This is a genomic window from Amycolatopsis sp. NPDC114503 (genome assembly GCF_055633655.1).
In genome coordinates, this window is sequence record NZ_JBVKDT010000001.1 from 1,005,452 (window position 1) to 1,061,180 (window position 55,729).

52 protein-coding genes, 1 tRNA gene, 1 other RNA gene and 1 riboswitch (2 of these 55 cut by a window edge) are annotated in these 55,729 nt (G+C 68.7%); of the genes, 33 read left to right on the plus strand and 21 right to left on the minus strand.

Annotated features, from left to right (window positions below):
- The 6 genes from ACZ7OI_RS04925 to ACZ7OI_RS04950 form a co-directional block, all read right to left on the minus strand.
- Positions 1–62: the beginning of a hypothetical protein gene (locus tag ACZ7OI_RS04925; protein ID WP_470262858.1), read on the minus strand. 310 nt of this gene lie to the left of the window's left edge; the window shows 62 of its 372 coding nt (coding positions 1–62); it begins with the start codon at positions 60–62; the stop codon falls past the left edge of the window.
- Positions 59–2,809 carry an FtsK/SpoIIIE domain-containing protein gene (locus ACZ7OI_RS04930; RefSeq protein ID WP_470262859.1) on the minus strand — a complete coding sequence of 917 codons (2,751 nt, stop codon included), beginning with the start codon at positions 2,807–2,809 and terminating at the stop codon, positions 59–61. The genes ACZ7OI_RS04925 and ACZ7OI_RS04930 overlap by 4 nt, the downstream gene beginning before the upstream one ends.
- A gap of 7 nt (positions 2,810–2,816) precedes the next feature.
- Positions 2,817–3,065, minus strand: a complete 249-nt coding sequence (locus ACZ7OI_RS04935) for a hypothetical protein (RefSeq protein ID WP_009084637.1) — start codon at positions 3,063–3,065, stop codon at positions 2,817–2,819.
- Between the two features lie 5 nt (positions 3,066–3,070).
- A complete protein-coding gene (locus tag ACZ7OI_RS04940) occupies positions 3,071–3,331 on the minus strand; it encodes a hypothetical protein (RefSeq protein ID WP_009084635.1) in 261 nt (86 codons plus the stop codon).
- A gap of 371 nt (positions 3,332–3,702) precedes the next feature.
- Positions 3,703–4,080 (minus strand): nuclear transport factor 2 family protein, encoded by a 378-nt coding sequence (locus ACZ7OI_RS04945; protein WP_470262860.1) that lies wholly within the window; start codon positions 4,078–4,080, stop codon positions 3,703–3,705.
- Between the two features lie 42 nt (positions 4,081–4,122).
- Positions 4,123–4,881 (minus strand): TetR/AcrR family transcriptional regulator, encoded by a 759-nt coding sequence (locus ACZ7OI_RS04950; protein WP_470262861.1) that lies wholly within the window; start codon positions 4,879–4,881, stop codon positions 4,123–4,125.
- Between the two features lie 128 nt (positions 4,882–5,009).
- Between ACZ7OI_RS04950 and ACZ7OI_RS04955 the strand changes: the two genes are divergently transcribed.
- Positions 5,010–6,452: an MFS transporter gene (locus ACZ7OI_RS04955; protein WP_470262862.1), complete on the plus strand. Its 1,443-nt coding sequence runs from the start codon at positions 5,010–5,012 to the stop codon at positions 6,450–6,452.
- Between the two features lie 241 nt (positions 6,453–6,693).
- Here the strand turns inward: ACZ7OI_RS04955 and ACZ7OI_RS04960 are convergent.
- Positions 6,694–6,778, minus strand: a tRNA-Ser gene (locus ACZ7OI_RS04960).
- A 63-nt stretch (positions 6,779–6,841) separates the two neighbouring features.
- Positions 6,842–7,591 carry a PP2C family protein-serine/threonine phosphatase gene (locus tag ACZ7OI_RS04965; RefSeq protein ID WP_470262863.1) on the minus strand — a complete coding sequence of 250 codons (750 nt, stop codon included), beginning with the start codon at positions 7,589–7,591 and terminating at the stop codon, positions 6,842–6,844.
- A 78-nt stretch (positions 7,592–7,669) separates the two neighbouring features.
- Here ACZ7OI_RS04965 and ACZ7OI_RS04970 point away from each other — a divergent pair, with 78 nt between their 5' ends.
- Both ACZ7OI_RS04970 and ACZ7OI_RS04975 read left to right on the plus strand, forming a co-directional pair.
- The gene (locus tag ACZ7OI_RS04970) at positions 7,670–9,412 is read left to right on the plus strand and encodes an HsdM family class I SAM-dependent methyltransferase (protein ID WP_470262864.1); all 1,743 of its coding nucleotides are present in this window, start codon (positions 7,670–7,672) and stop codon (positions 9,410–9,412) included.
- 17 nt (positions 9,413–9,429) lie between these two features.
- Positions 9,430–10,323 (plus strand): serine/threonine-protein kinase, encoded by an 894-nt coding sequence (locus ACZ7OI_RS04975; RefSeq protein WP_470262865.1) that lies wholly within the window; start codon positions 9,430–9,432, stop codon positions 10,321–10,323.
- On the opposite strand, the gene ACZ7OI_RS04980 is transcribed toward ACZ7OI_RS04975, so the two are convergent.
- Together ACZ7OI_RS04980 and ACZ7OI_RS04985 are read right to left on the minus strand one after the other, a co-directional pair.
- Positions 10,307–10,825, minus strand: a complete 519-nt coding sequence (locus tag ACZ7OI_RS04980) for a hypothetical protein (protein ID WP_470262866.1) — start codon at positions 10,823–10,825, stop codon at positions 10,307–10,309. The two genes, ACZ7OI_RS04975 and ACZ7OI_RS04980, sit on opposite strands and share 17 nt — an antisense overlap.
- A gap of 220 nt (positions 10,826–11,045) precedes the next feature.
- Positions 11,046–11,405: a hypothetical protein gene (locus ACZ7OI_RS04985; protein WP_470262867.1), complete on the minus strand. Its 360-nt coding sequence runs from the start codon at positions 11,403–11,405 to the stop codon at positions 11,046–11,048.
- 37 nt (positions 11,406–11,442) lie between these two features.
- Here ACZ7OI_RS04985 and ACZ7OI_RS04990 point away from each other — a divergent pair, with 37 nt between their 5' ends.
- The 4 genes from ACZ7OI_RS04990 to ACZ7OI_RS05005 all read left to right on the plus strand — a co-directional run bounded on the left by ACZ7OI_RS04990 (position 11,443) and on the right by ACZ7OI_RS05005 (position 16,800).
- Positions 11,443–11,715, plus strand: coding sequence for a L,D-transpeptidase family protein (locus tag ACZ7OI_RS04990; RefSeq protein WP_470262868.1), 273 nt, complete (start codon positions 11,443–11,445; stop codon positions 11,713–11,715).
- A 94-nt stretch (positions 11,716–11,809) separates the two neighbouring features.
- Positions 11,810–14,782, plus strand: a complete 2,973-nt coding sequence (locus ACZ7OI_RS04995; RefSeq protein ID WP_470262869.1) for a PQQ-dependent sugar dehydrogenase — start codon at positions 11,810–11,812, stop codon at positions 14,780–14,782.
- A 79-nt stretch (positions 14,783–14,861) separates the two neighbouring features.
- A riboswitch (ZMP/ZTP riboswitch) is annotated at positions 14,862–14,952 on the plus strand.
- A gap of 25 nt (positions 14,953–14,977) precedes the next feature.
- Positions 14,978–15,829 (plus strand): dihydropteroate synthase, encoded by an 852-nt coding sequence (folP, locus tag ACZ7OI_RS05000; protein WP_470262870.1) that lies wholly within the window; start codon positions 14,978–14,980, stop codon positions 15,827–15,829.
- Positions 15,826–16,800 carry a threonine ammonia-lyase gene (locus ACZ7OI_RS05005; RefSeq protein WP_470262871.1) on the plus strand — a complete coding sequence of 325 codons (975 nt, stop codon included), beginning with the start codon at positions 15,826–15,828 and terminating at the stop codon, positions 16,798–16,800. The genes folP and ACZ7OI_RS05005 overlap by 4 nt, the downstream gene beginning before the upstream one ends.
- Before the next feature lie 72 nt (positions 16,801–16,872).
- Here the strand turns inward: ACZ7OI_RS05005 and ACZ7OI_RS05010 are convergent, their stop codons facing one another.
- Both ACZ7OI_RS05010 and ACZ7OI_RS05015 read right to left on the minus strand, forming a co-directional pair.
- Positions 16,873–18,390 (minus strand): 3-hydroxyacyl-CoA dehydrogenase, encoded by a 1,518-nt coding sequence (locus ACZ7OI_RS05010; protein WP_470262872.1) that lies wholly within the window; start codon positions 18,388–18,390, stop codon positions 16,873–16,875.
- Between the two features lie 46 nt (positions 18,391–18,436).
- Complete coding sequence (locus ACZ7OI_RS05015; protein ID WP_470262873.1) at positions 18,437–19,117, minus strand: TetR/AcrR family transcriptional regulator; 681 nt, start codon at positions 19,115–19,117, stop codon at positions 18,437–18,439.
- Between the two features lie 125 nt (positions 19,118–19,242).
- Here ACZ7OI_RS05015 and ACZ7OI_RS05020 point away from each other — a divergent pair, with 125 nt between their 5' ends.
- Positions 19,243–19,689, plus strand: a complete 447-nt coding sequence (locus ACZ7OI_RS05020) for a nitroreductase family deazaflavin-dependent oxidoreductase (protein WP_470262874.1) — start codon at positions 19,243–19,245, stop codon at positions 19,687–19,689.
- 1 nt (position 19,690) lies between these two features.
- Here the strand turns inward: ACZ7OI_RS05020 and ACZ7OI_RS05025 are convergent, their stop codons facing one another.
- Positions 19,691–19,885 (minus strand): hypothetical protein, encoded by a 195-nt coding sequence (locus ACZ7OI_RS05025; RefSeq protein WP_406639445.1) that lies wholly within the window; start codon positions 19,883–19,885, stop codon positions 19,691–19,693.
- A gap of 69 nt (positions 19,886–19,954) precedes the next feature.
- Positions 19,955–20,518, minus strand: a complete 564-nt coding sequence (locus tag ACZ7OI_RS05030; protein WP_470262875.1) for a hypothetical protein — start codon at positions 20,516–20,518, stop codon at positions 19,955–19,957.
- 157 nt (positions 20,519–20,675) lie between these two features.
- Here ACZ7OI_RS05030 and ACZ7OI_RS05035 point away from each other — a divergent pair, with 157 nt between their 5' ends.
- Genes ACZ7OI_RS05035 through ACZ7OI_RS05045 form a run of 3 tightly spaced genes read left to right on the plus strand, consistent with a single transcriptional unit; the run spans position 20,676 to position 24,741 of the window.
- Positions 20,676–21,428 (plus strand): response regulator transcription factor, encoded by a 753-nt coding sequence (locus ACZ7OI_RS05035; protein ID WP_043834561.1) that lies wholly within the window; start codon positions 20,676–20,678, stop codon positions 21,426–21,428.
- Positions 21,403–22,890 (plus strand): sensor histidine kinase, encoded by a 1,488-nt coding sequence (locus ACZ7OI_RS05040; RefSeq protein ID WP_470262876.1) that lies wholly within the window; start codon positions 21,403–21,405, stop codon positions 22,888–22,890. The genes ACZ7OI_RS05035 and ACZ7OI_RS05040 overlap by 26 nt, the downstream gene beginning before the upstream one ends.
- A 45-nt stretch (positions 22,891–22,935) precedes the next feature.
- Positions 22,936–24,741: an ArnT family glycosyltransferase gene (locus ACZ7OI_RS05045; RefSeq protein ID WP_470262877.1), complete on the plus strand. Its 1,806-nt coding sequence runs from the start codon at positions 22,936–22,938 to the stop codon at positions 24,739–24,741.
- On the opposite strand, the gene ACZ7OI_RS05050 is transcribed toward ACZ7OI_RS05045, so the two are convergent.
- A complete protein-coding gene (locus ACZ7OI_RS05050; protein ID WP_470262878.1) occupies positions 24,728–25,633 on the minus strand; it encodes a serine/threonine dehydratase in 906 nt (301 codons plus the stop codon). The genes ACZ7OI_RS05045 and ACZ7OI_RS05050 overlap by 14 nt on opposite strands.
- 261 nt (positions 25,634–25,894) lie before the next feature.
- Between ACZ7OI_RS05050 and ACZ7OI_RS05055 the strand changes: the two genes are divergently transcribed.
- The 4 genes from ACZ7OI_RS05055 to ffs all read left to right on the plus strand — a co-directional run bounded on the left by ACZ7OI_RS05055 (position 25,895) and on the right by ffs (position 29,277).
- Positions 25,895–28,258 carry a sensor histidine kinase gene (locus ACZ7OI_RS05055; RefSeq protein ID WP_470262879.1) on the plus strand — a complete coding sequence of 788 codons (2,364 nt, stop codon included), beginning with the start codon at positions 25,895–25,897 and terminating at the stop codon, positions 28,256–28,258.
- Positions 28,255–28,674, plus strand: coding sequence for a roadblock/LC7 domain-containing protein (locus ACZ7OI_RS05060; protein ID WP_009084595.1), 420 nt, complete (start codon positions 28,255–28,257; stop codon positions 28,672–28,674). The genes ACZ7OI_RS05055 and ACZ7OI_RS05060 overlap by 4 nt, the downstream gene beginning before the upstream one ends.
- A gap of 3 nt (positions 28,675–28,677) precedes the next feature.
- Positions 28,678–29,172: a GTP-binding protein gene (locus tag ACZ7OI_RS05065; RefSeq protein WP_470262880.1), complete on the plus strand. Its 495-nt coding sequence runs from the start codon at positions 28,678–28,680 to the stop codon at positions 29,170–29,172.
- Between the two features lie 5 nt (positions 29,173–29,177).
- Positions 29,178–29,277: signal recognition particle sRNA small type (gene ffs / locus ACZ7OI_RS05070), an RNA gene on the plus strand.
- A 129-nt stretch (positions 29,278–29,406) separates the two neighbouring features.
- Here ffs and ACZ7OI_RS05075 read toward each other — a convergent pair.
- Positions 29,407–30,279 (minus strand): spermidine synthase, encoded by an 873-nt coding sequence (locus ACZ7OI_RS05075; protein ID WP_470262881.1) that lies wholly within the window; start codon positions 30,277–30,279, stop codon positions 29,407–29,409.
- 24 nt (positions 30,280–30,303) lie between these two features.
- On the opposite strand from ACZ7OI_RS05075, the gene ACZ7OI_RS05080 reads away from it, so the two are divergent.
- Positions 30,304–32,400 carry a DNA polymerase III subunit gamma and tau gene (locus ACZ7OI_RS05080; protein WP_470262882.1) on the plus strand — a complete coding sequence of 699 codons (2,097 nt, stop codon included), beginning with the start codon at positions 30,304–30,306 and terminating at the stop codon, positions 32,398–32,400.
- Between the two features lie 54 nt (positions 32,401–32,454).
- Here ACZ7OI_RS05080 and ACZ7OI_RS05085 read toward each other — a convergent pair whose 3' ends face one another.
- Entirely contained in the window at positions 32,455–35,553 is a 3,099-nt protein-coding gene (locus tag ACZ7OI_RS05085) for a TIM-barrel domain-containing protein (RefSeq protein ID WP_470262883.1), read from the minus strand.
- Between the two features lie 105 nt (positions 35,554–35,658).
- Complete coding sequence (locus tag ACZ7OI_RS05090; RefSeq protein WP_470263441.1) at positions 35,659–36,480, minus strand: N-acetylmuramoyl-L-alanine amidase; 822 nt, start codon at positions 36,478–36,480, stop codon at positions 35,659–35,661.
- Positions 36,481–36,619: 139 nt separating this feature from the next.
- On the opposite strand from ACZ7OI_RS05090, the gene ACZ7OI_RS05095 reads away from it, so the two are divergent.
- Together ACZ7OI_RS05095 and recR are read left to right on the plus strand one after the other, a co-directional pair.
- A complete protein-coding gene (locus tag ACZ7OI_RS05095) occupies positions 36,620–36,976 on the plus strand; it encodes a YbaB/EbfC family nucleoid-associated protein (RefSeq protein ID WP_344265967.1) in 357 nt (118 codons plus the stop codon).
- A gap of 3 nt (positions 36,977–36,979) precedes the next feature.
- Positions 36,980–37,576 (plus strand): recombination mediator RecR, encoded by a 597-nt coding sequence (gene recR, locus ACZ7OI_RS05100; RefSeq protein WP_470262884.1) that lies wholly within the window; start codon positions 36,980–36,982, stop codon positions 37,574–37,576.
- A gap of 154 nt (positions 37,577–37,730) precedes the next feature.
- Here recR and ACZ7OI_RS05105 read toward each other — a convergent pair whose 3' ends face one another.
- Entirely contained in the window at positions 37,731–38,828 is a 1,098-nt protein-coding gene (locus tag ACZ7OI_RS05105) for a UDP-N-acetylglucosamine 2-epimerase (protein ID WP_470262885.1), read from the minus strand.
- Positions 38,829–38,939: 111 nt separating this feature from the next.
- On the opposite strand from ACZ7OI_RS05105, the gene ACZ7OI_RS05110 reads away from it, so the two are divergent.
- From ACZ7OI_RS05110 to ACZ7OI_RS05160, 11 genes are all read left to right on the plus strand, one after another.
- Positions 38,940–39,959: a glycosyltransferase family 2 protein gene (locus ACZ7OI_RS05110; RefSeq protein WP_470262886.1), complete on the plus strand. Its 1,020-nt coding sequence runs from the start codon at positions 38,940–38,942 to the stop codon at positions 39,957–39,959.
- Positions 39,956–41,260 carry a hypothetical protein gene (locus ACZ7OI_RS05115; RefSeq protein WP_470262887.1) on the plus strand — a complete coding sequence of 435 codons (1,305 nt, stop codon included), beginning with the start codon at positions 39,956–39,958 and terminating at the stop codon, positions 41,258–41,260. Before ACZ7OI_RS05110 ends, ACZ7OI_RS05115 begins: the two co-directional genes overlap by 4 nt.
- 83 nt (positions 41,261–41,343) lie before the next feature.
- The gene (locus ACZ7OI_RS05120; protein WP_470262888.1) at positions 41,344–43,290 is read left to right on the plus strand and encodes a DUF6541 family protein; all 1,947 of its coding nucleotides are present in this window, start codon (positions 41,344–41,346) and stop codon (positions 43,288–43,290) included.
- 6 nt (positions 43,291–43,296) lie between these two features.
- Positions 43,297–44,055 (plus strand): glycosyltransferase family 2 protein, encoded by a 759-nt coding sequence (locus ACZ7OI_RS05125; RefSeq protein ID WP_470262889.1) that lies wholly within the window; start codon positions 43,297–43,299, stop codon positions 44,053–44,055.
- Between the two features lie 9 nt (positions 44,056–44,064).
- Positions 44,065–44,502, plus strand: a complete 438-nt coding sequence (locus ACZ7OI_RS05130; protein ID WP_377867942.1) for a DUF2304 domain-containing protein — start codon at positions 44,065–44,067, stop codon at positions 44,500–44,502.
- 44 nt (positions 44,503–44,546) lie between these two features.
- Positions 44,547–45,023: a uridine kinase family protein gene (locus tag ACZ7OI_RS05135; RefSeq protein WP_470262890.1), complete on the plus strand. Its 477-nt coding sequence runs from the start codon at positions 44,547–44,549 to the stop codon at positions 45,021–45,023.
- A 426-nt stretch (positions 45,024–45,449) separates the two neighbouring features.
- The gene (locus ACZ7OI_RS05140) at positions 45,450–47,141 is read left to right on the plus strand and encodes an ABC transporter substrate-binding protein (protein ID WP_470262891.1); all 1,692 of its coding nucleotides are present in this window, start codon (positions 45,450–45,452) and stop codon (positions 47,139–47,141) included.
- An 87-nt stretch (positions 47,142–47,228) separates the two neighbouring features.
- Complete coding sequence (locus tag ACZ7OI_RS05145) at positions 47,229–48,230, plus strand: ABC transporter permease (protein ID WP_470262892.1); 1,002 nt, start codon at positions 47,229–47,231, stop codon at positions 48,228–48,230.
- Positions 48,227–49,162 (plus strand): ABC transporter permease, encoded by a 936-nt coding sequence (locus tag ACZ7OI_RS05150; RefSeq protein WP_470262893.1) that lies wholly within the window; start codon positions 48,227–48,229, stop codon positions 49,160–49,162. Before ACZ7OI_RS05145 ends, ACZ7OI_RS05150 begins: the two co-directional genes overlap by 4 nt.
- A 4-nt stretch (positions 49,163–49,166) precedes the next feature.
- Complete coding sequence (locus ACZ7OI_RS05155) at positions 49,167–50,162, plus strand: ABC transporter ATP-binding protein (RefSeq protein WP_470262894.1); 996 nt, start codon at positions 49,167–49,169, stop codon at positions 50,160–50,162.
- Positions 50,159–51,271 carry an ABC transporter ATP-binding protein gene (locus ACZ7OI_RS05160; protein WP_470262895.1) on the plus strand — a complete coding sequence of 371 codons (1,113 nt, stop codon included), beginning with the start codon at positions 50,159–50,161 and terminating at the stop codon, positions 51,269–51,271. The genes ACZ7OI_RS05155 and ACZ7OI_RS05160 overlap by 4 nt, the downstream gene beginning before the upstream one ends.
- A 45-nt stretch (positions 51,272–51,316) precedes the next feature.
- Here ACZ7OI_RS05160 and ACZ7OI_RS05165 read toward each other — a convergent pair whose 3' ends face one another.
- The gene (locus ACZ7OI_RS05165; protein ID WP_470262896.1) at positions 51,317–51,739 is read right to left on the minus strand and encodes a YybH family protein; all 423 of its coding nucleotides are present in this window, start codon (positions 51,737–51,739) and stop codon (positions 51,317–51,319) included.
- Between the two features lie 100 nt (positions 51,740–51,839).
- On the opposite strand from ACZ7OI_RS05165, the gene ACZ7OI_RS05170 reads away from it, so the two are divergent.
- The 4 genes from ACZ7OI_RS05170 to ACZ7OI_RS05185 all read left to right on the plus strand — a co-directional run bounded on the left by ACZ7OI_RS05170 (position 51,840) and on the right by ACZ7OI_RS05185 (position 54,928).
- Positions 51,840–52,220 carry a YciI family protein gene (locus ACZ7OI_RS05170; RefSeq protein WP_470262897.1) on the plus strand — a complete coding sequence of 127 codons (381 nt, stop codon included), beginning with the start codon at positions 51,840–51,842 and terminating at the stop codon, positions 52,218–52,220.
- Positions 52,217–53,410: an RNA polymerase sigma factor gene (locus ACZ7OI_RS05175; protein WP_470262898.1), complete on the plus strand. Its 1,194-nt coding sequence runs from the start codon at positions 52,217–52,219 to the stop codon at positions 53,408–53,410. Before ACZ7OI_RS05170 ends, ACZ7OI_RS05175 begins: the two co-directional genes overlap by 4 nt.
- Positions 53,411–53,518: 108 nt before the next feature.
- The gene (locus tag ACZ7OI_RS05180) at positions 53,519–54,172 is read left to right on the plus strand and encodes a DedA family protein (protein WP_470262899.1); all 654 of its coding nucleotides are present in this window, start codon (positions 53,519–53,521) and stop codon (positions 54,170–54,172) included.
- A gap of 84 nt (positions 54,173–54,256) precedes the next feature.
- Complete coding sequence (locus ACZ7OI_RS05185) at positions 54,257–54,928, plus strand: hypothetical protein (RefSeq protein ID WP_470262900.1); 672 nt, start codon at positions 54,257–54,259, stop codon at positions 54,926–54,928.
- A 3-nt stretch (positions 54,929–54,931) separates the two neighbouring features.
- Here ACZ7OI_RS05185 and ACZ7OI_RS05190 read toward each other — a convergent pair whose 3' ends face one another.
- On the minus strand, positions 54,932–55,729 hold the 3' portion of the coding sequence (locus ACZ7OI_RS05190; protein ID WP_470262901.1) for an EamA family transporter. Its footprint extends 102 nt past the window's final position; only the last 798 of its 900 coding nucleotides appear in the window; the start codon falls outside the window, past its right edge; the stop codon is at positions 54,932–54,934.

The window sequence follows — 55,729 nt, forward strand, 5'->3', positions numbered from 1 at the left end:
CCTCGGGCCAGGCCGACGATCTCCTTGTACCTCATAGCGGGGCTGGTGGTTCCCTCGGTCACGGCGTACCTCCCGCGGTCGGCTCGGTTTCTGGGCGCTGGAACGGAATGATGACTTCCGGCGCCCCGTGCGTGGTGCGGTCGAAGAACAATGCCCGGCCCGGACGCGGCGACCAGTGCACGACCTGACCCGCTGCGAACGGCGACAAATCATTGCCCTGGACATCCAAAGCGGCCCACGTCCCGATGTCGTCCGTGCCACCGAAGCCGAGGGTGTCCTTGAGGCGCGCGGTGCTGCGCCACCAGCCGATGGTGTGCACGCCGTGCGCGGGGCCGTTTTTCAGCAGTGTGCGCAGATGGTCGAGGCCGCTCTTCAGCTGTCCGACGGCCTTTGCCTCCAAAGAAGGCAACGCAGCGTCCACGCCGTACAGCAGCAGGATGCGAGGCGTCGTCGTGGAGAGGGATTCGACGATCGATTCCAGTTCGATGGAAAGGTCTTCGGTGAGCGTCGCGAGGTGGCCTTCGGCTTCCAATCGGCTCTTCAAGTCCAAGACCGCGGGGGAGCTGGCCACAATGGGACAATGGAGCAGGAATTCGACCTGCCCGAGTTCCAATTGCCGCGAGAGCGAGCGCGCGGCGGAGTCCATAATGGACAGAGCCTCCGCGGTCGACCCTCCTAGTACCGCGATGTTCCGGCCGGGCACCCGGGGCAACTCGACACCGCAAGCAGCCTCGGTGACGTCGATCGACTGACCCAGGATCGCCCGCGGCTGGGGACTCGGCTTGAGCTCCACGAAGGCCGGGAACTGTTCCAGCACCGGCGAATGCGCGCCGTCGAACAGGCGTGGCCGGGAGAATCGGCCGGCGTAGAGTTCCCACAGTTTTTGCTGCAGGTTCACGAAAACGTTGCGAGTGCTCGCATCCGGCACATGCGCGAGCTGGTTTCCGTGTGCGACACCGGAATCGTGGTTGATTACCGCGTGCCACTTCGGTGCGGATACCGCCGCGTTGTTCGTCTCCGCGAGCACGCGGCGCGCCTTCGGCATGGCGATGCGCAGCGTGCACTGTTCAAACACCGCGGGCTTGCCCCAGAAGGCTTCGATGCCTGCGACGTCTTGGCTGGCCAGGACCAGGTGAATGCCCTGCGAACGACCGCGTCGGGCGATGTCTTCGAGCAACTGCGTGGCTTGCGCGGTGACCTGGTCGCGTCCGGCGAAGAGGTACTGGAATTCGTCGATCACCGCAACGATCCGCGGCCAGTGTCCGCTCGGATCCTGTTCGCGCAGGTCAGCCAGGTTGGTGACCTCGTGCTCCTTCGCCGCGGCGGAGCGGCGACGCAATTCGTCGGCCAGGAAACGCAGCAGCGCCAACCCGAATTCGCGGTCGGTGTTGACGTTGACGCCGACCAGTTTCGCGTGCGGCAGCCAGCTGGAGTCCTTGCGGCCGGGTGCGAGACCGGCGAACGAAACGCCTTCCTTGAAGTCCAGCAGGTACAACGCCAGCTCGTCGGGCGTGTAGCGCGCGGCGAGGCTTCCCAGCAGCGCGTACAGGAAGTTCGTTTTCCCCGAACCGCTCGGGCCGCCGATGAGCGCGTGCGGGCTCGCGTCGCCGATCACCACTTCGACGGCTTCGCCTTCGTGGAACCCGATTGGCGCGCGCAGTTCCCGCGCGGAACTCTCCTGGCCGATCTCGGCTGGCATCAGGTCGGCGAACGACCTAGGGCCGCCCTGTTTCGAGATCAGCGCTTCGGCGATGCGGTTCGCCGCGCGGATGACCTGCCCGGACGGCATCGGCGGATCCAGGTCCACGACCAGGTCGCTGCCGGTCATGCTGCTGACCGCGCGGCGTTCGTCCAGCAGGCTGAGCGTTTCGATCGACGCGCTCACCGCGGTGGGCACGTCCACCAGGATCAGGCAGATCCCGGCCGCGAGCGCGCCGCTGGCCACGCGTTTGAGATCGCGCGCGCGTTCCGCGTCGAGGGTTTCGCCGTTGCCGTACAGCACCGCGATCCGGTACGGCTCCAAGCGCTGGTTGGTGGCTTTTCGCAGTTCCCGCAACGAGGTGTGGCCCGCCTGCATGCCGGTGGCGTGGATCCGGCGGATGTGCCCGGCGAGTTCGTCGAGCAGATCCTCCAGCCGCGTCGGGTCGTAGAGCGACAGCGCGCTCGTGCGGCTGAGCGGGTACAGGTCGGGCAGGATCGCGGTGAGCTGCCCGACGTCCCACAGATGGATTTTCACCGCGCCGGGCTCGAACGCCGACAGCACGCGCATCAGCAGGCCCTGCACGATTCCGTCCACCACCGGCCGGGTTTTCGGCGCGGACGTGATGGCCAGATGCGATTCGTCCAGCAGCGGCACGGCGACGTCGAACGTGCGCGCGATGTCGCGTCCGGCCGAGGTGGCCGAACCGACCCGCCACAGCCCCGGCGCGGCGACGCCGGGATTCGTGCCGACGCGGCCGAGCCATTCGCTCGGCGGTCGCCCGGCCGGGCCCGGCGCGTGCGCGGCGACGAGGTCGCGCAACTCGCCGGGACCGGCGCTCCAGTCGGTGTAGAAGGCGGTGCGGGTGCCGCCGAGCGCGGCGAACACCTCGTGCGCCGCCGGATGCCGCGCCCATTCCGTCTGCTGGGCCGGATCGGCGTGGTCCATGCCGACCCGGACGATCTCCTGTTCCAGCGTCAGCCGCGCCACCTCGGCCTCGGCCATTTCGCGCGCGCCGACCGCGGCCCCGAGCACGAGCCCGATCTGGTGCCGGACCCGGTCGAGAGCGGTTTGCACACGGTTGCGTTGCTCGGCTGCCTTGCTGGCCATCTCATCCCTACAGGCGTGACTGGTATCCGCCCACCAAATCGTCGGCGGCGGCTAAACGGGTGAGGAGGTGTTCGAGCGCCTCGTCGGCCTGCGCAAGTTGGCCCGGCAGCCACGGATCTGCCTTGGCCTGCGCGTCGACGAGTGCGCGCCGGGCGTCGCCGAGCAGAGTCCTCGCCCGCTCGGCGTGCGCCCGTCCGTCGCCGACCCCCGCTCGCGCGGCGGTGAGCAACTGGTGGATTTCGGCGAGCCCCGACATCGGCGTTAAAGCCGCGCCGAGTAGGAATCGGCCGACGAGATGCCGGCCTGGATGGTGCTCTGCATTCCGGTGATCCCTTGCAGCGCTTCGGCGAGCAGGCCGTGCGCCTGGTTCACCTCGTGCTGGCTGCTGCCCTGGGTGGCTTGGGACAGCGACAGCTGTGCTTCTTCGAGTGCCTGCGCTGCCTGCTGCAGCGCGGCGATGCTCGCGGACGCCTTCTCGTTCGCGAGCGCGATACCAGCGCGGATCTCTTCCACTCCGGCCATGGGGGCGGGCTCCTCGGTGCGTCATGGGCTGAAACGACCACATACAAACTTAGCGTGATCAGGTGTCTTCGGTAAGTAAGTGGGAACGGGAGAATCGACAAAGCCCCGGACGCGGTCAGCGGTCCGGGGCCGGTCGGGCGTCGGCTTCTCGGGTTCGCACGCGGGGCCCGAAACCCGCGTTTCAGCCTTCTGACCTGCGGGTTCTCGGTGTGCGTGCGACGGCCAACGCCCAGGTCAAAACGGTATTCGTGACACCGGGAAACCTCTCCGGACGGCTGCGATGAAGTCTGCGGCGAAGCCTAGCGGGTAGGACCGTTCGGCCGATCCCAGCCCCTGCCCCGGTTGCGGACAGCGACGGCCCGCCCCCTGGTTCAGCGAGCCCCGGCCGGATTCGGGTCGTCGCCGAGGTAAGTGCCGTAGCCCTCGACGACGAGCGGGCCGTCGAAGACCAGGACCTCGTTGACCAGCCCGCCCTTCTGGTTGCGGTAGTTGATGACGAGCGCGCCGAGTCCGGCGTAGACGCCGACGACCCCGAAGCGGAGATCGGGAATCCGGCGCAGCCCTTCGGCCCAGTACGCGCGCAGCGCCGCTTTGCCTCGAATCACGCCGTCGCCGCCGAGCACCTGGATCGCGACCGGGGACCGGAAGGTCACGTCGTCGGCGAAGTGGGTCATCAGTGCGTCGAGATCGTGGGCGTTCCAGGCCTTTGCCCAGTGGTCGGCGAACTCTTGAGCTGCGCTGTGGTTCATGAACGAATTCTGCCAGCGTCCGAGGGGTGGGACGGTGTGTCGTCAGATCGCTCCGTGGCGCGCTAGATCGGCCGCGATCCCGTCCAGGACACCGGAAAGCCCGGACGCGAACAGTTCGTCGAGATTCCACGGATCGGCCATGGATCGCATCGCGCTGCCGAGTCGCGGGTACGCGGCGAAGCTCGGGTTGTGCGTCGGCGCGCCGCGGCGTTCGGCCTCTACGTCGCTGACATAGGTGAGCGCTACGCCTTGGACGTACGAGGCGAACAGGAACATGTACCGGAATGCGTCCGCCGGGTCGAGGTCGAGACCGTCGAAGGAGGCGATGGCGTGCTCGCTGTCCGCCGAAAGGGCGGGGCTGTCGTGGGTTCGGGTCGTCACCAGCACTTTCGCCAGGATCCACGGGTGCCGGTGGTAGAGGTCCCAGTCGCGGTAGGCGGCGCGCTCCAGCCCGTCGCGCCAGTCGCGCGGCGGGGTTTCCGGCAGCGGGATCTCGGTGAGCGCCGCTTCGACCATCAACGCCACCAGATCGTCTTTGGACGCGACATGTCGGTAAAGCGCCATAGTCCCCGCGCCGAGTTCGGCTGCCACCCGGCGCATCGACAACGCTTCGAGCCCCTCGGCGTCCGCGACCGCGATTCCCGCCCGCACGACCCGGTCGACGGTCAGATGGCCGCGGTCCTCATCGGACTCCGCTTTGCGCGCCCGGTACGCCTTCGCCTGGCAGGCTCGCGAGCAGTACTGCCGCGGCCGGCCTCGATCCGGCGCGGCGAGCGGCTTTCCGCAGGACCCGCACTTCACTCGAGGCACCCCTTTTCGTCACACTCCATCGAACCGTGCGGAAAGTCTAGCCTGGCGAGAACCGGCAGGACAAACGCGGTGGATAAAAGGTTTTGAGTATCGGCGGCGAGCATGCGTACTTTGTACGCATGCTCGAAGAAACAACCCCCGCGAAAGCCGGTCCACGGGAATGGATCGGGCTGGCCGTCCTGCTGCTGCCGTGCGTGCTGGCGTCGATGGACATGTCGGTGATGTTCGTTGCCATGCCGTCGCTGACCGCAGATCTGGAGCCGAGCGGATCGCAGCTGCTGTGGATCATGGACTCGTACGGTTTCCTGCTGGCCGGACTGCTCATCACGATGGGCACGCTCGGCGACCGGATCGGCCGCCGCCGTCTGCTGCTCGCCGGTGCGGCGGCGTTCGGCGGTGCGTCGATCCTCGCCGCTTTCGCCGCCACGCCGACCATGCTCATCGTCGCCCGGATGCTGCTCGGCATCGCCGGTGCGACGCTCGCACCGTCCACACTCGCCTTGATCCGCAACATGTTCCACGACACTCGGCAGCGCGCGACCGCGGTCGGCCTGTGGACGGCGGGGTTCGCCGGCGGTGCCGTCCTGGGTCCGATCATCGGCGGCCTGTTGCTCCAGCACTTCAGCTGGGGCTCGGTGTTCCTGATCAACGTGCCGGTGATGGTTCTCCTGCTGGCACTCGGCCCGTTAGTCCTGCCGGAACACCGAACGCCCGCGACGGGACGGTTCGACCTGCTCGGCGCGGTGCTGTCAATCGTGTCCGTGCTGGGAATCGTTTACGGCATCAAGCAGATCGCCGCGCACGGGTTCGGCTGGCTGGCGGTCGCGAGCTGCGTTGCTGGTCTCGCAGTCGGCGTGGCTTTCGTACGCCGCCAGCGCACCTCCGCGCACCCGCTGATCGACCTCGCGCTGGTGCGTTCGCGCGCGTTCGCGGTGCCGTTGCTGATCGACCTGCTGGCGACGTTCGCGTTGGTCGGGTTCAACCTGTTCACCTGGCAGTACCTGCAGGTCGTGCTGGGAATGAGCCCGCTGGAGTCGGCGCTGTGGTCGTTGCCGACGTTCGCCGTGATGCCGGTCGGAATCGCGATCGCCGCGACGCTGGCCGCCCGGATCGGCAAACCGCGAGTGATGGCGATCGGCCTGCTGGTGGCCGCGGCGGGGTTCGGACTGCTGACGCTGCCGCCGCCCGGAGTCGGGTATTTCATCGCCGCGCTCACGGTCGTGTCGCTCGGGATTGCCGGAGTCGCGGCGGTGGTAACGGACGTGATCCTGTCCGCCGCGCCCCCGGAGCGAGCCGGAATGGCGTCGGCGATGGCGGAGACGTCAGCGGAGTTCGGCGGGGCGATGGGAATCGCACTGCTGGGAAGCATCGGCGCGGCCGTGTACCGCTCGGCGATGCCGTCGGATGCCGGGAAAACCTTGGAGGCCGCGGCAAAGCTCCCGCCCGGAGATGCGTTGCGCGAAGCGGCGTTCGCGGCTTTCAGCATGGAAACCCGAGTAGCGGCGGCGGTGTGCGCGGTGCTGACGCTCGGTGCGGCGGTGGTGATCGTTCGCGTTCGGTGAAACGACGGTCCCGATCGCATTTCGTGATGTTGCGGCGGAGGATAGGCGCGTCAATGACGAGGTCAGCGCGCCGCATGGCGATCGATGAACCCAGCTGGCCCGGCTGACATGCCAAGTGTCGTAACGACCATTGCGACGGTGCACTGCCCTCAGGGGGCCTGACTGGGGTCAACTGAGACTAAGACGAGAAACGCCGGTCGCCCAACCTCGGGGCGACCGGCGTTTCCGCTGGTTACTGCAGCGGAGGATACAGGATTCGAACCTGCGAGGGCGTGAACCCAACACGCTTTCCAAGCGTGCGCCTTAGGCCGCTCGGCCAATCCTCCGTGGGGAAGAATACCGGATGGCCCTCCGGCCTTCCGCAGGTGGTCCGACCTGCGCGAACCGGTTCAGGCCGGGACGACGTCGGCGACCACGATGGTGATGTTGTCCGGGCCGCCGCCCTCGTTGGCCAAAGCGATGAGGCGCGGGACGATTTCCTCGGGGGTGCCGTCGGAGAGGACGTCCTGGATGGCCGGTTCGCTGGCGCCGGCGGTGAGGCCGTCGGAGCAGAGCAGGTAGCGGTCGCCGGCTTGCGGGGTGAACTCCCAGACGTCCGGTTCGGCCGAGCCGGTGCTCAGGAGTGCCTTCATCAGCATCGAGCCGCGCGGGTGGTGGTCGGCGTCGGCGGCGCTGATGGTGCCGTCTTCGACCAGGGCCTGTGCCAGGGTGTGGTCGCGCGTGATGCGCTGCAGTTCGCCGTCGCGCAGGAGGTAGCCGCGCGAGTCGCCGACGTGGGCCGCGGCGAAGTGGGTGCCGTCGAACAGCAGGGTGGTGAGGGTGGTGCCCATGCCGTGGGTGGCGGGGGTTTCCTCGGCCACCCGGGCGAGCTGTCCGGCGATCCGGTGGACGCCGTCGGAGAGCAGGTTCGACAGGTTCTGCGCGGTGAGGTCGAGCGTGCGCAGCTCCGCGTCGAGCGAGGCCAGCACGCTGACCGCGGTCGAGCTGGCCACTTCGCCGTGCGGCTGGCCGCCGATACCGTCGGCCACCACGAGCATCCGCCCGCTGGCGTACACGGAGTCCTCGTTGTTGGGGCGTCGTCGCCCTTGGTCAGAGCCCGCGGAGTAGCGCAGGGTGAACCGGGTCTGCTCGGTGGCCATGTCCCCCATAAAACCATTGGTTGACTGAGTTAACAAGCAAAACGATGGAAACCGCTGTCGTCGGCTATCGTGCTCGTCATGGCAGACGACGCGGCGGTGAGTGCGGCCGACATCGCGCGCCTGGCGGGCGTGCGCCGGGCGGCGGTGAGCAACTGGCGGCGGCGCCACGACGATTTTCCCAAACCGGTAGGCGGCACGGCGTCCAGCCCGTTGTTTTCGCTGCCGGAGGTGCAGGCGTGGCTGCGCGGGCGTGGTCGTCCGTTCGAACTCGCGCCGATCGACGAGGCGTGGCAACGGCTGCGTGCGCTCGGCGACGACCTCGACCTCGGCGCGCGGCTGGCGGCGGTCGGCGATTACCTCGCGGACGATGCTGAGGGGCCGGACGATCCGGAGTTGCTGGCGCTGATCTCCCAGCTCGCCTCGAGCGAAGGCGCGGCGGAGACGTTCGAACAGCTCTGCGACCGTTTCTTCGAGGCTCACGCCCGCCGGCTCTCCACGACGCCGACCGCGTACGCCGACCTGATGGTGCGGCTGACCGGCGCGAAGGGGGCCACGGTGCTCGACCCGGCCTGCGGGTTCGGGTCGCTGCTGCTGGCCGCCGCGGCGACCCGGGCGCGGGGGCAGGACGTCGACCCGGACACCGCGCGGATCGCCGGTATCCGGTTGCGGCTGCACGGCGCGGACACCGAGGTGCACGCCTCGGACGCGTTGCGCGCGGACGCTTTCGCCGATCGGCTGGCCGACGTCGTGCTGTGCGATCCGCCGTTCAACGAGCGCGGCTGGGGGCACGAGGAACTCGTCGGCGACGCGCGCTGGGAGTACGGCTTGCCGCCGCGCGGCGAGTCGGAGCTGGCGTGGGTGCAGCACTGCCTGGCGCACGTGAAGCCTGGCGGCGCGGTGGCGGTGTTGATGCCGGGGGCGGCGGCCGGGCGGCGGAGCGGGAAGCGCATCCGGGCGAATCTGCTTCGTGCTGGCGCGTTGCGCGCGGTGTGCACGCTCGCGGCCGGCACCGATCTTTGGCTGCTCACGCGCCCGGAGCCGGAGCAGCGCGCGCCGGCGACCGTGCTGATCGCCGACACCACCGCGGAGGATGTCGAGCAGGTGTGGCTGGACTTTTTGGCCGATCCGGACACCGGCGAACGCATCATCGACGTACTCGACGACGACGTCGACCTCACGCCGTCGGGTCGCCCCGGCGAGAGTGATTCGGGCGAGGCTTTCCTTGCCGCGCAACAGCTTTTCGGACAGATCGGGATAGAACTGCCCAAGCTGGAACCGGCTTCCGGCGAACCGGTGTACACCACCGTCGGCGAGCTGGTGAAGGCGGGTGCGCTGCGAATCACGCATGCGCCGCCGCGCGCCGCCGACGGCGACGAACCCGTGCTGACCACCGACGACGTCCTCCTCGGCGGACGGCCGACCGGGCATGCCACGCCCGATCCGGCTGCGGTTTTCGCCGAGGAAGGCGATGTGGTCGCGTCGGTCACCGGTGCCGTGATAGTCCACAGTGGAGCGCCGGTGCGGCTGGGGCCCGCGCTTTCCCGTTATCGCGTGGATCCGGAGCTGCTCGACGCGCAGTTCCTCGCCGGATGCCTGCGCGCCGCGGACTTCCCGGTGCACAGCGCGTCGACCCGGATCGACGCGCGGCGGCTGAAGGTGCCGCGGCATCCGCTCGAAACGCAGCGTGCGTACGGCGTCGCGTTCCGCGCGCTCGCGGACTTCGACCGGGCGCTGCGGCAAACCGCGGAAATCGGCCGCGACCTGGTGCGGCTAGGCTTTGCCGCACTCGCCGAAGGACGGCTGAAGCCCGGTGGCGGGTGAGCGCTGTGAGGGGGCCCATGCTGATCGCGGACCGCTACGAGGTCGACGATCTGCCGCTCGGGCGGGGCGGCATGGGTTCGGTGCACCGCGGGCTCGACCGGCGGCTTGGCCGGCACGTCGCGATCAAGCTGCTGCGGCTGCCCGGTGGCGACGAAGAGTTGGAGGAACGCTTCGCCCGCGAAGCGCGGATCCTCGCCACGCTCGACCATCCCGGCGCGCCTACGCTGTACGACTTCGGCGCGCATGACGACCGGCTGTTCCAGGTCATGCAGTTCGTCGAAGGCGTGACGCTGGACGATCTGATCGCCGAGCACGGTCCGCTGCCGGTGTCGTGGGCGGCGGCGATCGCGGCGCAAGCGGCGGCGGTGCTGTCGGCGGCGCACGCTCGCGCGGTCTGTCACCGTGACCTCAAGCCAGCCAACCTGATGCTCTGTCCGGACGGCAGTGTGAAGGTGATGGACTTCGGGCTCGCTGTGTTGCGCGAAGCCGACACTGCTCGCTTCACGCGCGCGGGACAGCTGCTGGGTACGCCGTCGTACATGGCCCCGGAGCAGATCCAGCGTGGACACGCGGAGCCGCGAAGCGACCTGTACGCGCTTGGTTGCGTACTGCACGAGATGCTGACTGGGCGTCCGGTCTTCACCGGGCCTACGGCGTACGCCGTGTTCGACAAGCAGGTGAAGGAAACAGCGCCAGTCGTTCCCGGCGTACCGCGGGAGTTGAACGCGCTTCTCGCTGCGACGCTCGCGAAAGATCCTTCAGTGCGACCGTCTGGGGCGGAAGTGCTGTACGCGCATCTCGTGCCTTTCGCGCGGGACTTGCCACCGTTGCCGGGATTCCTGCACCCGGCAACGGTGCTGAGCCCTTCGCGGATGTACGCGCGCATGGTGGGGCTTAGCGGCGAGCGTTGATGCTCGTCGGCGTCTGCTCCGAGAGCGGCAGACCGAGCTTCTGGATGCGGTGGTAGGTGTAGGCGTTCTGTACGCCGATGCTGATGCCGATGGTGAGCATGATCGTCGAAGATGTCACGGTGTTGCTGACGCCGAGCGCGGCTCCGACGAAAGAGAAGCCGACGCGTACGCCGATGGTGGCGAACCACAGCACCAGCGTGAGCGGAGTGCCCTTCACGAACGTCGTGCCTTCGCGGGCGCTGAGGACCGAAGTGGAGCTACGCAGGACGCCCAGCAGGCCAAGAACTATGGCGTCGCCAGCCAGCAGCGTGTATTCCATCGTGGTTGCGCTTTGCAACGCGGTGGCGGAGGAGAACACGCCGATCGCGGTCAGGATGAACGGCAGCGTCAGCAAACGCTTGCGGCTGAGCAGCGTGCCGCGCCACTGCCGGTAGACGACCCGGTAGAGGACGAGTGCCGCGATCGCGACGTAGAGAACGATGGTGAGCGGGCCGAGGTTCACGGTGCTCCTTCGGAGGGGGTCGGCTTCGCCCGGCCGGCGGCGGGTGCCGGGAGGCTGCCCGGCGTCCTTCCAGCCTCGCCGGGATCGGTGCGGCTTTCGTCGGCGTACGGGCTGGCGCCGGGTGGATCCGCGGCTCAACCCGGGGGTGGAGACGCCGGATCGTGACCATTGCCGAGCAACCACGTGGGGGTGATGGTCGTCTATTCGGGTGATACGGGTCCTACCGAATGTGACCCGACCGAATGCGGGGGTACCGGATCGTGAAAAGGCTTCTGGTGGGGATGGCGGCGCTGGCCGCGGCCTTCGGGCTCGTGGCGTGCTCCGGCGGCACGGCCGGGTCGGCTTCCGGCGGCGGGGCCGTTCCCGTCGCGGCGAGCGTGCCCGTCTCGTCTTCCAGCGCGCCGACCAGCAGTTCTGCCCCGGCGACCAGCAGCAGCCCGGCCAGCACCAGCGCGACTCCGACGCCGAAGCCGACTCCGAAGCCCGCGCCCAAGCCGAAGGCCGACCCGGAGCCGAGCACCGCCGACGTCCCGTGCGCGGCGGCCGCCGCGGCTTCCGGCACCAGCGCCTGCGTCGACATTTCCGGGCACCAAGCCTGGCTGCTGCAGGACGGCAAGGTGATTTACGGCCCCGTCTCGATGCTGCCCGGGCGCAAGGGGCACGAGACCCCGACCGGCACGTTCCACGTGATGGGCAAGGAAAAGCTGCACCTGAGCAAGGAGTTCGACAACGCCCCGATGGCGAACTCGGTCTTCTTCTACCCGGGCGACGCGTTCCACACCGGCAGCCTGAGGGTGTACTCGCACGGCTGCATCCACCTGTCGGGGGCGTCGTCGCTGCGCTTCTTCAACACCCTGCACGTCGGCGACGTGGTCCAGGTCGTGCCCTGACCCACAGTGTCACGGTCGAATAAATATCACCCGTTAGAGGCAACTTCATCCCCCTTCTGAGCGATTACCGAAACGCTCAGAAAGGGGGCCTTGGATGGCCTGGCGCAAGCTCCGTTCCCTGCTCGTGGCCGCACTCGCGGTCGTTGCGGTTCCCCTCGCGGTCGCCCCGGCGGCAGCTGCCGACACTCCGGCGCTGCCGCCGGGTTTCGTCTTGCGGGACCTGCCCACCGGGCTCGGACAGTACGAGTTCACCGACTTCGCCTGGCTGCCCGACGACAGCGTGCTGGCACTGGGCAAGTCCGGTGTCGTCAACTGGGTCCCGGCCGCGGGCGGCGGCGCGCCGCAGCGGATCGCGACCTTCCCGGTCGAGACGCAGGGCGACATGGGCCTCACGAGCATCGCGCTCGCGCCGGACTACGCCGCCTCGCACCAGATCTACCTGAACCGCTCGGTGTCGCTGGGCAACGGCCAGTACACGCTGCGCGCCGCCAAGTTCACCGTGCAGCTCGACGGCGATGGGCATCCGTCCGGGCTGACCGGCGAGCAGGTGATTTTCGACCTGCCCGGCAGCCCGTATTACATCCACGGCCTCGACACGGTTTACCCCGCGCCGGACGGCACGCTCTGGTACTCCGTCGGCGACAACGGCGACGCGGGCAAGACCAACCCGATCGCCTTCGCCGCGCAGGACCTCGATTCGCCGTTCGGCAAGATCCTGCACCTCACCGCGGACGGCAAGGGTGTGCCGAGCAACCCGTACTACACCGCTTCCGCGCCGGATTCCGCGCGCAGCAAGGTGTTCGCGAGTGGCTTCCGCAATCCGTTCCGGTTCAGCCTCGACCCGAAGAGCGGGCTGCCGGTGGTCGGCGACGTCGGCTGGTACACCTGGGAAGAGCTGGATGTCGTGCAGCCGGGCGCGAATCTCGCTTGGCCTTGTTATGAGGGGAACCATCCCACGCCGGGGTATTCGACTGACGCGCGTTGTGCGTCGATGGTGAACACCCCGCCGTTGTGGGACTACCAGCACGGGACGGATCCTTCGCAGGGCAACAGCGTCACCGGCGGGATTGTGTACGGGGGCACCACTTATCCCGCTGCTTACCAGGGTGCGTACTTCTTCGGCGACTACGCGGGGCAGAAGATCTGGACTCTGCGCTATGACGCTCAGGGCAAGCTCACGCAGGCGCCTACGAGTCCGCCGCCGTTCCAGAATGTCGGTGGGGTTACCCGGATTTCCGCCGCGCCTAACGGGGACATCGTCTTCAGCGACCTGAACTCTGGCGTGCTCCGGCGGTTGAGCTACTCGACGAACAACGCTCCGCCGGTGGCCAAGGCGACGTCTTCGACGGATCCGGCTACTCGTACGGTTTCCTTTGATGCCAGCGGTTCTACTGATGCTGACGGTGATCCGCTCACGTATGCCTGGGACTTCGGCGACGGCAGCAGCGGCACTGGGGTTCAGGCCAGTCATCAGTACGGCGATGGTGCTTCGTTTGCCGCGACGTTGACTGTGTCGGATCCGCTTGGCGGTGTCGGAACGGCGAAGATTGCTGTCGCGCCGGGCAATCACTCGCCGGTGCTGACTTTGTCCGCGCCGGATAAGGACTTTGCCGTCGGCGAGCCGGTTTCGTTGTCTGCCACGGCCACGGATGTCGAGGATGGCGCGCTTCCGATTACGTGGACGTCGTTGATTCGGCACTGTCCGGATCTTGGGGCTTGCCACGTGCATCCCGGTGACGGTGCGACGGGGCCGACGTTGACGGTTCCGTTTACTGATCACACCGACTCTCGGATGGAATTCACTGCGACTGTTACCGATAGTGCGGGAGTGCAGGCCAGTAAGACCTATGTCGCTTACCCGCGCCAACATCGGTTGACGTTGGCGGGTACGCAGCCCGCCGCGTTGAGCATCCCGAGCGAGGGTGGCGTCAGCAGTGCGATGGTCACTGAGGGCGCGACGTTTGACGTGACTGCGGCGTTGGTCGGCACTGACGGGGTTTCCAAGTTCACCGGTTGGCAGGGCGGCCCGGCTACCTCCTCGTGGTCGATCACCGTTGGCACCGGCGATATGACGCTGACTGCCAACTACGTGACGGCGATCGACCAGCGGTATGCGGCTGAGCCCGGGCTGCGGAGTTTGCTCGGTGCGCCAACGGGTTCTGAGGTGGTGGACGGTCCGGTGCGGTATCGGGTTTATGCGAATGGGCGGTTGTACTGGTCCGCGGCTGCCGGGGTGCACGAGATCGGCGGGCAGATCCTGGACCGGTATCTCGCGATCGGCGGGCATCAGGTGTACGGGCCGCCGGTGACCGATGAGACTCGGACTCCGGACGGGGTGGGCCGGTACAACCATCTGATCGGTACGCCGGGCAGCCAGGCCGCGTCCATTTACTGGACTCAGTCCACGGGGGCGCATTCGGTGCAGGGGCAGATCCGGGCCAAGTGGGCTGCTCTCGGCTGGGAGCGCGGAGTCGGGTATCCGACCACCGACGAATCCGGGACTCCCGATGGAGTCGGACGGTACAACCACTTCACCGGCGGATCGGTTTATTGGACGCCGACCGGTGGTGCGCATCAGATCGGCGGGGCTATCCGGGACAAGTGGGCTTCGCTGGGTTGGGAGCGCGGGCTCGGCTACCCGACTACGGACGAGTCCGGCACGCCGGACGGAGTGGGGCGGTACAACCACTTCACTCTCGGCAGTTCGATTTACTGGACGCCGTCTGCCGGTGCGCATCAGATCGGCGGGGCTATTCGGGAGAAGTGGGCCTCGCTGGGATGGGAGCGAGGGATGGGGTATCCGACCACCGATGAAACCGGTACGCCTAACGGGGTTGCGCGGTACAACCATTTCACTGGCGGCGGTTCGGTTTACTGGAGCGCGGGCACTGGGGCACACATGGTGCAGGGCGAGATTCGCAAGCGGTGGGCCGCGCTCGGGTGGGAGAACGGGTATTTGAAGTTGCCTACCTCGGACGAGTACCCGATCAGCGGGGGTGCCCGCAGTGATTTCCAGGGCGGCTACATTATTTACCGGAATGGGGCCGCGACGGATTATCGCTGGTGAATCGTTTGAGCGGCGGCCGTCGGGGCACCATCTCCCGACGGCCGCCGGTAGCTCCGCGATCGCATTTCTTGCTACTCTGTCGCTAGGCCGTGACTGGCGTGTGAAGATGGATCACCATCGGGGAGCGGCCTCGTCCACGTGACGTCGTGCCGTACGCCTGGGCTCTTAGGGGATCGAGATCCGGGAGACACGGCGATGGTTCACCATCTGGCTTTTTCGGGAGAGTCCTGGCACCGGCCCCGGCTGGTGGGAATTGTCAACGTCAGCGCGGACTCGTTTTCCGACGGCGGCAGATTCCTGGCGCCGGCGAACGCGCTCGCGCAGGCTCGCCGATTGCTGGCGGCGGGCGCGGACGTCGTCGAACTCGGCCCCGCGGCGAGTCATCCGGGTGCCGAGCCGGTGACCGCCGAGGAGGAGGTACGGCGGCTGGAGTTGGTCCTTGACCCTTTGGTCGCCGACGGCATCCCCGTGTCGGTCGACTCGTTCCAGCCCCGGACCCAGCTGTTCGCCGCCGCGCGCGGCGCCGCGTTTCTCAACGACATCCAGGGATTTCCGGAACCTGAACGGTATGCGGAGCTGGCCGGTACCGGATGCCGCCTCGTTGTCATGCACTCGGTGCAGCGGCGGGGACCCGCGACCAAGGTGCGCACCGATCCGCGGACGGTGCTGACGGCGCTGGAGCAGTTCTTCGACCAGCGGCTGGCCGCGCTCCAGGCAGCGGGGATCGACCGCGAGCGGCTGATCATCGATCCAGGGCTCGGATACTTTCTCGGCGCCACGCCGGAACCGTCGCTGGCGGTCCTGGCCGCGCTCCGCGCGATCAGGAGCCGATTCGGTGTCCCGATCATGGTCTCGCCGTCCCGGAAGTCGTTTCTCCGCGCGATCACCGGACGTGAGCTGGCGGAGATCGGACCGGCCAGCCTGGCCGCGGAACTGTACGCCGCCAGCCACCGCGTCGATTTCATCCGGACTCACGACGTCGCCGCGCTTCGGGACGCACTCACCGTCCTCGCGGCTTTGGACCAGTACGCAGGAGCCAGCCGATGACGCGCCTCGACACCGCTCGGATCAAAGCTGCTCGCGAGCGGATCGACCCTGCTTTCCTCGACACTCCGCTGTATCGCTGCGAGGCGCTGGAGCGCGATCTCGGATGCATGGTGAGCATCAAGCTCGAAACGGCGAACCCGGTCCGCAGCTTCAAGGCGCGTGGCACCGAAGTGATCGCTAGTGCGCTCGCCGGCAACCGTGCCCCCGCTGCCGTGTGCGCGAGTGCGGGAAACCTTGGCCAAGCACTGGCTTGGTCCGGTCGTGGCCGTGGGCTCGACGTCACCGTGGTGGCCTCCCGCTTCGCGCCCGCGGCCAAGCTTGAGCGCATCCATGCGCTGGACGCCAGGCTGGAACTGGTGGACGGCGACATCGAGACGGCGCGCGAACGAGCGGCGGCCATCGCGCGGCACGACGGCATCCGGCTGGTCGAAGACAGCCTGGACCTCGAGACCTGCGAGGGCGCGGCAACCATCGGCCTCGAACTGGCGGACGCCGGGCCCGCGTTCGACACCGTGCTGATCGCTCTGGGCGGAGGGGCGCTGGCCACCGGGGTGGGACACGTGCTCAAGGAGCGCGCGCCCGAGGTCGAGGTGATCTGCGTCCAGCCGCTGGGCGCACCGGCGATGACGCGCTCCTGGCACCAGCGGCGCGTCGTCTCGACCGACTCGACCGACACCATCGCCGACGGCGTCGCCGGCCGGTTTCCCATTCCGGACGTCCTGAACGACCTCCTTCTCGTCGCCGACGACGCCGTCCTGGTCCAGGAGGCGTCGATCATCGCCGGCATGCGGCTGCTGTTCGATCGCGCCGGACTTGTCGTCGAACCCTCGGCCGCGCTCGGCGTCGCGGCGATTCTCGAAAACCGCGACCGCTTCGCCGGACGGCACGTGGTCACCGTCGTCTGCGGGAGCAACGTCGATGCGGCTGCCTACTGCCGCTGGATCGGTGCGGATTCCGGGCACCAGCCTTGAGGGAAGCTGGGCGCGGAAGGAGCCGGTGGTGGCAGCATTCCGCGAAAGTACTGCCCACCACCGACAAAAAACTCAGGCCAGATCAGCGGGACGGGTGCCGGTGGAGGCGAGAGGAAGGCCCAGCGCCACCCGTTCCGTCAGCCACCCGCTCGGGCGGTAGCGCGGGTCCCCGGTGGCGCGCAGGAGGCCGTTCAGGATTCGCAGGACCTTTTCCGGGCCGACCAGATCGCCCCACTCCAAGGGGCCGCGAGGGTAGCCCAGGCCTAGGCGTACGGCGGTGTCGATGTCCGCGGGGGCGGCCAGACCCTGGTCGGCGATGTAGCAGGCCGTGTTGATGATGGAAGCCAGAAGGCGTTGTGCGATGGGCGCGGCACCGTCGCGGACGACCGTTACCGGGGTTCCGGTGGCGGCCAGAGCGCCCCAGGCGGCACGGCCATAGTGCGGGTCCAGTCCAGAATGGACAGACATGGTGAAGCGCGATTCGTAGCCAAGGGCATCGACACCGACGACGCGCTCGGCGGGCAGTTCCAGTTGCCGCGCAGCCTCCACAGTGGACTCCCCGCGCAGGGTTACCAGGAGGACCGTGTCGGGGTAGGCGTCCGGGACGACGTCGACGCCTGCCGCGGACAGGAGGCGGCCCAGGCGTTCGTCTGCGGCGTAGACCGGCTTGGAGGGCGCGGGCGGGGCCGAAACCTCGGGGGGAACTTCTTGTTTTCCGTCGGTATAGCGGTAAAAGCCTTCGCCGGTTTTGCGGCCGAAGAGGCCGGCGGCGACGCGTGGGCGGGTGAGCCACGACGGGCGCAGGCGCGGTTCTGCGTGGAAGCCGCTCCAGATGCTTTCCAGTACCGCGTGCGAGACGTCCAGCCCGGTGAGGTCCAGCAGCTCGAACGGGCCGAGCTTGAGGCCGAGGACGTCGCGCGCGACGCGGTCGATCTCAGCGGGAGAAGCGAGGGACTCGGAAAGGATTTGCAGGGCTTCGGTGTTCAGGCCGCGGCCCGCGTGGTTGACGAGGAAGCCGGGGGCGTCCTTCGCCAGCACGGGTTCGTGGCCCCAGCTGCGGACTAGTTCGAGCGCTTCACCCGGCAGCCAATCGGCGGTGCGGACGCCGGGGATGACCTCGACCAGGCGCATCAGCGGGACGGGGTTGAAGAAGTGCAGGCCGACCATGCGCGTGGGGTCAGCGATCCCGGCGGCGATTTCGGTGACGGACAGCGAGCTGGTGTTGGTCGCGAAGATCGTGTCTGGGCCGCAGACCTTTTCGAGGCCGGCGAAGAGGGTTTGCTTCGTTTCCAGGTCTTCGCGGACGGCTTCGATCACCAAATCCACGCCCTCGGCGGGCGCGAGGGGGCCGTCGACCGGGACCAGGCGTTCCTTAGCCGCGCGGCCGGCCTCCTCGGTCAGTTTGCCCTTGGCGACCAGCCGGTCGACCATCGCGCTGACGTGCTCGATCGCCGCGTTGACCGCTTCCGGTTGCACATCCGCGAGTTCCACGGTGGCTCCGCCGGTCGCGGCGAGCTGGACGATGCCTCGTCCCATCACACCGGTGCCGATCACCCGGATCCTGCCGACCCGTCCGGCCCATCCCGTCACGTCGAACCCGCCTTTCGTTCTTGCGCCACGGCGAACTTACCCCGGGCTACAGACCGACGAAGTCCGCCATCTGCCCGATGAGGTGCTCGAAGTACGCATCGGCGGGGTCGACGCTGCCGACGTACTGGCCGAACAGCTCGAAATTGAGCGCGCCGAACAGCTGTGTCCAGGCACCGATGGCACGCATGACGACTTCGGCTGGCGCGTCGATGTCCAGGGTCTGGGTGAGCTGATCGGCCTGCGCGCGCAGTTCGTCCGACATTGGCGCGGTGACCGCGGGCTCGTGCGGATGTGCGTCGCGCAGCACTGCGACCAGCGAGAACGCCACTCGCCCGGCGGGTCCGACGGTGTCTTGCGGAGCTTGGTAACCGGGGATCGGCGAGCCGTAGATGAGCGCGTACTCGTGCGGGTTCGCGCGGGCCCACTCGCGGGTCGCGCGCCAGATGGCTCGCCAGCGCGTACGCGGGTCGCCGGTGTGCGGGTCGGCTTGTTCGGCGGCCTCTCCGACGGCGTTGTACGCGTCGACGATCAATGCGGTGAGCAGGTGATCTCGGCTCGGGAAGTACCGGTACAGCGCCGACGAGACCATCCCCAGCTCACGAGCGACCGCGCGCAGGGAAAGTCCGAGCGCGCCGACCTCGGCCAGCTGGCGGCGGGCCTCGTCCTTGATCTCGCGGGTCAGCTCGGCGCGGACCCGTTCGCGGGCGGTCCGGGGTGCGGCAGTCATGCGATCAGTGTGCCTCGGTTGAGAGCGCTGCGCAAAACCGAGAGCACTGCTCTTGACAGGCGGCGACCTGGCAGTGTTCACTGTTCACAACAGAGAGCACCGCTCTCGAAGACCGAGGAGGACCCATGACCAGCACTCGTTACGTCGAACCGGGCAAGTCGACCGCGGCGTTCAACGGCCTCGTCCGCTGGCTCACCAAGCGCGGCGTCAGCGTGTGGGGCAGCCGGGTGCTGGGCGTTCGCGGCCGCAAGTCCGGCGAACTGCGCGAGATCCCGGTGAACCTGCTGCCGTTCGAGGGCAAGCAGTACCTGGTGGCCGCGCGCGGCGAAACCCAGTGGGTGCGCAACCTCCGCGCCGCGGGCGAGGGTCAGCTGACCGTCGGACGGCGCACCGAGACGTTCACCTACCGCGAGCTGTCCAACGAGGAGAAGCCCGCCATCCTGCGCTCGTACCTCAAGCGCTGGGCGTTCGAGGTCGGGGTGTTCTTCGACGGCGTCGACGCGAAGGCTCCGGAGGAGAAGCTGCTGGAGATCGCGCCGGGCTACCCGGTGTTCGAGATCTTCACCCGGTGAGTCAGCGCGTGCGTTTCCGGAACGTCGTGGCCGCGACGAGGACCACGCCGACCAGGAACGCGACGAGTCCGATCAGGAACCAGAGCTTTTGGCCGGTCATGAAACTGCCGGTCAGCACGCCGACGCCCTGCAGCACCCAGACAGCACCGACGAGCACCAGCACCACACCGCACGCCAGCGTGATCCACCGCTTCACGACAGCCTCCTCGCTCGCTGTGAAGGACCCCTTGAGGGAACCAGATTCCCTCAAGGAGCCCTTCACGGACTACCCGCGGCGGCGAGGTTGTCCGTTGCCGAACTGCTGCGCTTCGCCGAGAGAGGTCGCGGTGGCCGTGGCGCCCTGGACCTTCGCGACGACGGTGACGTTGTCGCCGGACTTGGGCGAACCGGTCTTGGCCGTCGACGAATCCAGCGTGTAGCTCTGCTTGTAACCGTCCTTGCTCGTCAAGGTCACCGAGGTGGCGCTGAGTTCGGTGATCGTCCCGGTTTGCAGGCGTTCGGTCACGTACCCGCCGGCCGGATCCGCCACCACGAAGTCGCCGTGCAGCGCGTCCCGCAGCGCGGCCATCCCGCCCATGCCGCCGCGCCCGGCGAAACCGCCGGGTCCGCCCGGACCGCCGAATCCACCGGGACCCTGCTGCTGCGCGGTCGCGTTGTTGCCGCTGGTCCCCGCCCAGATCGCCAGTCCGCCGCCCACCGCGATCACGACCGCGACGCCCGCCGCGATCGCGGTTTTCCGGCCCGACCACGCCTTCCCCGGACCGCTGCCTCCGGATGCGGGAGCAGGCTGCTCTCCCCAGGTCGCGCCCTGTGCTGGATCGGTCGTCATGGTCTCCTCCGGAACGTTCGAGCTGGTTGTTCCCGAGCGTCGGGGCGCGCGCTGTGCGGAACCTGTGGCGGACGTGGGGGACACCTGTGCACCCATGCACAGGAAACGCACAGCCGGGGCACAGTTCGATCTGAAGACGGGCCCCGAAGATGGCACCATGAGCAGTGTGAACGCCGCATCTGCCGGCCGGGGCAAGGCCGAACTGCGCCGCGCGGACGGCAGCCCGGTCCGGGTGCTGGTCGTCGACGACGAGTCGACGCTGGCCGAACTCGTGTCGATGGCCCTGCGGATGGAGGGCTGGGAGGTGCGCAGCGCGGGCACCGGGGCCGAGGCGGTGCGCGTCGGCCGCGATTTCCGTCCGGACGCCGTGGTGCTCGACGTGATGCTGCCCGATTTCGACGGGCTCGAGGTGCTGCGCCGGATGCGCGCCGAAACGCCGTATCTGCCGGTTCTTTTCCTCACCGCGAAAGACGCGGTCGAGGACCGGATCGCCGGGCTCACCGCGGGCGGCGACGATTACGTGACCAAGCCGTTCAGCCTCGAAGAGGTGGCGTTGCGGCTGCGCGCACTGCTGCGCCGGGCGGGCGGTGTTTCCGGGTCGACCGGGTCGCAGCTCGTGGTCGGCGACCTGACGCTGGACGAGGACAGCCGCGAGGTGCACCGCGGCGGCGACCTGGTGCCGCTCACAGCGACCGAGTTCGAATTGCTGCGCTACCTGATGCGCAATCCGCGCCGGGTGCTGTCGAAGGCGCAGATCCTCGACCGCGTGTGGAGCTACGATTTCGGCGGCCAGGCCAATATCGTCGAACTGTACATTTCCTATCTCCGCAAGAAAATCGACGCCGATCGGGAACCGATGATCCACACCATGCGCGGCGCCGGATATGTCCTCAAACCCGCCGCGGGCTGAGCGCCGCCGCCCGTGGTCGTTGCGCCGCAGGCTGATCATGCAGCTGGCGGCGCTGCTCGCGCTGGTCTGTCTCGTGGTCGGCGTGGTCACCGAATTCGCGTTGAACAGCTTTCTCGTCGGGCAGCTCGACCAGCAGCTGGCGGCGGCGAGCGATCGCGGGTTCCGCCACGGCGTGCCGCGCCCGCCGATCAACGGTTCCGGCAAGCTGCCGCCGGATCCGCTTCGCGTGCTCGGCCAGCCCGAGGGGACACTCAGCCTGACGGTGCGCAACGGCGTGGTCAACGGCCAGGTGATCGGTCCGTTCGGGCTCATCCAGCTGACGCCGGAACAGGACCGGGTCCTGCTCGTGCTCGCGCCGAACGGCCAGCGTCGCACGGTCGAGCTTCCCGGGAATCTCAATAAATACCGCGTGGTCGCGACGTATTCGCCGCGCGGGGAGTTCACCGTGATCGGGTTGCCGATGACCCGGGTGACGGAAACGTTGTGGCGGCTGGGATTCATCTTCGGCGGCGTCGCGCTCGGCGGCATTTTCGTCGCCGGGTTCGCCGGTGCGGTCACGATCCGGCGCACGATGGCTCCGCTGGACCGGCTCGCCGCCACCGCTTCCCGGGTGTCCGAACTGCCGCTGGACCGCGGCGAGGTCGCGCTGTCCGAGCGAGTGCCCGAAGTGGACACTGACCCGCGAACCGAGGTCGGCAAGGTCGGTTCGGCGATCAACCGGATGCTGGGCCACATCGCCGAGGCGCTCGCCGCCCGCCAGGCAAGCGAAAGCCGGGTGCGGCGGTTCGTCGCGGACGCGAGCCACGAATTGCGCACGCCGCTCGCCGCGATCCGCGGGTATGCCGAATTGACCCGGCGCAGCGGCGAACAGGTGCCGCCGGACATCGCGTTCGCGATGAGCCGGGTGGAATCCGAATCGGCGCGGATGACGACGCTCGTGGAAGACCTGCTGCTGCTCGCCCGTCTCGACTCCGGCCGCCCGGTGGTGCACCAGCCGGTCGATTTGTCCCGGCTGGTCGCGGACGCGGTCGCCGATTCGCACGTGGCCGGCCCGGAACATAAGTGGCTGCTGGAACTTCCCGGCGAACCCATAGCCGTGCTGGGCGATTCCGGGCAACTGCACCAGGTCGTGCTGAACCTCCTCGGCAATGCCCGCACGCACACGCCCGCGGGAACCACGGTCACGACCGCATTGTCCACCCAGGACGGATGGGTCACTTTGTCCGTTGTGGACGATGGGCCGGGAATTCCGCCGGAAATCCTGCCGGAGGTATTCGAGCGGTTCGCCCGCGGAGACAATTCACGTTCGCGCGCTGCCGGGAGCACCGGGCTGGGATTGGCGATTGTCGCCGCGGTAGTCGCTGCGCATTCCGGGCGCGTGATGGTCGCCAGCGGGCCGGGGCGGACCGAATTCGTGGCATCGTTTCCGCAATTGCGTGACGGTGGCAACACTCCTTCGTGAGTGATTCACAGCCCGCGCACAGCCCGGGCCGTGAGAATTACGGGCATGACGACTGTCGTCGCGCCACGCTGGGTGCGCCCCGCGGTCGCGGTGCTGCTGCTGGGCACCGCCGCGTTGTTTCTCACCAATGTCGCGATCTCCGGCTGGGGCAACGACTTCTACGCGATGGCCGTGCAGGCGGGCACGTGGGACTGGAAGGCGTGGTTCTTCGGCTCGCTCGATCCGGGCAACGTGGTCACCGTCGACAAACCGCCGCTTTCCCTGTGGATGATGGGATTGTCCGGGCGGATTTTCGGATTCTCCAGCTGGAGCATGCTGGTTCCGGACGCGCTGGCGGGCGTGGGCTCGGTCGGGCTGCTGTATCTGGCGGTGCGGCGGCTTTCCGGTCCGGTCGCCGGGCTGCTGGCCGGGTCGGTGCTCGCGCTCACTCCGGTGGCCGCGTTGATGTTCCGGTTCAACAATCCGGACGCGTTCCTGGTGCTGCTCCTCGTCGCGGGCGGGTATTTCCTGGTGCGGGCGCTGGAAAAGGCGGGCACCAAGTGGTTGCTGCTGGCGGGCGTCGCGATCGGTTTCGGGTTCCTCGACAAGATGCTGCAGGCTTTTCTGGTGTTGCCCGCGTTCGTGCTCGCGTACGCGGTGGCTGCGCCGACTTCGCTGGGACGGCGGGCGTGGCAACTGCTCGCCGCTGCCGGGGCGGTGGTGGTTTCCGCGGGCTGGTGGGTGCTCGCGGTGGCGTTGTGGCCGGTGGCCGATCGGCCGTACATCAGCGGGTCGACGAACAACAGCGTGCTGGAATTGGCCTTCGGGTACAATGGACTCGGCCGGATTTTCGGACAGTCGCACGGCGGGGACGCGAAACCGAAATTGCCGGAGTTTTCCGACGGCAAGGCAATGCATGGCTTCGGCGGCCAAGCGGGCCTGACTCGCTTGTTCACTGAGCAATTCGGTGGCGAGGCGTCTTGGCTGTTGCCCGCGGCGTTGATCGGGCTCGTGGCCGGATTGTGGTTCACCCGCCGAGCGCCGCGCACTGACCGCACGCGAGCGGCGTTGCTGCTGTGGGGCGCCTGGACGGTGATCAGCGCCCTCGTCTTCAGCTACATGAGCGGGATCATCCACCCGTACTACACGGTCGCACTCGCGCCGGGAATCGCTGCCACCGTAGCGATTTCCGCGACCGAACTGTGGCGCGGTCGGGCTTACTTCGCACCGCGTGTGGTGCTTGCGGTGATGCTGGCGGCGACTGTCGCGTGGAGTTTTGTGCTGCTGCACCGGACTCCGAACTGGCAGCCGTGGGTGCGGTACACCGTGCTGGTGCTGGGCGTAGTAGGCGTGGTCGCGTTGCTGATCGGCACGGCACGCCGGGCTGTCGCGGTTCTGGCGCTCGTGGCCGCTCTGCTCGGGATGGCGTCTTTCGCGGTTGCTACGGCGTCGACGGCGCATACCGGCGGGAGCCCTGCGTCCGGACCGCAAAGCGAGCACAAGGGTCGCGTCAGTTTCGGCGGGCCGCAAAAGTCCAATGTGGAGCTTAACCGGCTGCTGGAGACCGCGACGACGAAGTGGGCCGCCGCGGAAACCGGTGCGATGCAGGCTGCCGGACTGGCGTTGAACAGCGGCAAACCGGTGCTCGCGGTCGGCGGTTTCAGCGGCAGCGACCCCGCGCCGACACTCGCGCAATTCCAGCAATACGTGGCGAGCGGCGATATCCACTACTTCGTCGTCGCCGCGCGCAACGGCCGCGGCGGCCCTGGCGACAGCCGCGGCGCCTCAGGGAAGATCACGAGCTGGGTCGAGCAGCACTTCCACGCCACCACGGTCGGCGGCGCGAAGGTGTACGACCTCACGCAAAAGTGACCGAGGTATTGGCTCCGCACAAGACAAAACACGGCAGCTCGGCCGGGATGCGCCCGGCCAGCCAGGCGGCCAGCGGAGCCGCGGCGGCGGGTTCGACCACGAGCCGGAAGTCGCGCCACAGCAAGTCGCGCGCGGCGAGGATTTCGGCGTCGGACACCAGCACGGACGTGACGGACGGCGAGTTGAGGATGCCGAACGCCAGCTCGCCGACGCGAGTCGCACCGAGCGCGGAAGCGGCGACCGAGTCGATCGTGACATCCACCGGCTCGCCCGCGGCGAGGGCGGCGTGCAGCGCCTGGCAGTGCTCCGGCTCCACCGCGAACACCTGACGACCGTCCGCCGCCAGCGTCGCGCCGGACGCCAGTCCTCCGCCGCCCACTGCGATGGCGATGGCGTCGACGTCCGGAGCGTCGGCCACGATCTCCGCGGTCGCGGTTCCTTGGCCGGCGATCACGTCGGCGTCGTCGTACGCGTGCAGGTAGCGGGTGCCGGATTCGGTGGCGTCGGCCAGCGCGGCGGCTGCTGCTTCGGCGTAGGCCGCGCCGTGTCGGATGAGCTTCGCGCCAGCCGCTTCGATGCCCGCGGCTTTCGCTTCGGGCACAGACTCCGGCACGTAGACGACTGCGGGAATGCCTAGCGCTTGCGCGGCGGTGGCGACGCCTAGGCCGTGATTGCCGCCCGACGCGGTGACCACTCGCTTCGGCTGAGGACCGCTGAGCAGGGCGTTTACCGCGCCGCGGAGTTTGAACGAACCGGACCGCTGGAGGTGCTCCAGCTTGAGGACGAACGGACGACCGTCGATTTCGGTGCGTAACAGTGGCGTCCACCGGACGTGTGGTCGGAGGCGAAGATGGGCAGCGGCGACGTCGGCGGCGACAGGTGCGGTGCGCATATCGGCCATTCTCCTCTTCCGCGCGCTCCGGTGCGTGCCGCTCGCCGGGAAAACCCCAGCTTGTCAGGGCGCGACACGGCACAAGAGGGCATTGTCTAGATCTTGCAAGCCTCGCTAAGCTCTGCGCAGACGTGGGGTGTCCGACCATGTGCGTACCGCGACGAGTACTACTGAGAGTAGTAGCTTTCTGCGGGTGTCCCCGTTCGGTGCACTCCACGCCTCGGTCTCGTCGGGACTCCTCGGGAACGGAAGGTGACGTGGATGCGCGACGGCTCGGCCCGGTCGCATGAATCCGCTGCGCGGCTGCTCGACCGCCTCGGAATCCGCACTGTGCAAGCGCGAGTGACCGTCCTGGTCGCAGCTCCGCTGATCCTGGTCGTGGCGGCGGCGGTTCCGCTCGTCTTTGCCCAGGTCACCGCCGCGTCGACGGCCGCGACCACTTCGGACGCCGCGGCCCGGGCGCAGCGGGCGGGCGGCCTGGTCGGACAGTTGCAGCGGGAAAGCCTGCTCACGGCCGCTTTTGTCGCCGACCCGTCGGCCACCACCACGGCGCTCGTCCGGCAGCGGCAGGAGGTGGACAGCGCGGCGCACGGCGTCGCGGACAGCCTGGTCAGCCCGGGTGGCGCACTGTCGAAACTGCGGCAAGACGCGCTTAATCGTCAGATTTCCGTAGCTGATGTGGCATATGGCTACGATTCCATGTCTGTCGGCGTGATCGATGCGCAAGGACTGGCCACTTCGGACGGCACCGGTGCCCGGCAGCTCAACGCCCTCGACGCGCTGCTGCGCGCGGACGAACAGCGGGCGGCAAGGGCGACCGCGCTGATCGCCTCCGCGGGAGCTGATCGTGCAGGTCAGCGCGCTGCCGTCTACGGAGAACAGTTCGCCCGGCTGACCGGGAGCCAGGACGCGTCCCAGCTCGCTGCGGTCGAGACGGGAGCGACGGCCCAGCAGTTCGACCGGTTGGCTGCCGCGCCGAGGCAAGACCGGCAGTTTGTGTCCGATGTGGTCACTGCCGGTACTCAACTCGCTGATCAGCGCGGCGCGGTGGAAGCCCGGCTCTCCGGCGCGATCGCCGATGCGGCTTCCGCGAAGGCGTCCAGCGCGACCCGGACGGCCTTAATCGTCGGCGGTGCCGCGATTGTCCTTTTCGGACTCGTTGCCGCATTGTCCGTACTGGCGGCACGATCCGTCGCCCGGCCGCTGCGCAGGCTGAGCACGCAAGCGCGTTCGACCGCCGACCTCGCCGCCGCTGAATTGGTTCAGGCCGCCGAACCGGGATCGGGGCCGCCGCAGCCGTCGCTGCCCGCTCTCGACGCCGGGACCGGCGGTGAATTGGCCGAGCTGGCCGCCGCGTTCAACCGGCTCCGCGGTTCCGCGGCCGATGCGGTGGCCGAGCAGGCGAACGCGCGCCGCGCCGGGGTCCAGCTGCTGGTCGGAGCGGCGAAACGCACGCAGAACCTGGTCGCGGGCCAGCGCACGGTAGTCGAGGAATTGACGCGCGGCGCCGACGATCCGGTGTTGCTCGCCGGGCTGCACCGTGTGGAACACGCCGCGCTCCGGCTGCGCCGTACCGCGGACGATCTGCTTGTGGTGACTGGTAATCGCGACGAAACCCGGGTCGGCGGTCCGATCGAACTGGCCACCGCGTTGCGCTCGGCCGCCGCGGAAATCGACGACGAATCCCGGATCCGGCTGGACGAACCGGCGGAGGCGCTGCTCGCGCCGTCGCTGGGGATCGACCTGGTGCTGCTGTTCGCCGAGCTGCTGGAAAACGCCGCCGCGTTCTCTCCGCCGGAATCCGCGGTGGAGATCTCGACGGAGTTCCAGCCGTCCGGGGATCTGCTGGTGAGCATCGCCGATCACGGCGTCGGGCTGTCCGCGGACCGGCTGGCGCAGGAGAATCACCGGCTCGCCGAACCGGTCGAGGCGGCGTCCGGGCAGCAGCTCGGCCTGGTCGTGGTCGGGCGGCTCGCCCAGCGGCATTCGCTGCGCGTCGAGCTGGAGTCCACTCCGGACGGTGGGGTGACGGCCCGGGTTTCGGTGCCGCAGGCGCTGTTCACCCGCGACGTCGATTTCCGTCGTGGGCCAGGGCTTTTCGAGCCGGGTCAGGTGCCGGACCCGCGTCCGGTGCTGCTGCCCGCGCCCGCGATCGCCGCGCTGTCCGCGCCGACTCCGGCCGGGTTCCGGTGGTTCATCGACCCTCCGGAACTCGAAGCTGACGAGCCGGAGCCAGAGCCAGAGCCAGAGCAGGCGGAGGCTCCGGAATGGCCGGAGGCGGAACCGGAATTCGCCTCCCGCACCGGAACGCTCGAACTGCCCGACGAACCGGAAGCGGCCGAAGAGTCCACAGAGGACACGGCGGACACACCGGACGTCACGGACCCGTCCCCGACCCACCAGTTCACCGTGGTGGCACCGGAATCCCGCGACGGCGTCTACCGCCGCGTCCCCGGAGCCCAGCTGGCTCCCGGGCTCAAACTGCCGCAGATCGTCCGCACCCCGTTGCCGCGCCGCGAATTGCGCGATCCGGCCGCCGAACGGGCCACCTTCGACTCGTTTTCCGACGGCGTCGCCAAAGCACAGCAAGTCACCGCTCAGCAGGCCGATCAAGGAGGATCATGACCGTTCCCGCCGCCGCGCAGAATTTCAACTGGCTGGTCAACCGCTTCGCGCTGCACACCGCAGGCGCGATCGCCGCGCTCGCGGTGTCCGCGGACGGGCTGCTGATCGCCGCCTCGCAGGATCTCGACCGCGCGGACGCCGACCGGCTCGCGGCGACCTGCTCGGCGATGCTCGCGCTGGCCCAGAGCGTGTCCGAAAGCCATCCGCTCGGCGATCCGGACAAGGTCGTGGTCGAGCTGGAACGCGGCTACCTGGTGGTCTGCACCATCAGCATCGGCTGCTCTCTCGGCGTGCTGGCCAACAAACAGGCCAGCCTCGGCACGATCGCCTACGAGATGGCGATGTTCGCCAACCGCGCGTCCGAAGTCCTTACCCCCGCGCTCGTCGAGGAGTTGAAGAACACCGCGTTCGCCTGACCCGTGAAGATTCTCGTGCTTGGCCCGGCCGGAGCCGGGAAAACGACAGCGGTGCACGCCGTTTCGGAGATCGCGCCGGTGCGCACCGACGCCGGCGACACCACCGCCGCGCTCGATTTCGGCCGGCTCGGCGAGGGCGAGCGGCGGCGGTACCTGTTCGGCGCGCCCGGACAGGCCCGGTTCTGGTTCCGCTGGCCGGACCTCGTGCAGGGTGCGGACGCCGCGCTCGTCGTGGTCGACCCGCGCCGGATCGCGGACGCCTACCCGGTGCTGGACGCGGTCGAGGGGCTGCGGCTGCCGTTCGTGGTCGGGGTGAACTGCTTCGACGGCCTGCTCACCCGCCCGCTGCACGACGTGCGCTGGGCGCTGACCGTGCGCGACGGCATCCCGGTGCATCCGTTCGACGCCCGCGACCCGGCGTCGGTGCGGGAGGTGCTCGACCTCGTCGAAGCGCGAGCGGCGCAGGGGTCGGAGGCGCCGCAACCGAGTCCGCTATAGTCGTCTGCGGGGACCCCCCGTGGCGTCCACCCTGTGAACTTCCCCAGGGCCGGAAGGCAGCAAGGATAAGCGGGCTCTGGCGGGTACGGGGGGAACCCGCTTTTTTTTTGCTAATCCGCCAAAAAGTAGGCGGGCGCGGACCGCCGCCGATGTGCTCACCGCAACCTTCCCGCCGTGACTGTTGTCGGGTTAGCAACCAACGGCGCAGTATGCCCTGACCTCAGAAGTGAGGCTTCAGAACAGGCCGAGCACGTCGTCCGGCGGCGTCGGCGAGGGCAGCTCTTCCGCATCGGACACCGGTGCGGCCTTCCCCCGAAGCTGCCGCAGCTCATCGCCGTGCACCACCCGCGCCGGAGACGGCGAGGACGCCGCGCGCCGGGTCAGCTCCGCCGTCGGCAGTTCGAGCCGCGAGGCGGCCAGTACGAGATTGCCGAACCGGCGGCCGCGCAGCACGCTGGGTTCGGCGAGCAGGACGACGTGCGGAAACACCTCCGCCAGCGTCGCGAGGAACCGGCGCGCGAACGGCAACCCCGGCCCGTCGGAGATATTCGCCAGCATCGTGGCGCCCGGCCGCAGCACGCGCGCCACATCAGTGACGAATTCGACGGTCGCCAGACCGCCAGCCAGCGTCGCGCGTTCGAAGGCGTCGAGCACGATCAAATCCGCCGTCGCGTCGTGCCTGCTGCGCACGCCCGCGCGGCCGTCCTCGATCCGGACCCGCAGCTTCGGGACACTGCGCAGGTCAAGCTGTTCGCGGACCAGGTTGATCAGCGGCTCGTCGGCGTCGAACACGAGCTGCCGCGAACCCGGTCGCGTCGCGGCGACATAGCGCGGCAGGGAACAGCCCGCGCCGCCGACGTGCAGCGCGTCGAGCGGTCCGGGAGGAAGGAAATCGACCAGATCGCCGAGCCGGCGCACGTAGTCGAACTCCAGATTCGTCGGGTCGTCCAGATCGACGTAGGACTGCGCCACCCCGCCCACCGAAAGCATCCAAGCGTTGGGCCGATCGGCGTCGCGCAGCAGCTCGGCGGTCCCGAACCGCACCGGGTAACTGCCCGGTCGCGGGCCGCTCGGCGCACGGCCGCGACCGGAACGGGAGGGGCTCACCGTGCTCACTGTAGTCTCGGGCACGTGGCTCTCGCGCTGTACCGGAAGTACCGTCCGGCGACCTTCGCCGAGGTCGTCGGCCAGGAGCATGTGACCGAACCGCTACGCACGGCGCTGGCCGCCGGGCGCATCAACCACGCGTACCTGTTCTCCGGGCCGCGCGGCTGCGGCAAGACGTCGAGCGCGCGGATCATGGCCCGCTCGCTCAACTGCGCCCAAGGCCCGACCCCGGATCCGTGCGGCGAGTGCAACTCGTGCCGCGCGCTCGCGCCGGAAGGCCCCGGCAGCGTCGACGTCACCGAACTCGACGCGGCCAGCCACGGCGGTGTGGACGACGCCCGCGAACTGAGGGACAAGGCGTTCTACGCGCCCGCCGAATCGCGCTATCGCGTGTTCATCATCGACGAGGCGCACATGGTCACCACGCAGGGCTTCAACGCCCTGCTGAAGATCGTGGAAGAACCGCCAGAGCACCTCATCTTCATCTTCGCCACCACCGAGCCGGACAAGGTGCTCACCACCATCCGCTCGCGCACGCACCACTATCCGTTCCGGCTGATCCCGCCGACCTCGATGCGGGAACTGCTGGAGCGCAACGTCGCCGCCGAGGGCGCGACGGTCGAACCGGCGGTGTACCCGCTGGTGATCCGCGCCGGCGGCGGTTCGGCTCGCGACACCCAGTCGGTGCTGGACCAGCTGCTCGCCGGCGCCGGTCCGGAGGGCGTCACATATCCGCGGGCGATGGCGCTGCTCGGCGTCACGGACACCGCGCTGATCGACGCGGTGGTCGACGGGCTCGCGAACGACAACCCCTCCGAAGTGTTCGGCACCGTCGAGAAACTCGCCGACGCCGGACACGACCCGCGTCGTTTCGCCACCGACCTGCTCGACCGGCTGCGCGACCTGCTGCTGATGCGCGCGGTCCCGGAAGCGGGCGAACGCGGCCTGGTCTCCGCGCCGGACGACGAGCTGAAGCGGATGACCGAGCAGGCCGAGAAGCTCGGCCCGGCCACGCTGTCCCGCTACGCCGACATTGTCCACAATGGACTTCTCGAGATGCGCGGCGCGACGTCGCCGCGGCTCGTGCTCGAACTGCTCTGCGCGCGGATGCTGCTGCCGTCGGTCACCGAGGCGGAGAAAGCCTTGCTGGCACGGATCGAACGGCTCGAGCGGCGTCCGGCTGGTGCGCCCGCTCCGGCTGGTCCCGTTGTCGCCCCTGGTCCTGCTCCGGCGCCTCATGCCGGTCCCGCCGTGTCTGCTCCGGCCGCGTCTGCTCCGGCGGAGGCTCCGGCTCGGTTCCAGCGGCCTTCGCAGCGTCCGGCTCAGGAAGCTCCCGCCGCGCGTCCGGCGGCCGAGGCTCCGGCTCGTCCGGCAGCCGAAGAACCGGCGCGTCCGGAGGCCAGCCGTCCGGCTCCCGTTGAAACGCCTGCTCCGGCGGCGGCCGCGCCCGCTCCTGCACCGGAGGCTCCGACCGCTCCGACCGCACCGGCTGCGGAAGAAACCCCGGCGGCGGGCGGCGTCGACGCGGCCAAGGTGCGCGAGAAATGGCCGCAACTGCTGGCGTCGCTGCGGAAGTTCACCGGCGGTCGCGCGCTCGAAGCCATGCTCACGCAGGCCGCGGTCGCCGAGGTCGACGGTTCGGCGGTCACGCTGACGCACAAGTCCGAACCGCTCGCCCGGCGGCTGAGCGACCAGGGCAACGCGAGCAAGATCGCGGCCGGACTGAGCGAGGTGCTCGGCGGCGAATGGCAGGTCCGCTGCGTGCACGGCGCGGCCCCGGCCGCCGCTCCGGCGCGACAGGCTCCCCGGCAGCAGCCGGCGGCGCCAGCTCCGGAACGGTCGTTCACACGTCCGTCCGCGACTGCCCAGCCCCCGGCGGCGGCCGCCGCCGCGCCTCCGGCCCCGCCGAAGCCCGCGGCGGAAGCGCCGAGCCGTCCCCGCGTCGCGACCAGCGAGCCGGACATCCCGCTCCCGCCCGAACCCTCGGACGAGGACGACGACATCTACTCCGAGGACTCCAGCCCGGTCCCGCCGCCTCCTCCGCCGCCCGCGGAGGAGGACCCGGAGCAGATCGCGCGCAAGCTGCTCTCGGACCACCTTGGCGCGCGTCCGCTGGACTGACCGCTCGTGAATGGCTGCGCCGGTTCTAACCGGCACAGCCACTCACGAGGCCGCCTACCGCACGAGCCGCACGTTCAGCGGATGCGGCGTCGGCGGTGCCTGCACGGTGACCGTCCGGGTTGCGGCGTCCCAGGTCCAGGCTCCGCTGCGACGACCGTCCACGTACACCGCGGACGGTGCGGTCGCGTTGGTGAACCGGACGGTCCACGCCCGCTGCGTGCCGCCGATCGCGAGCATCGATGAGTGGGCGTTTTCGGTGTAGCGCAAGGAAGTCGTAGTGCCCTCCTCGGAGAGAGTGAACGCACCGTTGCGGCCGCCAGCCACCGTGGCCGTCGCGGCAGTAAGCGGATCATGCGCGTCGCCCGCGACGTTTCCGCTGCGGGTGACCATGATTCCGCCGGAGCGCACGAACACCGGCATCGTGTCCAAGCCCGTGGTGATCTGCGCGGTGGTGCCGCCGCGGTAGGTCTTGCCGGTGAAGTAGTCGGTCCAATCGTTGCCCGGCGGGAACCAGACACTCGTGGTCGCGGTGCTGCCGGGGCTGGTCGCCGGAGCCACGAGGACGTCCGGGCCGTACAGGTATTCCCCGCCAGCTTGGGCGTACGCCTCCTGCTGATCCGGATATTGCAGGTACAGCGGTCGCACGATCGGCATTCCGGTCGCGGTGGCCTGCTGAGCGAGCGTGTACGTGTAGGGCACGAGATTCTCGCGCAGGTTAAGGAACTTCGTCGCTGACGCGTCCGCAGCGGCTCCGTACTGCCAGGGCAACCGGTCGCTGTGGTTGGAGTGCAGCCGGTCGATCGGCTGGAACGTGCCGAGCTGCACCCAGCGTGCGTACAGATCGTCCGGCAGTTTCGTGCTGCCCGGTTCCGTGCCCGGCTGCTGCGAACCGCCGGTGTGGCCGCCGATGTCGTGGCTTATCGAAGCCAGACCGGTCGCCGCGGATTCTCCGGGCGTGTAACCGACCTCGAAAGCCAGCGTGGCCCAGTCGGAGATGGTGTCCCCGGTGAAGTGCAGCGTGGTGCGCTTGTCGGCCCACGGTCCGGTCGGCACGGCTGTCGGGGAGCTGTATCCACCGGCTTGCAGCGAGCCGTAGGCGCGGGAGAACGCGAAGCCGTTGCGCTGTGCGTACTGCTGGTTGATCCACGCGTCCGGAGTTACGCCGGCCAGGCTGGATTTCGAGCTGTCACAGCACCAGTCGAGCCACCAGACGTCGTTGCCCTGCTGTTCCATCGGCCGGTGCAGGTCGAAGTACGCCCGCAGCTGGTCGGGGTCCCCGAAATCGAAGGCGTAGCAGTCTTTTCCGCAACCAGTCTGGAGTTTGCCCTTCGCGGTCGCCTGCGCTGCAGGGAACTGCGGGTCGTCACCGCGGATGCTGGGGTGGATGTTCAGCGACGTGTGCAGGCCCTGGTCGTGCGCCCACTGGAAGAACGCCTTCGGATCGGGAAAGCGGGTTGGGTCGATTTCCCAGCCGTTCCAGCGGTCCGGCGATTTGAAGTCGGTGTCGACGACGAGCATGTCGAGGGGCACGTGCTGTTCGCGGAACTTGGGCACGATCGTCTGCTGGAAGTCGGCGGCCGTGCGGTCGTAATACTCGGAGTACCAGACGCCGTAGGCCCAGCGGGGAAGCAGCAACGACGGTCCGGTCAGCTGGGCCAGTTCCTGCAGCGCGCGGCCGTAGTTCTGGCCGTAGGCGAAGACGTAGCCGTCCTGATAGGACTCGCTGCTCGGTCGTTGGGTGACGACTTTGGTGCGCGGGTCGTACAGCGCCGAGGCGGTGTCGTCGAGGAGTGACCAGCCGTCCTGATAGAGGATTCCGGGTGCGGAGACTGCGCTGCCGTCGACGCCGTCGAGCCCGCGTCGGTAGCCGCCGAGCGGTGCGTGCGGGGCCAGCAACGCCGAATGTGCGGCGGTGACGGCGACAGTGTCGAGGTTGACGTGACAGTTCGCGTCCGGGCAGGACAGCGTGACGGTGTTGGTGCCAGCCTTGAGTTTGACCGGGATTACGTTGGTGCGCCACGAATTCCAGCTGCTGGTCGACGGCAGGGTCAGGGCGGTCGAGGCAGCAGAGGTTTGGACTGTCAACGAGGTCGGCTGAGTTTGGCCGGAAACGGCGGTGGCGTCGGCGTAGCGGAGTTGCAGATCGTAGGCACCGTCGGCGGGGACGCCGGTAATCGTCAGCGCGTCGGACGCACCGGCTCGTTCCATACCTGCCAGGAAGGCTTTGCCGGAGTGCCCGTCGTGGTCGCTGGCCGGGCGCGCGCCGCCGGACAGCGAGCCTTGCTCGGCTTCGCAGAGAACGCCGAACGCGCACGGCGTCGGTGTGGGCGGCACGGGCTCCGGGTACGCGGCACCGGTGTTGACCAGGGCGAGGCTGTCGATGTTGACGTTGCCCGAGTCGGCGGCACCGCGTTTGACAGTTACCTGGTGCTGTCCCTCGGGCAGGGTGAGCGGCACGGTCGCGAGGGCCCAGGTGTCCCAGTCAGCGGTGGTCGGAAGTGTGATGGTGCGTGCGTCGGCGCCGTCCACGAGGACGCTGAGGGTGCGGGTCGTGTGCTGTCCGTCGCCGCCGGTTCCGTTGGCGTAGCGCAGATCCAGCTGGTGATCGCCGGGAGCGGTGGCGCGGAAGGACAGGCTGTCGCCGGAATTGGTGAAGCCCGCCGCGAAACCGTCGCCGGTGTAGCCGCGGTGGTCGCTGGCCGTGCCCACTCCGTTGAGCTGCAGTTGTTCGGCTTCGCAGAGGGTGCCGAAGGTGCAGGCCGGCTTGCCCGTCCACGGCCGCGCGGTGACGTCTTGACCGCCGGTGCGTAGCTGGACAGTGAGGTTGTCGTCGGAGAACGCGCCCGAGTCGAGCTTGTAGCGCAGCTGGACGGCGCTGGTCCGGATGGTCAGCCAGCCGTCGCGTTTGGTTGCGGTGTAAGGAGTTCGGGGGAAACTGCCGCGGCCGATCGCGTTGAACGTGCCAGCGTCGACGAACTTGGCGTCGCCCGCGTATTCGGTCCGGATGAGTGTCGGGGACAGGACTTCGAACCGCGCTTGCCCGGCGGTCACCGCCTGTGGAGCGGCCTCGGCGACTCCCGTCGACACGAGAGTGCCCGCCATCGCTGTCACGGCCAGCAGCCGTACCAGTCGTCCTCGGAGTGATGTTGCCACCGGCGCCTCCTCGAGAAGTCCCCAGCGACGGTAATTCGGGACCGATCAAGGGAGAAGACGGTGTCCGGTGTTCTGTCCGCTCAGTAGCCCTTTCGGCTCCCTGCGTCAGGAGCCGGCCAGGTACGCCTCGATCGCCTTCGCGATGGCCTGCGCGTAGTGCGCCCGGCCTGCCGCCGACGACATCTGCCCGGCCTCGTCGGCGTTGCGCATGTTGCCGCATTCGACGAGCACGGACGGCCGGGTCGACAGGTTGAGCCCGCCCAGATCGTTTCGTGGCGAAAGGCCCGCCGAACCGATGTAAGTGGAGGTGGCGAAGCCGTCGTCGCGGATTCCGTCGCGCATGGTGCGCGCCAGCTTCAGCGACGGTTCGCCTTGCGCAGCGTTCAACGGCGGCGCCGAGTACGCGACGTGGAAGCCGTGCGCGGTCGGCGAAGTGGAGCCGTCGGCGTGGATCGAGACCACCGCGTCGGCGTTCGCGTTGTTGCCGATCTGCGCGCGCTCGTCGACGCAGGGGCCGACGCCGGAGTCGTTCTGGCGCGTGTAGACGACCTTGATCCCCTTGGCCGCCAACGCATTCCCGACCTCCTGCGCGACCGCGAAGGTGAAGGCGTGCTCCGGGTACCCGGCGTTGGTCGACGTGCCGGTGGTGTTGCACGGCTTGGTCTGCCCGCGCCCGGCGGGCACCTGCCGGTTGATCTCGCCGGGGTGCGAGGCGTTGCCGCCGTTGTGGCCGGGATCGAGGACCACGACCTTGCCCGAGCCGACCGGCGGCACCGCGGACGTCGAGGGCGGGCTCGAAGACGACGACGCGGGCGGCGGACTCGACGACGGGCTCGGGCTCGGGGTCGCCGAACCCGCCGAGGACGTCGGCGCAGCGGCAGGTGAGGCAGGCGTCTCGCCGCCGCCGGAACACGCCGTGAGCAGCATCAGGCCGGTCAACAGCGGGAGTGTCTTCGCTCGCACGCGACCACGGTGCCACAGCACACGCGTGCCGCCAGGACGGACTCGCCGGGTACGCGGCTACGCTGGGGCAGAACACCCAAACGCGGAAGGACCGAGTGCGATCATGGTGCAACCCGGCGGCGGCGGCTTCGACCTGTCGCAGATCATGCAGCAGGCCCAGCAGATGCAGCAGAAGCTGGTGGAGGCCCAGGAGGAACTCGCCAACACCGAGGTCACCGGCACCGCGGGCGGCGGTCTGGTCACCGCGACGGTGTCCGGCGACAGCCAGCTGAAGAGCCTCGTCATCGACCCGAAGGTGGTCGACCCGGAAGACGTCGAAACCCTGGCCGACCTGGTGGTCGCCGCGGTGCGCGACGCGTCGGCGAGCGCGCAGAAGCTCACCGAGCAGAAACTGGGCCCGCTGGCCGGCGGCCTCGGCGGCGGCATGCCGGACCTCGGCAGCCTCGGCTTCGGCGGCTGACACTTGTACGAAGGTGTCGTCCAAGACCTGATCGACGAACTGGGCAGGCTGCCCGGCGTCGGTCCGAAGAGTGCCCAGCGCATCGCGTTCCACCTGCTGGCCGCCGACCCCGCGGACATCGCGCGGCTGCAGGACGTGCTGGGCAAGGTCAAGGAAGGCGTGCAGTTCTGCGAGATCTGCGGCAACGTCTCGGAACAGGAAACGTGCCGGATCTGCCGGGACGAACGCCGCGACCTCACGGTGATCTGCGTGGTCGAGGAGCCGAAGGACGTACTGGCGGTCGAGCGGACCCGCGAGTTCAAGGGCCGCTACCACGTACTGGGCGGCGCGCTGGATCCGTTGTCCGGGATCGGGCCGGAGCAGTTGCGGATGCGGGAGTTGTTGAAGCGCATCGGCGAGGCGGACGTCAAAGAGATCATTATCGCTACGGATCCGAATACCGAGGGCGAGGCCACGGCGACGTATCTGGTGCGGATGCTGCGCGATTTCCCCGGGCTGTCGGTGACGCGGCTGGCGTCTGGGTTGCCGATGGGCGGGGATCTTGAGTTCGCGGACGAGCTGACTTTGGGTCGCGCGCTTTCCGGACGACGCGCGCTGTAGATTCTTTGCCCCTGAATGCCAAAGCGACCCCAACGCGGGATCGCGTCGGTGTCTGACGGAGCTGCGTGCACGGCCCCCAGGCCGGGTACGCAGCTCCGTCAGTCACCGACTTAAAGGCGATCCCGCACGCGGCGGCGGAGCCGACGCCAAAGATTCAGCAATAACCCAGTTGTGCCAACGAGTTCACCACGATGTCCGACGGGTGGTATTTGTCCATCCAGGACTCACCGCGCCGGTTCTGGTACGTGTCAAGGAATTCCTGCAGCCGGTCCCCGCGCATTTCGGTCAGGATGACGTTCTCGCCAATCCCCACATGCCGCTCGGTCCGGGCGCGGTGGACCGCGCACGGCAGGCCCAGGTAGCCGCATTCCTCCTGCAGCCCACCGGAGTCCGTGACCACGTACTCGGCGCGCGCGACCAGCGGCAGGAACTTCAGGTACCGCATCTTCGGCTGGGCGATGAACTTGTCGTCGAACAGATTGTCCAAGCCCAGTGCGCGGATCTTCTCCCGCTCCGGGGCGCCGGCCATGTACAGGATCGGCATTTTGCGACTCTGCGCGCGCAGGATTTCCAAGACCTCACGGTACTTGTCCGCGCGCGACACCAGTTCGAACCGGTGCAGCGTCGCCAAACCGAACTTCTCCGGCAATCCTGGTACGTCCAGCGGCTGGTCGACGACCTGACGCATCGAGTCGATCGCCGTGTTCGCTTCGGTGTTCACCACGACGCCGCGGGCGTTGCGCAGGTTGTGGACCTCGCGCTCGCTCGGCGAGAAGTGGATGTCCACGAGCTTCCCGGCGATTTTGCGGTTCAGTTCTTCCGGCAGCGGCGACAGAATGCTGCCCGACCGCGTGCCCGCCTCGATGTGGCCGACGCGCGCCTTCAGGACCTTCTTGCCGATCAACGCTCCGTACGGCGTGGTGAAGGTGTCGCCGTGCACCAGCACCAGCGGCGGACGGCCGTCCGACGACAACTGCGCGCGGAGTTCGGCGCGGCGGCTCCAAGCGGTGCGCATGACCTGCGCCGCCCAGCCCGGTACCTGCGCCGGGGATTCGAGGTTGTGCGCCTGCGCACGCGGCACGAACCACAGATCCGGCTCCGGCAGGCGCAGATCGGACAGGACGTCGGCGACCTCGTCCACGTGCTGTGCGGTGAACCAGAGCTTCGGAGTCACGCCGCGGTCGGCGATCCGGTGGAAGACCGGCGCGATCTTGATCAGTTCCGCGGTGGTGCCGACAATGAAGGAAATCACCGTGGATTACCCAATCTCCGGGCCGGCCACAGCCGGGTGAACAGCAGGTCAACGCCGCGGGCCAGGATGCTGTGCGCTCCGTCCCGCCCGGTACAGGGTAGCCTCGCCGGGGTGAGTGCGAATCCGCCCCTCCCGTCGCTCAGCGTCGTGATTCCGGTCTACAACGAACAAGACTGGATCGACCGCAGCGTCGGCGCGCTGATCGCCTCGGCCGAGGCGGCGCGGTGGCCGGTGGAAATCCTTGTCGTGGACGACGGGAGCACCGACGGCACGCCCGCCCGGCTCGCCCGGTTGCGCGACCAGTACGGCATCACCGTGCTGAGCCAGTCCAACAGCGGCCGGTTCGAGGCCCGCCGGGCCGGAATGGCGAAGGCGTCCGGCGAATGGCTGCTGCTGCTGGACAGTCGCGTGATCGTAGACACCGGCAGCCTCGGTTTTCTGCGCGACCAGCTGACCGGCCATCCCGAACGCACGGCTTGGAACGGCCACATCAACGTCGCGTCCGAACACAATCCTTACGCCGGTTTCATGGCCGGGCTGGTCGCATTCTCGTGGCGCAAGTACTTCGCGGATCCGAAGCTGACGTCGTTCGGCATCGAGGAATTCGACCTGTACCCGAAGGGCACCGGATTTTTCTGCGCCCGCCGCGATCTGCTCGAGGGCTCCGCCGCCGCTTTCGAATCGCTGTTCGACGACGTCCGGCTGGCCAGCGACGACACCCGCATGCTGCGCTGGATCGCCGAACGCTCGCGCATTCACCTGGCCCCGCAGTTCGCCGGGACCTACCACGGCCGCGATTCGCTCAAGAAGTTCTGGGCGCAGTCATTCTTCCGGGGCACCACGTACGTGGATTCCTACCTCGGTTCGCCCGGTCCGGCGCGCACCGCGCTGTTCGGCGCGCTCGCGGTCGGCGCGGTCGGAGCCGGGATGGCCGTGAAGAAGCCGAAAACGACTGCCGTGCTCGGGATCGCCGGGTCGGCGGCGGCAGCCGCCGCGGTCAAGAAGTGCGGGGCCAGCACCGCCGAGGCGCGCGCGGTCGGCACCCTGCTGCCGGTGTTCGCGGCCGGGTTCGGTGCGGGCGTGTTCCGCGGTTTGGCCCTCGCCTTGCGCGCCCGGCTGCGGCGCCGATGAGCGTGGCGGACACCGGCGCGGCGGCAGGCGGGGTCGTCCGGGACACCCATCGCACCGCGGGCAAGCTCGGCGGGTCGCTGATCGCGGCGATCATCCTCGGCTACGTCCTCACCGTCGCCTGCGCGCGGCTGCTGCCGCCGGACCAGTACGCCACCTTCCTCACGTTCTGGGGCCTCCTGATGGGCCTCGGCAGCGCGTTGTCCCCGCTGGAGCAGGAGCTCTCCCGGCAGTCGGCGACGGCGGCGCTGACCGGTGGCGTCGCCGGCCGCGGGGCGCTGCGCGCGGTGGCCGTCTCGGCGGCGGCCGCGGGGGCGTTCGGGCTGGCGCTGCTCATTCCGCCGGTCAACGAACGGCTGTTCCACGGCAGCTGGGAACTCGCGCTGGTGGTGGTGGCCGGCGGGGTCGCGTTCGCCTGCCAGTTCGGTGTGCGCGGCCTGCTGATCGGCCAGCACCAGGTCAAGCACTTCGCCGGATTGATCGTCGCCGAACCCGCGGTCCGCGCGCTGGTGCTGGGCCTGCTGGTGATCGCCACCGCGTACCGGCTGGTGCCGCTGGCACTGGCGGTCGCGGCCGGATCGTTCGCCTGGCTGCTGTTCATCCGCAAGGCATGGCGGCTGCTGGACGTCCGTGCGGACGGCGACGGCTGGGCGGTCACCAGCCGCCGGATGCTCATGCTGCTGCTCGGAGCGGCTCTCACCGCCACGGTCATCACCGGTTACCCCGCGCTGGTCGGACTGCTCGCCCCCGGCGGCGACCGGGACCGGCTCGGCGCGGTGTTCGCCGCGCTGGTCATCGCACGGCTGCCGCTGACGCTGGTCGCGCCGGTGCAGTCGCTCGCCGTGCCGTTCGTGGTGCGGCTCTCCGCCACCGAGGACGGCCGGAGCCGGCTGCGCCGGGTGTTGCTGCTGGGCACCTTCGCCGCGCTCGCGCTGGCCGCGCTCGGCGCGCTGGTCGGCATGCTGATCGGCCCGTGGGCGGTGCAGTTCGTCAACGGCCCCAAGTACCAGGTGGACGGCTGGGCGGTCGCCGGGCTCGTGTGGTCCTCGGTGCTGCTGGTGCCGATGCAGTTGCTCACCGCCGTGCTGGTGGCGCGCGCCCAGGCCAACCGCGTGTTGATCACCTGGGCAGTGGTCGCGGTCACCGCGGCGGCGTTGCTTCTCGCCGTTCCGGGAGACACCGTGCTGCGCGCCGTTGTTTCGCTCGCGGTCGCGCCGATGGCCGGGCTCGTCGTCGTGTTGGTATTCGTACTCGCTAATTCGTCGGCGGAAGGAACGTCTGACACGGGTGAAGCGTGTTCTTAGCGTCGCAGTAGTGTGAGTTCCGAGCCGCCGGTTCCCGGCGCGCGTCGGAGGGCGAAAGCCGATCAGGTTTGGATTCGAATTCGATGAACGTTCTTCTGGTGCTGCTTGCATTCTGGGTGCCTGGGCTCGTCTTCGGAGCGGCCATCCGGCTGCGCGGGTGGACACTCGCCGCCGCGGCGCCGCTGCTGACGTTCGGGGTCATCGCGCTCGGCGTCCCGGTGCTGGGCGGCCTTGGCATCCGCTGGTCGCTGCTCAACGTCGTGCTGTGGACGCTGGTCCTCGCTGTCGTCGGCTTCGGGCTGGCGTTCGCGGCGCAGCGGCTGCGTGCCCGCAGGCACCCGGACTGGGCGGGCGAGGAGCCGGAGAAGCTGCCGCTGCGCGACCACCTCGTGATGGCGGCGGGCGTCGTCGTCGCGCTGGGCGTGGGCACGGTCACCTTCTTGCGCGGCGCCAACGGGATCGACACCGTCCAGCAGGGCTGGGACGCGCCTTTCCACGGGAACTTGATCCGCTGGATCGCCGAACACGGCGACGCCCGGCCGTCCACTGTCGGCACCATCGCGAACCTGCCGAACCAGGGCAACTACTTCTACCCCGACACGTATCACGCGTTGCTCGCGCTGGTTTTCGGCAAGGGCGGGCTGACCATGATGCCCACGCTGAACCTGGCCGCGCTGGCGGTGATTTTCACCGTGCCGTTCGGGGTCGCCGCACTGTGCCGGGTCTGGGGCATGCCCGCGCTCGGCACCGCCGCGGCCGCCGCGGTCAGCACGTGGTTCAGCGCCTTCCCGTACGACTCGTTGTGGCGCGGTCCGTTGTGGCCCTACGTCGCCGGGGTCGCGTTGATTCCGGCGATGCTGGCGCTCGGCCGCTATTTGCTGAAGCCGAACGGCATCGCCGGTCCGGTCGCGATCGGCGTCGGCGTGGCCGGGTTGTGCGGTCTGCACACCAGTGTCGTGTTCGTGGTCGTTGTTTATTTCCTGCTTATTCTCGTCGCCGTTCTCTGCCGTTTCGAGAAGATCGAATGGCGGCGCAGCCTGCCCTCGCTGATCGCGACCGGCGGGCTGGCGATCGTGCTCGGCGTGCCGCTGGTGCTGCCCTCGCTGTACAACGCCGGCGGGGTCACGAGCGCGTACTGGGCGCCGGAGACCACGCTCGCCGGCGGCTTGGGCCAGACGATCACTTTCTCTCCGATGTCGGACTTCCCGCAGTGGTGGATCGGCGTGCCCGCGTTCGTCGGGCTCGTCCTGCTGGTGCGGCATCGGCGGATGCTGTGGCTGGCCGCCGCGTACGTCGTGTTCGGCGGCCTCTTCATGCTGACGGTGTCGGTCAACTCGCCGATCATGCAGAAGCTGACCAGCCTCTTCTACAACGACCACTGGCGGATCGCCGCGCTGGTGCCGCTGGCGGGCGCGGTCGCGTTCGGAGAGTTCGCGCACACCGGAGCCGCCTGGTTCGCGCGGAAGGTACAGCCGCGGGTCAAGCTCGCGCCGGCCGCGCTCGGCGTGGTCGGGGTCGTCCTGCTGCTGGTGGTGTGCGGCGGACTGAGCAAGGGCGGTTACGCCGGCCGCAACGCGAGCCGGCTGGCCGTCACCTACCAGGACGGGCCGACCGTGTCCAAGGCGGAGGAAGCCGCCTTCGCCTGGCTGGGCCAGCACACCGTGCCGGGCGAGCGGGTGATGAACAACCGGTCCGACGGCTCCGCGTGGATGTACGCGCTGGCCGGAGTTCAGCCGGTCGAGTGGACCTTCTACGGAGCCGAGGCGAACACCAAGGCCGCGTACTTGAGCGCGTGGGTCAACGACATCGACAAGTACCAGCAGGTCCGCGCGGACCTCACCGACCTGCGGGTGCGCTATCTGATCCAGGGCAAGGGGAAGGCCGCGGAAAACGCGATCGAGTCCGTCGGCGTGGCGCGGGTCCGGCCCGGTCCGCAGTTCCGCGTGGTGTTCCGCAACGAGGGCGCGACGATCTACGAAATCGCCGGACAGTCCGGCGTGACCGGCCCTACCACAGCGAACGGTCAGTAAGCGGTTATGGTGGCTGCCGTGTCCAGCACATCCGTGAGCACTCGACGCGTGCTCATCGTGATGCCCGCGCTCAATGAACAAGACAGCGTTGTTTCGGTGCTCGCCCAGGTCAAGCAGTCGCTGCCGACCGCGGACGTGCTGGTGGTCGACGACGGTTCGACCGACCGCACCGCCGAACTCGCCCGCGCCTGCGGCGTCCGGGTGGCCCGGCTGTCGGTGAACCTCGGCGTGGGCGGCGCGATGCGCACCGGTTTCCGTTACGCCGCCGCGCGCGGCTACGACGCCGTCGTCCAGGTCGACGCCGACGGCCAGCACGACCCGGACGAGGTCGGCGCCTTGTTGCGGCTCCTCGACGAGGGCGCCGACATCGCGATCGGCTCCCGGTTCGCGGGCAAGGGCGACTACCGCGCGGTCGGGCCGCGCAAGTACGCGATGGTCGCGCTGTCGCTGGTGTTCAGCCGGCTGTCCGGCAGCAAGCTCACCGACGTCACCTCCGGGTTCAAGGCGATGGGCCCGCGCGCGATCCGCCTGTTCGCCGGCTACTACCCGGCCGAGTACCTGGGCGACACGGTCGAGGCGCTGGTGATGGCGATCCGGGCGAAACTGTCCATTCGGGAGACTCCGGTGGTCATGCGCGAACGGGCGGGCGGCAAGCCGAGCCATTCGCCGGTGAAGTCCGCGGTGTACCTGGGCCGCGCGGGGCTCGCCCTGCTGCTCGCGCTCGTGCGCCGTCGTCCGTCCGTCGACTCGTCCGCCGCGGCGTAGGGAGGCTTCATGGCAGGCTGGCAGGTACTGAGCATCGTCATCGCGGCTCTGGTGCTGCTCGTCGTCGTCGAGATGATGCGGCGGCGCAAGCTGCGCGAGAAGTACGCCGGCATCTGGCTCGTGGTGGCGCTCGGCGTAGTGGTGCTCGCGGTGGTCCCGCCGGTCGCGGAGTTCCTGGCGCACCTCACCGGGGTCGCCACCCCGTCGAACTTCGTGTTTTTCCTGGCCGGCGTGGTGCTGGCGCTGGTCGCGCTGCAGCTTTCGACCGAGGTCGGGCACCTGGAGGAAGAGGTGCGGACCGCGGTCGAGGAGACCGCGTTGCTGCGCTGCGAACTCGAAGACACCCAGCGCGACCTCGAAGCCCGTATCGCGGAGCTGGAGAAGCGCACGTCCGCACCCGACAACGTGGACGGCCTGCCCGAAGCGAGCCCGGCACGCGTTCGCTGATCTCCGCACTGCTCGCTGCTCCGCCCCGGCTCGGCGGCGTCCGGGTGCTCGCCATCGACGGTCCGTCCGGGGCCGGTAAGTCCACTCTCGCCGCTGAGACGGTCGAAGCTCTCGGATCGCGCGCCGCGCTGGTCAGCACGGACGCCTTCGCTACTTGGGACGATCCCGTCGCGTGGTGGCCGCAGCTGGAAGACGGCGTGCTGACGCCGCTGGCGCAGGGCCGGCCTGGCGAGTACCGCCGGGTGGACTGGACCTCCGGCGCGCCGCGGCCCGGTGAACTTGTGCGCGTCGAAGTGCCCGAGGTGCTGGTGCTGGAAGGCGTCTCAAGCGGACGCCGGGCGCTCCGGTCCCGGCTGTCGCGGCTGTGCTGGATCGAGGGCGGCACCGAGGCTGAACGGTTGTCCAGGGCAGTCGCCCGGGACGGCGAGGAGGCCCGCGGCGAGCTTCGGCGCTGGCAGTTGTTCGAGCGCGGCTGGTTCGCTGTGGACGGCACTCGCGAGGCGGCGGACCAGCTGGTCTGAACAACCGGAATGCCTGCTCGACATCGGTTTGCGGCCAGTGAAAAGGCTATTGCGCGGAATGCGCGAGCGCTGGAAACTCGAGTACATTCGGGCTCTTTCAGAGTGCTTCGCGGGCACCTCCGCGGGCCCGTCGCAAGGGTTCCGGAACATCCACGGCACCCGGAACGGACAACCCGCTCCGCTAGGCCAACTGGGTGAGCAAACCGCCACTCAACGTACCAAACCGGCGGATTTCGCTACGCAGAGCGCACAATTGCCGACACGTTGCGGTCAATTTGGGGCTTACGTAGCGCGATCGTAACCTCACGTGCTTAAGCGGGGGCCGAGTTCCCGCTAGTGTCACCGAACACACCGATCGCACTGGTCTTCCCGAACTGACCGCCGACGGTGAATTTCGATACACCGAACATTCCCAAGGGGTGCCAGATGCAGCAATTGCGGCTGACCCGAACACGCCGGGCAGCTCTGATCGGACTCGCGGGCGCGCTCGCGGTCTCGCTGTCCGCGTGCGCGGAATCGAAGCGCGACGAGTCCGGAGGCGGTGGTTCCGGGGGCACCATGGTCTTCGGCAACACCGGCAACCCGAAGATGTTCGACCCGATCTTCAACGACGAGGGCGAGACGTTCCGGATCACCCGGCAGATGCTGGACACGCTGATCCAGAACAAGCCGGGCACCGCTGACCTGGCCCCGTCGCTCGCCACGAAGTGGACGCCGAGCAACGACGGCAAGACCTGGACGTTCGACCTGAAGCAGGGCGTGAAGTTCAGCGACGGCACCGCGTTCGACGCGAAGGCCGTCTGCTTCAACTTCGATCGCTGGTACAACATGAAGGGCGCCACCGCCCAGAGCCAGATGATCTACTACGGCGACGTCTTCGAGGGCTTCGCGAACAACGAGGGCACCACCAAGGGCCAGCCGATCTACAAGAGCTGCGAGGCGAAGGACGACCACACCGCGGTTCTGAACCTGAACCGCGCGAAGGGCGCCTTCCCGGCCGCGTTCACGCTGCCGTCGTTCGCGATCCAGAGCCCCACCGCGCTGCAGAAGTACAACGCGGACAAGGTCACCGGCTCCGGCACGTCGATCACGTATCCGGAGTACGGCTACAAGCACCCGACCGGCACCGGCCCGTTCAAGTTCGACAGCTGGGACCAGGGCAACGGCCAGATCACCTTGGTGCGCAACGACACCAGCACGATGCCGCAGCCCGCGAAGCTGGACAAGCTCGTGTTCAAGGTGATCCCGGACGAGAACGCCCGCAAGCAGGCGCTCAAGGCCGGCGACATCAACGGGTACGACTTCCCGGCCCCCGCCGACTACGGGCTGCTGCGCAACGACGGCGAGCAGGTGCTGATCCGCCCGTCGTTCAACGTGCTCTACCTGGGCATCAACCAGGCCGGCCCCAACGGCGCGAAGCTGCAGAACCCCAAGGTCCGCCAGGCGCTGGCCTACGGCATCAACCGCGAGCAGTTCGTGCGCTCCAAGCTGGCCGAGGGTTCCGAGGTCGCGACCGAGTTCGTGCCGAAGGCGATCTCCGGCTACACCGACGACGTGACCAAGTACCCGTACGACAAGGAACGCGCCAAGCAGCTTCTCAAGGAAGCCGGCGCCGAGGGCATGACCCTCAAGTTCTACTACCCGACCGAGGTCACCCGGCCCTACATGCCGAACCCGGCCGACACCTACACCGCGATCTCCGAGGACCTGAAGGCCATCGGCATCAACGTGCAGCCGGTCGCCGAGTCGTGGAACGGCGGGTACAAGGACGATGTGCAGCAGGCGGGCAAGCAGGACATCCACCTGCTCGGCTGGACCGGTGACTACAACGACGCGGGCAACTTCGTCGGCACCTTCTTCGGTCGCCCGAAGCCGGAGTTCGGCCTGTCCGACCAGAACAACCAGGGCATCTTCAAGGCGCTCGCCGACGCGGACGCCGCGCCCGCCGGCGACGCGCACACCAAGGCGTACCAGGACGCCAACAAGAAGATCATGGAATACCTGCCCGCCATCCCGATCGCCTACCCGACGCCGGCGATCGTGGTCGGCCCGAAGATCAAGGGCGTGGTGGCCAGCCCGCTCACCGACGAACGCTTCGACACCGTCACGATCGGCTGACGTGCTCCACTGAGCAGCCAGGCCAAGGGCAGGTGCTACCGCGCCTGCCCTTGGCCTCGTTCCCGGGCTGTACACAAAGGACTACTCGTGCTCCGTTTTCTCGTGCGTCGGCTGCTACAAGCGATCCCGACGCTGCTCATCCTGTCCATCCTGGTGTTCGCCTGGTTGCGCTCACTCCCCGGCGGGCCCGCGTCCGCTCTGCTCGGGGACAAGGCGACTCCGGAGAAACTGGCGAACCTCAACCACGTCCTCGGTCTCGACCAGCCGATTTTCGTGCAGTACTTCAAATTCCTCGGCCGCGCGATCACCGGGGATTTCGGCAATTCGCTCGTGTCGTCCCGGTCGGTGATGTCGGAGATCGGCACGTTCCTTCCGGCCACCATTGAACTGGGCATCACGGCGATGATCATCGCCGTCGTGGCCGGTATTTCGTTCGGCTATCTCGCCGCCCGGTTCCGCGGCCAGGTCCTCGACAACGTCATCATCGTGCTGACCCTGGTCGGCGTCGCGGTGCCGATCTTCTTCCTCGGCTACATGATGCAGGACCTGCTTTCCACGCCGCTCGGGCTGCCGTCGCAGGGCAGGCAGGCTCCCGGCATCGACGCCACCGTCGTCACGCATTTCGCCATTCTCGACGGAATGATGACCGGCGAATGGGACGCGGTCTGGGACGCGATCAAGCACCTCATTCTTCCCGCGCTCGCGCTCGCCACCATTCCGCTCGCGGTGATCACCCGGATCACCCGCGCGTCGGTGCTCGACGTGTTCAACGAGGACTTCATCCGCACCGCGAACTCCAAGGGCCTCACGCAGCCCGTGGTCCGCCAGCGGCACGTGCTGCGCAACGCCTTGCTGCCGGTGATCACCACGATCGGCCTGCAGACCGGCGCGCTGCTCGGCGGCGCCGTGCTGACCGAGCGAGTGTTCAACTTCCGCGGCCTCGGATTCCTTCTCGCCGAAGGGATCGACAAGCGGGACTACCCGCGGCTGCAGGCGCTGCTGCTTCTCGGGGCACTGGTCTACGTGCTCGTGAACATGCTCGTGGATATTTCCTACGGGCTCATCGACCCGAGGGTGCGTGTGCGGTGAACACTCTGCTGAACAAGAAGAAAGAGCCGATCGACAAGCTCGCCTCGACGTCGGCGGGCGGCCGCAGTCTCGGCGCCGAGGCATTGCGCCGGATGCTGCGCAGCCCGGTGGCGATCGTCGGCGGCGTGATCACCCTGCTGTTCCTGCTGCTGGCGATTTTCGCGCCGCTGCTCGCGCCGAAGGACCCGCAGGTCCGGTATCTGCAGGACAAGGTCATCCTCGGCCGCGGCATCATTCCGGGCGCACAGCCCGGTTTCCCGCTCGGCGTAGACGATTTCGGCCGCGACTTCCTGTCCCGGCTGCTCATCGGCGCACAGCAGACGCTGCTGGTCGGCGTGCTCGCCACGGTGATCGGCGTGCTGATCGGCGCGCTCATCGGCGGGCTCGCGGGCGCGTTCGGCGGCTGGGTCGACACCGTCCTCATGCGAGTCGTCGACGTTTTGCTGGCGTTCCCCTCGCTGCTGCTGGCGATTTCGATCGCGGCGCTGTTCGCGAAGCCGAGCCAGTGGACGGTGATCATCGCGGTGTCGATCATCGGCGTGCCGATTTTCGCCCGGCTGCTGCGCGGTTCGATGCTCGCCCAGCGCGAGGCGGACCACGTGCTGGCGGCGACGTCGCTCGGCGTGAAGCGCACGACGATCGTGTTCCGGCACATGCTGCCGAACTCGCTCGGCCCGGTGATCGTGCAGGCGACGCTGACCCTGGCGACCGCGATCCTGGAGGCCGCGGCGCTGTCGTTCCTCGGTCTCGGCGACCCGGACCCGACCCGCGCGGAGTGGGGATTGATGCTGGGCAACGCTTCCCAGCACTTCCTCGACATCCGGCCCGAGCTGGCCTACTACCCGGCGATCGCGATCATCATCGTGGCGCTCGGGTTCACGCTGCTCGGCGAGTCCCTCCGCGAAGCCCTCGACCCGAAGAACCGGCGGTGACCCCGTGGCACTTCTCGAAGTCCGCGACCTGAAGGTCGTGTTCCAACGCCGCGGCGAAAGCGCGTTCGCCGCGGTCGACGGCGTGAGTTTCGACGTCGAACCCGGCCAGACGGTCGGTCTGGTCGGCGAGTCCGGCTGCGGCAAGTCGGTGACCTCGCTCGCGATCATGCGGCTGCTGGCCAAACGCGGCAACACCGTCAGCGGTTCGGTGCGCTTCGAGGGCACCGATCTGCTGACGCTGTCCGACCGCGAAATGCGCGACCGGCGCGGCCGCGATCTCGGCATGGTGTTCCAGGATCCGCTGTCCTCGCTGAACCCGGTCATCCCGATCGGGCTGCAGATCACCGAGGTGCTGGAGCGCCACCGCGACATGCCGCGCAAGAAGGCGCGGCTCGAAGCGGCGGAACTGCTCGACAAGGTCGGCATTCCCGACCCGACGCGGCGGCTTTCCGAGTACCCGCACCAGCTTTCCGGCGGAATGCGCCAGCGCGCGCTGATCGCGATCGCGCTGGCGTGCCGTCCGCGGCTGCTCATCGCGGACGAGCCGACCACCGCGCTCGACGTGACGATCCAGGCGCAGATCCTCGCCCTGCTGCGGGAACTGGTGCAGGACACCGGAACCGCGCTGGTGATGATCACGCACGACCTCGGCGTCGTCGCCGGGCTCTGCGACGAGGTCAACGTGCTCTACGGCGGCCGGATCGTCGAGCGCCAGGAACGGCATTCGCTGTTCGCGCAGCCGCGGCATCCGTACACGCACGGCCTGCTGGCCTCGATCCCGCGGCTCGACGAGGGCCGCGGCGAGAAGCTGGTGCCGATCCGCGGTTCGGTCGCCGACAACATCCCGTGGGACGGCGGTTGCGCGTTCGCGCCGCGCTGCCCGAACGCGGTCGCGGCCTGCCTGGAGAATTCGCCGGAGCTCGTTCCCGACCGGAACGGCTTGCTGCGCTGCCACAACCCGGTGCAACCCGCCGTGGCGGCAGGAGGAGGAACCCGATGACGGTGGCGAACACCGACGAGGTGCTGCTCGAGGTCACCGGCCTCAAGGTGCACTTCCCGATCAAGCGCGGCGTCGTCGTGGACCGCACGGTGGGCCACGTGTTCGCGGTGGACGGGGTCGACCTGTCGATCCGCCGCGGCGAAACCTACGGCCTGGTCGGCGAATCCGGCTGCGGCAAGTCGACGCTCGGCCGCGCGATCCTGCGGCTCAACGAGCCGACCGACGGCAAGGTCGTCTTCGACGGCACCGACGTCGCCCAGCTCAAGGGCGAGCAGCTGCGCAAGGCGCGGCGGCGGATGCAGATGGTGTTCCAGGACCCGATGTCGAGCCTGGACCCGCGCCAGTCGGTCGAGTCGATTCTCGTCGAGGGCATGCGCGCGCACGGGCTCGACAAGGACAAGGAGTCCACCGCGAAACGGCTGCGCGAGCTGCTGAACGCGGTCGGCCTTCCGGAGACCTCGCTGCGGAAGTACCCGCACGAGTTCTCCGGCGGTCAGCGCCAGCGCATCGGCATCGCGCGGGCGCTGTCGGTGGAACCGGACCTGATCGTCGCCGACGAACCGGTGTCCGCGTTGGATGTTTCGGTGCAGGCGCAGGTGGTGAACCTGCTGGAGGATCTGCAGGAAGAGCTCGGTCTCACCTACGTGGTGATCGCGCACGACCTCGCGGTGGTCCGGCACATCTCCGACCGGATCGGCGTGATGTACCTCGGTGCGCTGGTCGAGGAGACGACGTCGGAGGAGCTGTACCAGAACCCGCTGCATCCCTACACGCGCGCGCTGCTGTCGGCGATTCCGGTGCCGGACCCGGTGGTGGAGGACAGCCGTGAGCAGATCCTGCTCGCCGGCGACCTTCCCTCGCCTGCCAATCCGCCGTCGGGCTGCCGGTTCCACACGCGGTGCCCGTGGAAGCAGGAAAGCCTGTGCGACACCGATCGCCCGCAGCTGCGCGAAATCGGCGCCGGGCACCGGGTGGCCTGCCACTACGCGGAGGACATCCGCGACGGGCGGATCCAGCCGCACAAGGTCGAGGCGGAACTGGTCGACGCCGGGGCGCTGAACCCGGACCTCGGCCCGCCGGACGTCAGTTCGGCCGCCGAGATCCTCTGAACGCCTTGTGGGCGCCCGCTTTCCGGCGGGCGCCCACACTGCTTTTCAGGGCTGCAGGTCGACGGCGGCGCGGAACGAACCGTCCATGTGGAACGGCGTCGAGTTGTGCTCGTGCGCGATCAGCCAGCCGTTTCCGGTGCGCTGCAAGGCAAACGTCGTGCGGAACCAGAGCGTGAACGATTCGCTCGCGCCCTGCGGCGTCGCGGTCAGCTTCGTCAATGCCGTCACCACCGCCAGATCGCCGGACACGGTGATCTCCTCGTCGTGGTACGTGTAGGAAATCGGCCCGTCGAAGGTGCCGAACCACTGCTTGACGTACTCCGCGGAGGCGCCGGTCGTGCGCAGCGGCGGGGCGAGGTCGAACTTGACCGCCTTCTCGGCGTAGCTCGCGACGACCCGCTGCGGGTCCTTCGCGTGCATCGCCGCGGTGCGCTCGGCCAGAAGGTCGCGGATCTCGTTCTCGGACATTTTGTGTTCTCCTTTTTTCGGATTCGGTGTTCGTCCGGGACGTCGAAGCCGTCCGCTCGGCTTCGACATCAGGGTAGAAAACTTTTCGAGGAGGCTTCCGATGAAGTATCTGGTCCTGATCTACGGCAACCCGGCGTCGCGCGCGGCCTGGGCGGGGATGTCCGACGAGCAGAAGGCCGAGGGTCTGCGTGCCTACCAGCGGTTCCACGAGGACCTGGAAGGAACCGGGGAACGGATCGTGTCCGAGCGGCTGGCCGCGCCGGACCTGACGAAGCAGGTCCGCGTGCGCGCCGACGGCGTGACCACGACCGACGGCCCGTTCGCCGAGATCAAGGAACAGCTCGCCGGGTTCTACCTGCTGGAATGCGATTCGGAGGCCCGCGCGCTGGAGATCGCCGCGCGAATCCCGGAGGCCCCGTTCGCGACGATCGAGGTGCGGCCGGTGATGGGCCTGACCGGCGACGTGGACTTCGAGCTGTGATCGAGGACCTCCTGCGCGAGGCCATCCCGCAGGTGCTGACCGCGCTCGTGCGCCGCTACGGCGATTTCGGCAAATGCGAGGACGCCGTGCAGGAGGCCCTTCTCGCCGCCGCTGTGCAATGGCCGAAGGACGGTGTCCCGGACAACCCGAAGGCCTGGCTCGTCACGACGGCCTCACGGCGGCGGATCGAGATGTGGCGCAATGAAGCCGCGCGCCTCCGTCGTGAGGAGACGGTGGCCGCGATGGAACCGCCGTCCTTCGAACTCGTGCCGCAGCAGGACGACACCCTCACCCTGCTGTTGCTCTGCTGCCATCCGGCGCTGACCCGCCCGTCGCAAGTGGCTTTGACGCTGCGCGCTGTCGGCGGCCTGACCACCGCCGAGATCGCGCGGGCGTACCTGGTTCCGGAGCCGACGATCGGCCAGCGGATCAGCCGGGCGAAGCACAAACTGCGCGGTGCGGATTTCGCCCTTCCGCCGCAGGACGAGCTGCCGGAACGCGTCGCCGCGGTCTTGCAGGTGCTGTATCTGGTGTTCACCGAAGGCCACACCGCCAGCTCCGGCAGCGCGGTGAACCGCGTCGAGTTGACCGCCGAAGCCATCCGGCTTACCCGCCAACTGCGCGCCTTGCTGCCTGCCGACGGCGAGGTCGCCGGACTGCTCGCCCTCATGCTGCTCACCGACGCCCGCCGTCCGGCCCGCACCGGTCCTGGCGGAATCCCCGTGCCGCTGGCCGAACAAGACCGCACGCTCTGGGACGCTTCCGCGATCGCCGAAGGCAGCGCGCTCGTCGAACACGCGCTGGCCACGACCCCGGTCGGCCCGTACCAGCTGCAGGCCGCGATCGCCGCCGTGCACGACGAAGCCCCGACCGCCGACGCGACGGACTGGCCGCAGATCTTGGTGCTGTACGACCTTCTCCGGCAGATCGCCCCCGGCCCGATGGTCACCCTCAACCGCCTGGTCGCGCTCGCCCGCGTCGAAGGCCCGGCGCTCGCGCTGAGCGAACTGGACGCCACCGAGGTGGACCACTACCGCGCCGACGTCGTCCGCGCGCATCTCCTGGAGCTGTCCGGCGATCCGCAAGGCGCCCGCGACTGTTACCTGCGGGCCGCCCAGCGCACCTTGAGCCTGCCGGAACGGGAGTACTTCGAATCGCGTGCTTTGGGTGTTATGTCGGAAAAACCCTGAAAAACCCTGCCGGAAGACGGACCCCACCCCCGACTCCAGTCGGACGCGAGGATCCCCGTGAGCTGGGTACCCTGCGGAGACCAGGCACGAATCACAAGGGGGTTGGCAGTGAACATCGACCACGTGCTGGAGGCGATCCCTCCGCTCTCGGTCTACCTGTTGGTGGGCTTGGTGGTGATGGTCGAAAGCCTGGGCATCCCGCTGCCGGGGGAGATCGTGCTGGTGAGCGCGGCGCTGCTGGCGTCGTCGCACAGCGGGCTGAACCCGGTGTGGATCGGCGCGCTGGCCACCGCGGGCGCGATCATCGGCGACAGCATCGGATACCTGATCGGCCGCAAGGGCGGCAAACGGCTGTTCGCGTGGGCGGGCCGGAAGTTCCCCAAGCATTTCGGCCCCGATCACATCGCGAGCGCCGAACGGATGTTCCACAAACGCGGCATGTGGGCCGTGTTCTTCGGCCGGTTCGTCGCGGTGCTGCGCATCCTGGCCGGCCCGCTCGCGGGGTCGCTCAACATGCACTACCCGCGCTTCCTGATCGCGAACGCCCTCGGCGGCATCGTGTGGGCGGGCGGAACGACGGCGCTCATCTACTACCTGGGCGTGGTCGCCGACAAATGGCTGAAGGGCTTCCAGTGGGCAGGCCTCGGGGCGGCGCTGGTGATCGGCGTGGTGGTGACGCTGGTGCTGAAGAAGCGCATGGCGCGCCACGCCACGGAGTCGTCCTCGGCCTCGTCGGACGAGAAGAACGACGCGGTGGCCTGAAGTTTTCGCCCCTGAAATCCCCCGGTAAGTCTTCGGACTCGCCGGGGGATTTCCGTTCCCGGGCAACCGAACAGAGAGCGAACGATGATCAGTGACAACGGCACGAGCCGCACAATCGGCGAGGTCCGCGACTATCTGCTTCGCCAGCTGAACTCCGCCCTTCGCAGGCCGGGCATGTACGGCGGGGAAAGCGCACTCCGGCTGTTTCTCGATGCCGTCGCATTCGTCGACGGAGGCGAGCAGCTCTTGGCCGATGACCTGGCCGAGCTCCGGTCACGGGAAGCGTTCGTCTCCACCGGGGTGAGCGGCGCGGTCGAACTCGTAATGGGCGAGCGGGACTCGCACATCATGGCGTCGGTTTACGCCGAGATCGCGCACCGCCGCGGCTGGCTCACCCTGGACAACACGCTGTCCCCAGTGGATTACGACCACCTCCGAGACCGGCTCCAGTCGTGGTGTGCCCACGACTGGAGCCACAGCGAAATCCTCGCCGAGGCCGGGCCGCCGTCGGTACTCCTCGGCGGATCCAACCCGGCTTTCCCGAAGACGTTCGCTTACGGCACCGTGCATCTCGACGACCCGCTTGTCTTTTTCCATCTCGGGAGCGGGACCGAGCCAGGAGCAAGCGCCGAGCCGGAGTCAGTGCTGTTAGCGACTCGCTATGGCGGGGCGAGGTTCGTCGACAGGTTCGCCTTCACCCCCAAAGGCGCGGCCCGTCGTGCCAGCAAGAGACGGGCGGCTGATGCCAGCCGGTGACCCTCACACCGGCAGCAATTCCTCCGGCGTAACCGCGGGCTTCCGCCGCAACGACCCCAGCAGCACCCCGCCGATCACCACCGCCGCAGCCACCAGCGTGAGGACCGTCGGCACCTCGCCGAGGATGAAGAACGACGCCGTCAACCCCACCACCGGCACCAGCAGCGAGAACGGCGCGACCACGCCGGCCGGGTTGCGGCGCATCAGCGTGGTCCAGATGCCGGACCCGATGACCGTCCCGAAGACGACCACGTACGCCAGCCCCGCGAGGCCGATCAGACCCGTCTTGGTGCCGAGCGTCGCCAGTGAATGCCACGCCGCTCCGGGGCCTTCGAAGATGCTCGACAGCGCGAGCATCGGCAGCGGCGGCACCACCGACATCCACAGCGTCAGGTGCAGCGGGTTGTCCGGCTCCGCGCGGCGCATGCTCAAGTTGCCGATCGCCCAGCTCAGCGCGGCCAGCAACGTCAGCACCACCGGCACCAGCGCGGCGTGGGCGGACTGCTGCCAGGCGATCGCCGTCATCCCCGCCACCGCGAGCAGAATTCCGGCCAGCTGCCGTCCGGAGACGCGTTCCCGCAGCAGTACTGCGCCCAGCAGCACGGTGAACGGCGCCGACGCCTGCAGCACCAGCGACGCCAGCCCGGTCGGCATGCCCAGGTGCATCGCGACGAACAGGAACGCGAACTGTCCGGTGCCGAACCCGAGCCCGTAGCCGAGGAGGTACCGCAGCTTCACCCGCGGCCACGGCACGAGGAAAACCGTCGGAACGGCGATCAGCAGGAACCGCAGCGCGCCCGC

Bases quoted from the DNA above. Each gene is read 5' to 3' on its own strand.
- ACZ7OI_RS04930 (WP_470262859.1), bottom strand. From the start codon at position 2,809: ATGGCCAGCAAGGCAGCCGAGCAACGCAACCGTGTGCAAACCGCTCTC.
- ACZ7OI_RS04935 (WP_009084637.1), bottom strand. From the start codon at position 3,065: ATGTCGGGGCTCGCCGAAATCCACCAGTTGCTCACCGCCGCGCGAGCG.
- ACZ7OI_RS04940 (WP_009084635.1), bottom strand. From the start codon at position 3,331: ATGGCCGGAGTGGAAGAGATCCGCGCTGGTATCGCGCTCGCGAACGAG.
- ACZ7OI_RS04945 (WP_470262860.1), bottom strand. From the start codon at position 4,080: ATGAACCACAGCGCAGCTCAAGAGTTCGCCGACCACTGGGCAAAGGCC.
- ACZ7OI_RS04955 (WP_470262862.1), top strand. From the start codon at position 5,010: ATGCTCGAAGAAACAACCCCCGCGAAAGCCGGTCCACGGGAATGGATC.
- ACZ7OI_RS04965 (WP_470262863.1), bottom strand. From the start codon at position 7,591: ATGGCCACCGAGCAGACCCGGTTCACCCTGCGCTACTCCGCGGGCTCT.
- ACZ7OI_RS04970 (WP_470262864.1), top strand. From the start codon at position 7,670: ATGGCAGACGACGCGGCGGTGAGTGCGGCCGACATCGCGCGCCTGGCG.
- ACZ7OI_RS04975 (WP_470262865.1), top strand. From the start codon at position 9,430: ATGCTGATCGCGGACCGCTACGAGGTCGACGATCTGCCGCTCGGGCGG.
- ACZ7OI_RS04985 (WP_470262867.1), bottom strand. From the start codon at position 11,405: ATGTCGACGCAGGCGCTGGTGCCGGAAGCCGCGGCGGCCGCCGCGCAC.
- ACZ7OI_RS04995 (WP_470262869.1), top strand. From the start codon at position 11,810: ATGGCCTGGCGCAAGCTCCGTTCCCTGCTCGTGGCCGCACTCGCGGTC.
- folP (WP_470262870.1), top strand. From the start codon at position 14,978: ATGGTTCACCATCTGGCTTTTTCGGGAGAGTCCTGGCACCGGCCCCGG.
- ACZ7OI_RS05005 (WP_470262871.1), top strand. From the start codon at position 15,826: ATGACGCGCCTCGACACCGCTCGGATCAAAGCTGCTCGCGAGCGGATC.
- ACZ7OI_RS05015 (WP_470262873.1), bottom strand. From the start codon at position 19,117: ATGACTGCCGCACCCCGGACCGCCCGCGAACGGGTCCGCGCCGAGCTG.
- ACZ7OI_RS05020 (WP_470262874.1), top strand. From the start codon at position 19,243: ATGACCAGCACTCGTTACGTCGAACCGGGCAAGTCGACCGCGGCGTTC.
- ACZ7OI_RS05030 (WP_470262875.1), bottom strand. From the start codon at position 20,518: ATGACGACCGATCCAGCACAGGGCGCGACCTGGGGAGAGCAGCCTGCT.
- ACZ7OI_RS05035 (WP_043834561.1), top strand. From the start codon at position 20,676: ATGAGCAGTGTGAACGCCGCATCTGCCGGCCGGGGCAAGGCCGAACTG.
- ACZ7OI_RS05040 (WP_470262876.1), top strand. From the start codon at position 21,403: ATGTCCTCAAACCCGCCGCGGGCTGAGCGCCGCCGCCCGTGGTCGTTG.
- ACZ7OI_RS05045 (WP_470262877.1), top strand. From the start codon at position 22,936: ATGACGACTGTCGTCGCGCCACGCTGGGTGCGCCCCGCGGTCGCGGTG.
- ACZ7OI_RS05050 (WP_470262878.1), bottom strand. From the start codon at position 25,633: ATGCGCACCGCACCTGTCGCCGCCGACGTCGCCGCTGCCCATCTTCGC.
- ACZ7OI_RS05055 (WP_470262879.1), top strand. From the start codon at position 25,895: ATGCGCGACGGCTCGGCCCGGTCGCATGAATCCGCTGCGCGGCTGCTC.
- ACZ7OI_RS05060 (WP_009084595.1), top strand. From the start codon at position 28,255: ATGACCGTTCCCGCCGCCGCGCAGAATTTCAACTGGCTGGTCAACCGC.
- ACZ7OI_RS05090 (WP_470263441.1), bottom strand. From the start codon at position 36,480: ATGCTGCTCACGGCGTGTTCCGGCGGCGGCGAGACGCCTGCCTCACCT.
- ACZ7OI_RS05095 (WP_344265967.1), top strand. From the start codon at position 36,620: ATGGTGCAACCCGGCGGCGGCGGCTTCGACCTGTCGCAGATCATGCAG.
- ACZ7OI_RS05115 (WP_470262887.1), top strand. From the start codon at position 39,956: ATGAGCGTGGCGGACACCGGCGCGGCGGCAGGCGGGGTCGTCCGGGAC.
- ACZ7OI_RS05120 (WP_470262888.1), top strand. From the start codon at position 41,344: ATGAACGTTCTTCTGGTGCTGCTTGCATTCTGGGTGCCTGGGCTCGTC.
- ACZ7OI_RS05125 (WP_470262889.1), top strand. From the start codon at position 43,297: ATGGTGGCTGCCGTGTCCAGCACATCCGTGAGCACTCGACGCGTGCTC.
- ACZ7OI_RS05130 (WP_377867942.1), top strand. From the start codon at position 44,065: ATGGCAGGCTGGCAGGTACTGAGCATCGTCATCGCGGCTCTGGTGCTG.
- ACZ7OI_RS05140 (WP_470262891.1), top strand. From the start codon at position 45,450: ATGCAGCAATTGCGGCTGACCCGAACACGCCGGGCAGCTCTGATCGGA.
- ACZ7OI_RS05160 (WP_470262895.1), top strand. From the start codon at position 50,159: ATGACGGTGGCGAACACCGACGAGGTGCTGCTCGAGGTCACCGGCCTC.
- ACZ7OI_RS05165 (WP_470262896.1), bottom strand. From the start codon at position 51,739: ATGTCCGAGAACGAGATCCGCGACCTTCTGGCCGAGCGCACCGCGGCG.
- ACZ7OI_RS05170 (WP_470262897.1), top strand. From the start codon at position 51,840: ATGAAGTATCTGGTCCTGATCTACGGCAACCCGGCGTCGCGCGCGGCC.
- ACZ7OI_RS05185 (WP_470262900.1), top strand. From the start codon at position 54,257: ATGATCAGTGACAACGGCACGAGCCGCACAATCGGCGAGGTCCGCGAC.